This is a genomic window from Variovorax sp. YR566 (genome assembly GCF_051992195.1).
Lineage (GTDB): Bacteria > Pseudomonadota > Gammaproteobacteria > Burkholderiales > Burkholderiaceae_C > Variovorax.
Genome location: NZ_CP197092.1, coordinates 4,795,949 through 4,850,324, shown reverse-complemented (window position 1 = coordinate 4,850,324; position 54,376 = coordinate 4,795,949). Strand labels below are relative to the sequence as shown.

Below are 54,376 nucleotides of genomic sequence, written 5' to 3'. Positions count from 1 at the left end.
GTCGGGGCGCGACCAGGTCTGGTCGGAAATCACGTTGCTCATTCGGGGCGCGAGTCGGTCAGCGCACGCAGTTCTTCGGGGCTGAAGCCCGCCCGGCTGCGTGCCTCGAGGTTGAAAGGCGGTTTGTGGCGCGGTGCGTCGTAGCGCGCCACCAAAGCGGGGTAGGTCGCCTCCGCATCGAGGCCCGCGCCGTCGCACAGCCAGCGGTACCAGTGGTTGCCGATGGCCACGTGGCCCACTTCGTCGCGCAGGATGATGTCCAGGATCTCCACCGCGCGCAGCGCATCGGGCGTGTTCACGCGCTTGAGCTTGCCCTGGATGAGCGGCGTGGCGTCAAGGCCGCGTGCCTCCAGCGTGCGCGGCACCAGCGCCATGCGGGCGAGCACGTCGTCCTTTGTTTTCTCGCACATGTTCCACAGGCCGTCGTGGCCGGGGAAGTCGCCGTAGCGCCAGCCCATGTCTTGCAGGTGTGCGTGCAGCAGAGTGAAGTGCAGCGCCTCTTCGTCGGCCACGCGCAGCCAGTCGCGGTAGTAGGCCTCGGGCATGCCGTCGTAGCGCCACACGGCGTCGAGCGCGAGGTTGATCGCGTTGAACTCGATGTGGCAGATCGAATGGATCAGCGCGGCACGGCCTTCGGTGGTGAAGGGCGAGCGCTTTTGCACGGCGGTGGCGGCCACGCGCAGCGGTCGTTCCGGGCGGCCCGGCACGCCAACATCGTCGCCGGCGGTGCGGATCGGATCGGTTGCTATGGAATCGGTAGCGCCAGACAAAGATATGGCGCGCGTTGCAGCCACCTTTTCGTCGGGGTCTGTCAGGCGTAGCGCGGCCAGCGCGCTCAATCGGGGGTGCATCCCTACAATTCTAGTTTTTGACCTTCCATGGACTGAAAGCAATGGCGCTCTACGAACTCGACGGCGTGGCCCCCCAGATGGGCGAAGGAGCATGGGTGGCCGACAGCGCCGAGGTCATGGGCAACGTCAAGCTGGCGGACAACGCCAACGTGTGGTTCGGCGCCGTGCTGCGCGGCGACACCGAGCTGCTGACCGTCGGGCGCAACAGCAACATCCAGGACCTGTCGGTGCTGCACGCCGACATCGGCTGCCCGCTGACCGTCGGCGACAACGTGACCATCGGCCACCAGGTGATGCTGCACGGCTGCACCATCGGCGACAACACGCTGATCGGCATCCAGGCCGTGGTCTTGAATAACGCGAGGATCGGCCGCAATTCGATCGTTGGCGCCGGCAGCGTCGTGACCGAGGGCAAGGAGTTTCCGGACAACTCGCTCATCATGGGCTCGCCGGCCAAGGTAGTGCGCACCCTCGACGACGCGGCGGCCGCCAAGCTGCGACAGGGCGCCGAGCACTATGTGTTGAACGCCCGTCGCTTCGCGAAGGGCCTGAAAAAGATCGCCTGACCGTCACGGTCGCAGGCACACAGAGAAAGAAGACGTTTTGAGCGAGCTGCACAAATTCCTGTTCGATGGCCTGCCGGTGCGCGGCATGATCGTGCGCCTGACAGATGCGTGGCAGGAGATCCTTGCGCGGCGCGCCTCCAACACCGCCACCGGCGCCTATCCGCCGCCCGTGGCCGAACTGCTCGGCGAGATGACGGCTGCGGCCACGCTGATGCAGGCCAACATCAAGTTCAATGGCGCGCTGATCCTGCAGATCTTCGGCGACGGTCCCGTGAAGGTCGCCGTGGCCGAGGCCAAGCCCGACCTGAGCCTGCGCGCCACCGCCAAGGTGATCGGCGATCTGCCGGCCGATGCGCGCCTGCCCGACATGGTCAACGTGAACAACAAGGGCCGCTGCGCCATCACGCTCGATCCCAAGGACAAGCTGCCGGGCGCCACCCCCTACCAGGGCGTGGTGCCGCTCTTCGGCGACGAGGGCGAGAAGCTCGGCAAGCTCAGCGACGTGCTGCAGCACTACATGCTGCAGAGCGAGCAGCTCGACACCACGCTGGTGCTCGCGGCCGATGACAAGGTGGCTGCTGGCCTGCTGATCCAGCGCCTGCCTGTGAAGGGCGAGGGCAACCTCGAAGGCACCTCCGACAAGGACCACGACCAGGCCAACGAAGACCAGATCGGCCGCAACGAGGACTACAACCGCATCTCGATCCTCGCGTCGAGCCTGACGCGCGACGAGCTGCTGACGCTCGACATCGAGACCATCCTGCGCCGCCTGTTCTGGGAAGAAAAGCTGCTGCGCTTCGAGCCGCAGGCCGGCCTGCTGGGCCCGCACTTCGCGTGCACCTGCGGCCGCGAGCGCGTGGCGCAGATGATTCGCGGGCTGGGCGTCGAGGAGGCCGAGAGCATCCTCGCCGAGCGCGGCGACATCGAGGTGGGCTGCGACTTCTGCGGCAAGCAGTACCGCTTCGACGCGGTCGACGCGGCGCAGCTGTTCAAGCCGCTGGGCGACCAGATTCCGGGTAGTCCGGTCGTTCAGTAGTCCTGGGTGCCCGGGCTGGGCAGGCTCAGCGCGCGCCGTCGTCGAATTCGCTGAAAGCTATGTCGGGCGCGCTCGTGTTGTGCTTCGACGGCAGGCTGCGGCCGAAGCGCACTTGCGTGGCCTGCAGCGTCTTCACCTCGGGCAACGGCAGCACCTGCAGCGCCGCTTGAGGCGATGCCTGCCAGCGTACTTCGCTCACGTCGGCGTTGTCGGGCGTGACGTACATCGAGCGCAGCACAGCGAAGGGCTGTGCGCTCGCGGTGGGCTTCGACAGCGTCACGTCGAGCGCGGTGCGCGCGCGGCTGATTTCGTCCACGCGCACCGCGGCGCTGCCGCCGTCGGTGAAGCGCACGTAAATGGCCAGCGGCCGCGGCACGATGCGGATCGACGCAATGTTCACCACCGGCCGCGCGGCCGCCTCGACCGGGCCGAGCAGGAACGACGAGCCGTACACGCCATCGCCGAAGCGGGCTTCGGGCAGCGGCTTGATGCGCCAGTAGCCGTCGGACGGGTAGAGCACGATCGCTTCGAGGGCCTTGCCGTTCTCCTTCTTGAACACCTGCAGCAGGTGAAAGCCGCTGTCCTTGCGCTTGCCCACCTGCACAGGCACGCGCTGCGGCCGCCAGAAGGTCGGCAGCGTCATGCCGACGATGCGCCACTGGGCGTTGTCCATCAGCACCACGGTGCGCTTGCGGAAGCGGTGTGCCGGGTCGGTCGGGTGCGCGCCGCCGTCGAAATTGCAGCCCGAGAAGTCGGGTTTGGTGACGTCGTTGCCGATCTTGTCGAGATAGTCAGGCTGCAGCGCCTCGATGCGCATGTGGCGGATGCCATCCCCGCGCAGGGTCAGCGAGACGTTGTCTTCCTCGGCGCAGGCGGTGGTGGTGGTGCCGTTCTCGACGGTGGCGGCAACGGGGGCTGCGGTGGCCTGGCCAGTGGCCAGCAGCAGGGCGGCCAGAGCGCCGGGAAGAAGCGTGACGCGCGCGACGGTCGAAAGGGGCATCGGGTCTCCGGTAAGAAGTGAGGCGCGCCGCTACTCGCGGCGCGCGATCAGGTCGCTGAAGAGCTTATGTTCGCATTCCGGGTCGGAGCATTTCTCGCAAGGCCACGACCACGAGGCGGGCTTCGCGTCGGACTGGGCGCGCGTACGCGGACGGCCTTCGCTGCCCGCGATGGAATTGATGGCGTTCCAGGCATTGGCAAGCCGTTCGCCGCCCGTGCCGTGCACCACGGCATACGAGAGCTTCGCGCCCGTGAGCGCGGCGCGCACCAGCGTGTCGGTCGGCTGGCGCGCGTGCGGGCCGTCGCGCATGTCGTCGGCCACCCAGGGCAGGTCGAGCGCGGTGAGCAGCGTGATGGCATAGCGCCGTTGCGCGGCCAGGGCGCTTTCGTAGAGCGTGGTGTCGGCGAACAGCTGCTCGCTGTAGACGGCCGTCATGAGTGCGGTTGTGTCGGCCACCACCACGCCGGTGGCGGCCGCGGCGTCGATACGGCGGGTCTGCTCGTCGGCGATGGCCTGCTGCTCGTCGGGGCGTGGCGTGCGGCCTTCACGCTCGCACCATTCGCGCAGGTATTCGCCCACCAGCGTGGCCGGCGTGCCACGGTCCTGCAGGCGCTGCGCGATGGCGCGGGCCAGTTCGGTCTTGCCGGTGCTCTCGGCGCCCACGAGTGCGATGACGCAGCCGGTCGGCAGCACTGGCGTCATGCACGCACCGCCTGCGCGGGCATGCGCTGCCGCCACGCGATGTAGCCGGCCACGCTGAGCACGGCGAATACCGCGTACAGGCCTACGGTGAGCCACAGCCCCTTGTGGATGAACAGGCCCACGCTCACGACATTCACGGCCAGCCAGATCAGCCAGTTCTCGATGAACTTGCGCCCGAGCAGGAACTGCCCGACAAGGCTCAGGCCGGTGGCGAAACCATCCCACCAGGGCACGTCGGTGTCGGTGAAGCGGCGCAGGAAGAGGGCGACGGCCGGCCACGCCAGTGCGCAGGCAGCAAGTGTGAGCGCGATGCCGCGCGGCGAGAGCCGGGTGACATGCAAGGCGCTGCCGTCGGCGCGATGGCCACGCAGCCATTGCGACCAGCCCCATAGCGCGACGAAAGCGAAGAAGACCTGGAGCGAGGCGTCGCCGTAGATGCGCGCCTTGGCGAATACCGCCACGTAGAGCAGTGAACTGACGATGGCCAGCGGCCATCCCCAGTGAATCTCGCGCATGTTGCAGCCGACCATGGCGAGCGCCAGGAGCGAGGCCACGAGTTCGAGCCAGCTGACAGGAGAGCCCCACAGCAGAAATGCAGGGGCCGAGAGAAGCTCGAGGATCAGGTTCTCCCCCGGAGGGCACCGTCGCAGTCTGTGCGTGGGACACCGCGGAACCGGCTTTGCCGGGCCGCTGGTGTCGCCCCCTGGAAGGGGGTTGGCGAAGCGACACGAAGTGCGCGAAGACTGGGGGTCATCCTAATGTGCGATCTGTACGAACACTTCGTTCGGCTTCACCATGCCGAGTTCCGCGCGTGCACGCTCCTCGACCATTTCGAGGCCGTCCTTGAGGTCGTTGACCTCGGAGGTCAGGCGCTCGTTGGTCAGCGCAGCCTTGGCGTTGGCTTCCTTCTGGTCGGCCAGCTTGGTGCGCAATTGCGTCACGTCGCGCACGCTGCCGCGCCCGTTCCACAGCTGCCACTGCAGGATGGCCAACAGGAGCAGCAGGACGATCGGTGGAACGAGGCGGGCGCGCATGCCGCGTGGCGTCCGGGCGTTACTTCAGGTTGTAGAACGCGCCGCGGCCGGGGTAGACGGCGATGTCGCCGAGGTCTTCTTCGATGCGCAGCAGCTGGTTGTACTTGGCGATGCGGTCCGAACGCGACAGCGAGCCGGTCTTGATCTGGCCGGCGTTGGTGCCCACGGCGATGTCGGCGATGGTGCTGTCTTCGGTTTCGCCCGAACGGTGCGAAATGACGGCCGTGTAGCCCGCGCGCTTGGCCATCTCGATGGCGGCGAAGGTCTCGGTCAGCGTGCCGATCTGGTTGATCTTGATCAGGATCGAGTTGGCGATGCCCTTCTCGATGCCTTCCTGCAGGATCTTGGTGTTGGTAACGAACAGGTCGTCGCCCACCAGCTGCACGCGCTTGCCCAGGCGTTCGGTCAGGTGCTTCCAGCCGTCCCAGTCGCCTTCGTGCATGCCGTCTTCGATGCTGATGATCGGGTACTTGTCGACCCAGGTCGCGAGCATGTCGGTCCAGCTTTCGGCCGTGAGCGAGAGGTTTTCGCCCGACAGCACGTACTTGCCGTCCTTGTAGAACTCGCTGGCCGCGCAATCGAGGCCCAGGGCGATCTGCTCGCCGGCGGTGTAGCCGGCCTTGTCGATGGCTTCGAGGATCAGCTGGATGGCCGCTTCGTGGCTCTCGACGCTGGGGGCGAAGCCGCCTTCGTCGCCAACCGCCGTGCTGATGCCGCGGTCGCCCAGGATCTTCTTCAGTGCATGGAACACTTCGGCGCCATAGCGCACGGCCTCGCGGAAGCTCTTGGCGCCCACGGGGATGATCATGAATTCCTGCAGGTCGAGGCTGTTGTTGGCGTGCGCGCCGCCGTTGATGACGTTCATCATCGGCACCGGCATCTGCATGCCGCCCATGCCGCCGAAGTAGCGGTACAGCGGCAGGCCCGACTCTTCGGCTGCTGCGCGGGCCACGGCCATCGAGACGGCGAGGGTGGCGTTGGCGCCCAGGCGGCCCTTGTTGTCGGTGCCGTCGAGGTCGATCATCGTGCGATCGAGGAAGGCCTGTTCGCTGGCGTCGAGGCCGAGCACGGCTTCCGAGATCTCGGTGTTGATGTTCTCCACGGCCTTGAGCACGCCCTTGCCGAGATAGCGGCTCTTGTCGCCGTCGCGCAGCTCGATGGCTTCGCGCGAACCGGTCGATGCGCCCGAAGGCACGGCCGCGCGGCCCATGGTGCCCGATTCGAGCAGCACGTCGCATTCGACGGTGGGGTTGCCTCGGCTGTCGAGAATTTCGCGGCCGACGATGTCAACGATTGCACTCATCTTTTGTCTTTCTCTTTCTGGTCTCTTTGGCGGATGAACAAATTGGGATCAGAGGCCTTCGACGGCGATCATGTTCATGATTGCCGCGCCGGCACGCGCTTCGCGTGCCTTGAGGTACTCGGGTGTCTCGTAGAAGGCCTTGGCCTTCTCGAAGCTGGCGAACTTGAGGATGACGATGCGCGTGGGCTTCCAGTCGCCTTCGAGCGGTTGAATCTGGCCGCCCCGCACGCACACTTCGGCGCCGTGCGCCTGCATGGCGACGGTCGACCACTTCTTGTATTCCTCGTACTGCGTCGGGTTGGTCACCTCGACGTGGGCGATGACGTAGCCGCTGCTCATGCGACCGCCTTCAGTGTCTTGTTGGTGCTGCCGGCGCCCTTGTCCTTGTGCTCGAGCGCAGCCTTGATGAAGGCGTTGAACAGCGGGTGGCCGCCCCACGGGGTCGACTTGAACTCGGGGTGGAACTGCACGCCGATGAACCACGGATGCACGTCCTGCGGCAGCTCGACGATCTCGGTCAGGTGCTCTCGCTGCGTGAGCGCGGAGATCACGAGGCCGGCGTTGCGCAGCTCGTCGAGGTAGTTCACGTTGGCTTCGTAGCGGTGGCGGTGGCGCTCCGTGACCACGTCGCCGTAGATGCTGTGCGCCAGCGTGCCGGGAGCCACGTCGGAGCTTTGCGCGCCCAGGCGCATCGTGCCGCCGAGGTCGGACTTCTCGTCGCGCGTCTTCACCGTGCCGTCGCGGTCCTTCCACTCGGTGATCAGCGCGATCACGGGGGTGGGCGTCTCGGGGTCGAACTCGGTGCTGTTGGCGTTCTTCAGGCCGGCCACGTGGCGGGCGTATTCGATGGTGGCAACCTGCATGCCCAGGCAGATGCCGAGGTAGGGCACCTTGCCTTCGCGGGCAAAGCGGGCGGCCGAGATCTTGCCCTCGACGCCGCGCTGGCCGAAGCCGCCGGGCACCAGGATGGCGTCGTACTTGGCCAGGCGCGACACGTCTTGTGCCGAGATGGTCTCGGAGTCGATGTAGTCGATCTTCACGCGGGCATGGTTCTTCATGCCGGCGTGGCGCAGGGCTTCGTTCAGCGACTTGTAGCTGTCCGACAGGTCGACGTACTTGCCGACCATGGCAATCGACACTTCCTTTTGCGGATGCTCGACTTCGTACACCAGGTCATCCCAGCGCTGCAGCTTGGCGGGCGGGGTGTTGATGCGCAGCTTGTCACAGATCAGGCCGTCCAGGCCCTGTTCGTGCAGCATGCGGGGCACCTTGTAGATGGTGTCCACGTCCCACATCGAGATGACGCCCCATTCGGGCACGTTCGAGAACAGCGATATCTTGGCGCGCTCGTCGTCGGGGATCGGGCGGTCGGCGCGGCACAGCAGGGCGTCGGCCTGGATGCCGATGGCGCGCAGTTCCTTGGCGGTGTGCTGTGTGGGCTTGGTCTTGAGCTCGCCGGCGGCGGCGATCCAGGGCACGTAGCTCAGGTGCACGAAGGCCGAGTTGTTCGGGCCCATGCGCAGACTCATCTGGCGCACGGCTTCGAGGAAGGGCAGCGACTCGATGTCGCCCACGGTGCCGCCGATTTCGACGATGGCCACGTCCACCTCGTGCGCCGTGCCGATGCCGGCGCCGCGCTTGATGTATTCCTGGATTTCGTTGGTGATGTGCGGAATCACCTGCACCGTCTTGCCGAGGTAGTCGCCGCGGCGCTCTTTTTCGAGCACGGTCTTGTAGATCTGGCCAGTCGTGAAGTTGTTGGCCTTGCGCATCCGCGTGTTGATGAAGCGCTCGTAGTGGCCGAGGTCGAGGTCGGTCTCGGCGCCGTCATCGGTGACGAACACTTCACCATGCTGGAAGGGCGACATCGTGCCGGGGTCGACATTGATGTACGGATCGAGCTTGATGAGGGTGACTTGGAGGCCGCGCGATTCGAGGATCGCGGCGAGCGAGGCGGAGGCGATTCCCTTGCCAAGGGAAGAAACGACACCACCGGTGACGAAGACAAATTTGGTCATGCCAGTTCCGGACCATAGATCCGGGCAGTGGGAAATTGCGATTATAGGTGTGCCCTTCGCGACACCTTTCGCCAAGGGCTTGTTGCCGCTTGTTCGATGGCATGTGAGCAACAATACGCCCCATGCAAGATCTCGCCGGCAAACACATCGTCCTGGGCCTCACAGGGGGCATCGCCTGCTACAAGTCGGCCGAGCTGTGCCGCCTGTTCGTCAAGGCGGGCGCGACCGTCCAGGTCGTCATGACCGAGGCGGCGGAGCAGTTCATCACCCCCGTGACCATGCAGGCGCTTTCCGGGCGCACGGTCTACACCTCGCAGTGGGACACGCGTGAGCCCAACAACATGCCGCACATCAACCTGAGCCGCGAGGCCGATGCGATCGTGCTGGCGCCCTGCAGCGCAGACTTCATCGCGCGGCTGGTGCAGGGCCGCTCCGACGACCTTCTGAGCCTGATGTGCCTGGCCCGCCCCATGGACCGCGTCCCGCTGCTGATCGCGCCGGCCATGAACCGCGAGATGTGGGTCCATCCCGCCACGCAGCGCAACCTGATGCAGGTGTCGGCCGATGGCGCGACCGTGCTGGGCGTGGGCAATGGCTGGCAGGCCTGCGGCGAAACCGGCGACGGCCGCATGCTGGAGCCGGCGCAGCTGCTCGAGGACATCACCGCCTTCTTCAGCCCCAAGCTGCTGGCGGGGCAGAAGGTGCTGGTCACGGCCGGCCCGACCTTCGAGGCGCTGGACCCGATCCGCGGCATCACCAACCATTCGTCCGGCAAGATGGGCTTTGCCATTGCCCGTGCGGCCCGCGAGGCGGGCGCCGAGGTCACGCTGGTGGCCGGCCCGGTGCACCTGCCGACCCCGCGCGGCGTGACGCGCGTCGACGTGCTGTCGGCGCAAGACATGCTCGAAGCGACCACCCGTGCTGCGCAGTCTGCTAGCATTTTTATAGCTACAGCAGCCGTCGCCGACTGGCGGCCCGCAACGCACAGCGACCAGAAGATCAAGAAGGACGGCAGTGGCAAGACACCGGTGCTGAATTTCGTGGAGAACGCCGACATCCTCCTCACAGTCGCCAAGAGCGAACGGGCCCAGTCGAAGAAGCTCTTCTGCGTTGGCTTCGCAGCCGAGAGCGAGAACCTCGCCGAGCACGCCAAGGCCAAGCGTGAGCGCAAGGGCATTCCGCTGCTGGTCGGCAACATCGGCCCACTGACCTTCGGGCAGGACGACAACGCGCTGCTGCTGGTGGACGCCAACGGCGTGCGCGAACTCCCTCGCGCGCCCAAGCTCACGTTGGCGCGCGAACTGATGACCGAAATTGCAGCCCGGCTTACTGACTGGAGGGTCTGATGAACCTGAATCCCCAATGGAACACGCCGCCGAACGGCGACTTCGCTCGCTATGTCGAGCGGCTGTCGGCGCAGGCCGCGTTGCCGAAGAGGGCAGCGCAGCCCGGAGAGCCCGGGCTCGATGTCGGTATCACGACGGCACCCGGGCAGCAGGGCGGCCCCGTGACTGCCGCTATGCAGCAACGCAACGAGGCAGCGTCGAACGGCGAAGTGCCGAAGTCACAGCCCGGGTCGTTCGACCCCCTGACCCTCAAGGTGCTGGGCGTCGGCGGTGCACTGGTGTTCCTCGTGCTGTGGGCGGCCGGCGTGCCGTTCGGCGTGCTGGTCCTGCTGGCGGGCCTGGCCGTCTGGTTCGGCAAGAAATTGAAGGGCGTGAAGCTCACCCCCGGCGTCGCCAAATGGCAGCAGGTGCTCGAGGAAGCCGCCCGCAAGCAAAGAGAACAGCAACAGAAGCAAGGCAGCAAGTAAGTGAAAGTCGACGTTCGTATCCTCGATCCGCGCATGGTGGATCAACTGCCCGCGTATGCCACTCCCGGAAGCGCCGGCCTCGATCTGCGGGCCTGCCTCGATGCGCCCATCACGCTGGAGCCCAATGGCTGGCAGCTCGTGGGCACCGGCATTGCCATCCACCTGGCCGACCCGGCCTATGCGGCGCTGATCCTTCCGCGCTCCGGGCTGGGCCACAAGCACGGCATCGTGCTGGGCAACCTCGTCGGCCTGATCGACAGCGACTACCAGGGCGAGCTGAAGATCAGCGCCTGGAACCGCAGCGACACGCCTTTCGTGCTGCAGCCGATGGAACGGCTCGCGCAACTGGTGATCGTGCCGGTGGTGCAGGCGCAGTTTCGGGTGGTCACAGACTTTGCACCTTCGCAACGGGGCGAGGGCGGCTACGGCTCCACGGGCAAGCACTGAGCCGATCTGGGAGGGAAGTTGGGTTTCCGAGCGGTAAAGAGCGGAACCGGCAAAGGCCGGCCGGCCTCGAAGGTATCAGTGTGTGTTCTGACGTCATCGCAGCGGGCGCTGCGGCGTTAGTCAGGCAGGCACAAGCCGATGCATGCATTCTTCATGCATCGTTCTATTCGAGGAGCCTCCCAACATGAAGATCTCAATGCGCTTTGTTTCCGTCACCGCTTCCGTGCTGGCCGTGGTCACGCTTACGGCATGCGTGGCACCGGCGCCGGTCTACCAGACCTCGCGCTATCCGTACCAGGCGCCTCCGCAGGCCATTCAGTACCGCGAAGCTTCCTATGTCGAGTACGGCCATGTGGCCAACATCGAGGTGCTGCGCAGCGAAACCGCTGGCACCGGCACCACGGGCGGCGGCGCTGTCGCCGGCGGTGTCATTGGTGGGGTGGTGGGCAACCAGTTCGGGCGCGGCAACGGCCGTGCCGCAGCCACCGCGCTGGGTATCGTGGGTGGTGCCTTGCTGGGCAACACCATCGAGGCCCAGCAGAACGGTCCGCGCGCCTATGAAACCTATCGCGTGTCGGTGCAGACCGACCGTGGCGGCTTCCGCGCCTTCGACGTGCAGAGCCCGGGCGACCTGCGCATCGGCGACCGCGTGCGCATCGACAACGGTCAGATCTCGCGCATGTAAGTCGCTTCGTCCATCGGGGCGTGAAAAAGCCGGGCGCCGCCCGGCTTTTTTTGTGGGCGCTCGCTGGCGGCCCTTCGGTCAGTGCAGCGTCTGGTTGCTTGGCGCCATCGGCGACACCTTGAAGAAGCCCGTGCCCGCCGAACCGCGGCCGACTTCCTCTTCGGTGGCCTCGCGCACCGAACGCACCGTGATGTCGAGCCGGATCGCGATGCCGGCCAGCGGATGGTTGCCGTCGAGCACCAGGTGATCGGGATAGATCTCGGCCACGGTGTAGATCGCGTCTTTTGGAATGTTGCTGTTCACGCCCTTGGGCAGGGCGGAGCCGTCGAAGGTCATGCCTTCTTCCGTGCCTTCGGGAAAGAGCGAGCGGGGCTCCAGAAAAAGCAACTGGTCGTTGAAGTCGCCGAAGCCCTGTTCGGGTTCAATTTGCAGCTGCACCCGGGCGCCGGGCTCATGGCCTTGCAGGGCCGCTTCGATCACGTCGAAGAGATCGTCGCCGCCGACCATGAATTCCACCGGCTCGTCGAGCACATCCAGCACGTCGCCGAGCGTGTCTTTCATGGTCCAGGTCAAGCCGACCACGCATTGTTCAGAGATTTCCATTGCAGAATTCTCCCATGGAGATTAACCAACCGCTGCCGTTGCTCGGCGGCCTGAGCGCCGCGCAGTTCATGCGGCGGTACTGGCAGAAAAAACCTTTGCTCGTCCGCCAGGCGATACCCGCGATGGTGCCACCGATCGAGCGTACTGAGCTGTTCGCCCTGGCCGAGCGTGAGGACGTCGAATCGCGCCTGATCCGCCATGGCAAGGCCGGCTGGTCGCTCAAGCATGGGCCGCTGGCCCGGCGCGCCCTGCCGCCGTTGAAGCAGCCGGCCTGGACGCTGCTGGTGCAGGGCGTCGACCTGCATCACGAGGGCGTGCACGAACTGTTGCGGCAGTTTCGCTTTCTACCTGACGCCCGCCTCGACGACCTGATGATCAGCTACGCGAGCGACACCGGCGGCGTGGGCGCGCATTTCGACAGCTACGACGTTTTCTTGCTGCAGGCACAGGGACGCCGCCGCTGGTCCATCGGCAAGCAGAGCGATCTGCGCCTGCAGCCGGGCGTGCCGCTCAAGATTCTCGAGAACTTCGAGCCTGAGCAGACCTTCGTGCTCGAGCCCGGCGACATGCTGTATCTGCCTCCGCGCTATGCCCACGACGGCGTGGCCGTGGGCGACGATTGCATGACCTGCTCCATCGGCCTGCGTTCGTCGGCCCTGGGCGAACTCGGCGCAGACCTGCTGGCGCGCATGGCGCAGGCGTACGCGGAAGACCTGGAAGATGCAGGCCCGGCCGAGCTGGCGCGCTATCGCGATCCGGCACAGCCCGCGGTCGATGCGCCAGCCGCAATGCCTGCCGCGCTCCAGGGCTTCGCGCGCAAGGCCATCGAGGCCGCACTGCGCGACCCTGACGCCGTCGATCGCGCGCTGGGTGAGTCACTCACCGAGCCCAAGGCCAACGTCTGGTTCGGCGAAGGCGGCGAGGCGCCCGATGCGATGCAGCACGTGGCGCTCGACCGCCGCACGCGCATGCTCTACGACACGCGGCACATCTACATCAACGGCGAGAGCTTTCGCGCAGGCGGTGCCGACGCGACGCTGATGCGCCGTCTGGCCGACCAGCGCGCGCTCGGCGCACGCGAACTGGCGCGCGCGAGCGAAGGCGCACTCGCACTGCTGGGCGAGTGGTGCGAAGCAGGGTGGCTTCATGCCGAATGACGACGCGCCCAGGCTATCGTTGCCCGAAGGGCGCTTCGATGGCCGCGAGGCCTTCGATGCACTCCTGCGCGGCGCGCTGTCGGCCGCGGCGCAGCAGGGCTGGAAAGAGATCGTCTTCAGCGACCCCGACTTTGCCGACTGGCCCCTGGGCGAGCGCGCGACCATCGAAGCGCTGCAGGCCTGGTCGGCCAGCGGCCGTCGCCTGATGTTGCTCGCGCAGCGCTTCGATGTTCTCGAGCGCGGCCACGCGCGCTTCGTGCCGTGGCGCCGCATGTGGGACCACATCATCGAATGCCGCGCCACCGGCAAGGCCGCGGGCTCCGAAGTGCCGAGCGCCATCTGGACGCCCATGTGGTTCGTGCACCGCATCGACCCCGAGCGCAGCAGGGGCGTGAGCGGTGACGACGCGCGTGCGCGCCGTGCGTTGCGCGAGGCCATCGACGAGTGCTGGCGCCTTGCGCGGCCCGCCTTTCCGGCATCGACACTCGGCTTGTAAGCCAATGCCGCGAATGCGGCCGCGAGACATATTCGGGCGGGTATGCAGGTCTAGAATTTTTTCGTCCAGACCTTCATTGCCAAAGGAGATTCCATGAAGAAGTCATCGTCCGTCCTGATTGCCTCGCTGATTGCCGCTGCCGCGCTCGTCGCCTGCGGAAAGAAGGAGGATGCAGCGCCGGCTGTCGTGACGCCGCCTCCTGCGCCCGTGACCGAACCTGCGCCCGCTCCGGCCCCTGCGCCTGCCACCGATCCCGCCGCAGCACCTGCACCCGGTGCTTCGTCTGCACTCGATGCCGCGAACGCAGCTACCGAGGCCGCGAAGAAGAATGAAGCGCCGAAGCAATAAGCAAGGTATCCGCCATGCAAAAAGCCGCCATGAGGCGGCTTTTTTTCTTAGGAGAGAGTGAGGACGCTTCGGCTCACACGTCGAGCCAGGGCGAGCCCTCTGATGCGGTGGCGGTAAGCATCTCGGCTTCATCACCGCCGAGCGCTTCGGCCATCAGGCGCCGCACGATCTCGGGCCGATTGTTCTGCTCGCTCAGGTGCGCCGCGACCACATGGCGCAGGCCGTCGTGCAGCACCGCGCGCGCGATCTCGGCCGCGGCCGTGTTCGACAAGTGCCCGTAGTTGCCGCCGACTCGGTGCTTGAGAAAAGGCGGATAAGCCGAGTTGGCCAGCAGATCGCTGTCGTGGTTGAACTCCAGCAACAGCGCATGCACGCCGCTCAGGCGGGCCAGCACATGGGCCGTGGCGTGGCCCAGATCGGTCAGCACGCCCAGCGTGCGGTTGCCGTCGGTGCAGCGCAGCTGCAGCGGTTCGCGCGCATCGTGGGGAACGGTGAAGGGCTGCACGCAGATGTCGCCGACCGCAAACTCCGCATCGTCGCGCGCCAGGTTCAGCAGGCCCTCGAAATCGCGGCCGCCGGTGGCGAGCCAGGTGCCTTCGCTCATCCAGACTGGAATTCGGTTGCGCCGCGACAGCGAATGGGCGCAGCCGATGTGGTCGCCGTGCTCATGGGTCACGAAGACCGCATCGATGTCGCCGGCGGCAAGGCCCGCCTGGGCCAACCGCAGATCGAGCTGCTTGATGCCGAAGCCGCAGTCGATCAGGAGGCGGGAGGTGCGGCCGCCGCTGGTCGCTTCGACCAGCGCGGCGTTGCCCGTGCTGCCGCTGCCGAGACTTCGGAAGCGGAGCATGCGGGTTACTTCAGGTCGTCGGCGATGACCTTGACGATGCGCTCGGCATTCGCCGAGGTTTCGGGCGCACCGGTTTCGTTGAGCACCGACACCGTGGTGGCTTCGCCCTGGCCCTTGACCGAGATGCGGAACTTGAGCGGCGCTTCGGTCTTGCTCGAGCCGCTGAACAGCTTGCCGAAGAAGCCGGGCTCCTTCTTGTCGGGATCGGGCGTCACGTAGCGCACGTAGTACAGGCCGGCGCTGCGATCGCGGTCTTCCACGGTGAAGCCGGTGCGGTCGAGCGCGAGGCCGACGCGGCGCCATGCGCGGTCGAAGCCTTCGCTGATCTGTACGACCGGCTGGTTGCCGACCTTGGCGATGGTGGCGGTCTTGGTCGGCGCGGTGGTGGCGGCCAGGATCTTCGACTGCTCTTGCGAGACGCCGAGCTTGACCATCAGGCGGCGCAGGAATTCGGTCTCGAGTTCAGGATCGCTGGGGCGGGGCTGCCACACGGTCTGGTCCTGGCGCGAGTTGTTGTAGACCTCTTGCATGCCGCGGTGGCTGATGAAGATCTCGGTACCGGTCGGCGTGCGCTCCAGGCGGGTGCGGAAGCGGTCGAGTTCGCCGGTCGAGTAGACCGAATCGACCAGCTTGCCCAGCGTGCCGCGGATGATGTCCTGCGGCAGCTTGGCGCGGTTTTCGGCCCAGTCGGTTTCCATGATGCCCAGGTTGCGCTGGTCGGTGGTCAGCAGGAAGCCGCTTTCCTGCCAGAAGTCTTTCACCGGGTCCCAGAGCTGGTCAGGCGTGCGGTTGACGATGATCCAGCGCTGCGTGCCCGAGCGCTCCATGCGCACGTCGCCGATGTTGCTCACGGCGGTGGGGATGCCGGGGGCGTTGGCGATGCCGGCCTGGTAGGCATTGGCAGTCACGGCGCCGCCGGGAATGGCATAGCGGTTGTCGCGCGAGAGTTGGGAGAGATCGGGTGGGACTTCGAGCGTCGGGGCCTTGCCTGCGCTCTTGTAGTCGATCTTGTCGCTCTCGAGGACGGAGCAGGCGGCGAGGCTGGCAACGAGGGCCAGCAGTGCAAGTCGCGAAAGGTTCTTCAACGTCGTCTTCCTTGTTGGAATGGTTCGGTCTATCTATGGGCCGCAGTGCCCGCCATCTCAGAGCACGGTTCGGGCAAAAGGTTGCTTAACCTTGCTGCGACCAGGGAAAAGGCAGTTCCGGAATGTAGGGGGAGGGGTGCTCAGCCCTTCAGCAGGCCGGTGGCGCGCAGGGCGCCTTCGACTGCGGGGCGGCTCGCTTCGCCGAGTTCGGTGAGCGGCAGGCGCAGCGCGCCGCCACAAAGGCCGAGCCGGGCCATGGCCCACTTCAGCGGAATCGGATTGGGCTCGACGAAGAGGTTGCGGTGCAGCGGCATGAGCTCGAACTGGATCTGCATGGCGCGCTTGACGTCGCCTGCCAGCGCCGCCACGCACAGCTCGTGCATCTTGCGCGGCGCAATGTTGGCCGTGACGCTGATGTTGCCCTGGCCGCCGCAGAGCATGAGCGCGACCGCGGTCGGGTCGTCGCCGGAGTAGACGGCAAAGTTCTTCGGCAGGTCGCGAATGAGCCACTGGGCCCGCTCGATGTTGCCGGTGGCTTCCTTGATACCGATGATGCCTGGCACCTGAGCCAGGCGCAGCACGGTGTCGTGCGCCATATCGGCAACGGTACGGCCGGGCACGTTGTAGAGCACGATGGGCAGGTCGCCCACGGCCTCGGCAATGGCCTTGAAGTGCTGGTACTGGCCCTCTTGCGTGGGCTTGTTGTAGTACGGCACGACCTGGAGCTGTGAATCGGCGCCAACGCCCTTGGCGAACTTGGCGAGCTCGATGGCTTCCTTGGTCGAATTCGCGCCGCAGCCGGCCATCACGGGCACGCGGCCCTTGGCCTGCTCGACCGAGACACGGATGATTTCGCAGTGCTCTTCGACATCGACCGTCGGCGATTCGCCGGTGGTGCCGACCACGCCAAGGCAGTCGGTGCCTTCTTCGATGTGCCAGTCGATGAGCCGCCGCAGGGCGGGGTAGTCGACACTGCCGTCGTCGTGCATCGGCGTGACGAGCGCGACGATGCTGCCTGTCAGTTGCTCCAAGGGGGAATCTCTTTGTCGGTGGACGAAAGCGCCGATTCTACTTACTCCGGCGCCCCGCAAGACAGCCGCCCCGGCCCCCTCAGTTTCCCTTAAGGAGGTGGCGGGCGGGCTGGCCGGCGTCGGGTGCGGCCGGGCGTATGGCCGCGATTCGCTGCACGAAGCGCGCCGGTTCAGGGATGAAGCCGTCTTCGTAGGCCACCATCCGCAGGCCGGCGCAGGCCGCCAGCAACTCGCCGGGCTGCAGCAGGAAGTCGGGGCGCGAGGGCTTGCCGACGGTCTCATTGCCCACGGCAAAGGTTTCGTAGAGCAGCACGCCGCCCGGTGCCACTGCGCCGACGATGTCAGTCATGCGCGGGCGCCAGAGGTAGTTGGTGACGACGACAGCGCCGAAGGCCTGGCCGGTGAAGGGCCAGGGGCCGGATTCGATGTCCGCCTCGACGGTGCGGCCGAAGGCGCCGGCTGCCTCGATGGCTTCGGGCGAGCGGTCGACACCGGTGACCGGGTGCCCGCGGCCCGCGAACCACTGCATGTGCCGCCCGGCGCCGCAGGCCACGTCGAGCACCGAGGCGTCAGGCGCGAGCAGGTGCGACCAGCGGACGATCCATTCGGAAGGCGCGGACAGGCCGTGCATGGGTGCTACGTCTTTCATGACCGGCCCGGCCTCAGAAGCAGGACCAGATCTGATCGACCAGCGTCACCAGAAAGTCCGGGTGAACGTAAAGCGCGAATACGCCACCCAGCACAGCCAGCGCGGCGGCCAGCCAGCCCGCGTGGATGATGTGGTGGCGCATTTGCGGAGTCATGGCCCTGGTTTATACGCAATCAGATCAGCCTGCGGCACCGGCCGGCTGCGGCGACGAGCGCGCAATGGCGCTTTCCTTCACCGGCAGGTTGATCAGCGCCGCGAACACGCCCAGCGCGATCGCGATGTACCAGACGATGTCATAGCTACCGGTGGTGTCATACAGGTAGCCACCGAGCCACACGCCCAGGAACGAGCCGACCTGGTGGCTCAGGAACACGAAGCCGCTGAGCATCGACAGATGTGCCACACCGAAGATGCCCGCCACGATCGCATTGGTCGCAGGCACGGTGGACAGCCACAGGAAGCCCATTGCCGCCGAGAACACATACACGCTGAGCGGCGAGATTGGCGCCAGCAGGAACAGCGCGATCGACACGGCCCGTGCGAAGTAGATCGCCGCGAGGATCTTGCGCTTGGCCAGCTTCTGCCCCAGCAGCCCCACCGTATACGTGCCGAACACGTTGAACAGCCCGATCAGCGCCAGCGCGTAGCCAGCCACCTCGGCCGGCAGCGCGCGGTCGCGCAGGTAGGTCGGCATGTGGATGCCGATGAACGCCAGCTGAAAGCCGCAGACGAAGTAGCCCGCCATCAGCAGCCCGAAGCTCGGGTAGCGGAAGGCTTCGCCCACCGCCTGCAGCACCGACTGTTCGCGGTGCCCGGCCAGCGCTGCCGTCTTCGGTTCGCGCAGGCCGAAGGCCAGCGGGATGATCACCAGCACCAGCACAGCCACAACGGCCAGCGCTGTCTGCCAGCCCAGGTGGCCGATCAGCCGCCCCTCGATGGGCGCCATCAGGAACTGGCCGAACGAGCCGGCTGCCGCCGCCACGCCCATGGCCCACGATCGCCGCTCGGCCGGAATCTGCCGTCCGATCACGCCGTAGATCACCGCATAGGTCGAACCTGCCTGCGCTGCGCCAATCAGTACGCCCGCACTCAGTGTGAAGAGCAGTGGCGTCGGCGAATGCGCCATGCCGAACAGCCCCAGCGCATAGAACACAGAGCCGCCGATCAACACTCGGAAAGCGCCGAACCTGTCGGCCAGCATGCCCGCGAACACGCCGAAGATGCCCCACGAGAGGTTCTGGATGGCCAGCGCGAACGAGAAGGTCTGCCGGCTCCAGTCCTGCGCCTGCGTGATCGGCTGCAGCCAGAGCCCGAAGCCGTGGCGGATGCCCATCGAGAGCGTGACGATCATTGCCCCGCAGAACAGGACTTGCTTGACCGAGAGAGCAGGGGCGGCGGGGGATTGCATGACTTCGAATGTAACGATTCGCCTGCTTTGGCAGGTGGCACGGCGGCCAAAGCCATTGATGATTTATCGGGGCGGCTTTGATGCAATCGGCGCATCAAGCTGACGCGGGCCTCGTAAATCCGTGTTTGTAATTCGTTACATTCATCTGCAGTGCTTTTTCCTCACGAGGAATTCAAACAATGAGAAGAACCGCCCTGAAGCTTGCCGTACTCACGGTGATGACGATCGCGACCGCGGGCTGCGCCGTTACCGGCACCAAATATCAGGACATGTCCGGCACCATTCCCAAGGTGAAGCCCGGCGAAGGCCGCATCTTTTTCTTCCGCGCTGCAACCCCCTACGGCTCGGCATTGCAGCCGCTGATTCGCCTCGACAAGGTGGTGGTGGGCGCTTCGAAGTCCGGTGGCTTCTTCTATGTCGACCGTCCCGCCGGCACCTACCAGGCTGCGACCATGAGCGACCTGAGGAAGACGCTCGGCATTTCCCTCGAAGCCGGCGAAACGAAGTACGTGCGCATGTCGCCGTCGTTCGGCTTGGTGACCGGGAGCATCGTTCTGGACATGGAGCCGGCTGAAAAGGCCAGGCCCGAGCTTGCCTCGCTGGCTTACACCGGTCAGGTCATCATCGACAAGTAGGCCCGGCCATCATGCAAACCTCTGGCTGCGGCCGGAGGCTCCTGTATGGGTATCCAGTCATTTGGCGGCGACTGACTACAATCCGCCCCCATGGCGACTCCCCCCAAGACTCCCCCCAATTCACCGTCCGCATCCTCCGGCTACTCGGAAGGCTCCATCCGCGTGCTCAAGGGCCTCGAGCCCGTCAAGCAGCGCCCGGGCATGTACACCCGCACCGACAACCCGCTGCACATCATCCAGGAAGTGCTCGACAACGCGGCCGACGAGGCGCTCGCGGGCTACGGCAAGAAGATCAAGGTCACCCTGCACACCGACGGCTCGGTCAGCGTCGAAGACGACGGCCGAGGCATTCCCTTCGGCCTGCACCCTGAAGAAAAGGCCCCCGTGATCGAACTCGTGTACACCCGGCTGCATGCGGGCGGCAAGTTCGACAAGGGCTCGGGCGGCGCCTACAGCTTCTCGGGCGGCCTGCACGGAGTGGGCGTGTCGGTGACCAATGCGCTGTCGAAGCGGCTCGAAGTCACCTCGCACCGGGAAGGCTCGGCCGCCAAGCTGGCCTTCAGTGCCGGCGACGTGATCGAGGCGCTCGAAATCCGCAAGCTCGAAGCGGGCGAGCGCAAGCAGGGCACCACCGTGCGCGCCTGGCCCGACGCCAAGTACTTCGAAACCGCCGTGCTGCCCATGGGCGAGCTCACGCACCTGCTGCGCAGCAAGGCCGTGCTGATGCCCGGCGTGAGCGTCACGCTCACGAACGAGAAGACCAAGGAAACACAGCAGTGGCTCTACAAGGGCGGCCTGAGCGACTACCTGATGCAGACGCTCAACGGCGACCCCGTCATCCCGCTGTTCGAAGGCAGCGGCCATGCCGACAAGAACGCCGACAACTTCGCCGAAGGCGAGGGCGCCGACTGGTGCGTGGCCTTCACCGAAGACGGCCAGCCAGTGCGCGAGAGCTACGTCAACCTGATTCCCACCAGCGCCGGCGGCACGCACGAAAGCGGCCTGCGCGACGGCCTCTTCACCGCGGTGAAGGGCTTCATCGAACTGCACTCGCTGCTGCCCAAGGGCGTGAAGCTGCTGCCCGAAGACGTGTTTGCGCGCGCTTCGTACGTGCTGAGCGCCAAGGTGCTCGACCCGCAGTTCCAGGGCCAGATCAAGGAACGCCTGAACTCGCGCGATGCCGTGCGCCTGGTGTCGAGCTTCGTGCGCCCCGCGCTCGAGCTGTGGCTCAACCAGCACGTCGACTACGGCAAGAAGCTGGCCGAGCTTGCCATCAAGGCCGCGCAGACGCGCCAGCGCGCCGGCCAGAAGGTCGAGAAGCGCAAGGGCTCCGGCGTGGCCGTGCTGCCCGGCAAGCTCACTGATTGCGAGAGCAAGGACATCAGCCACAACGAAGTCTTCCTGGTCGAGGGCGACTCCGCCGGCGGCAGCGCCAAGATGGGCCGCGACAAGGAAAGCCAGGCGATCCTGCCGTTGCGCGGCAAGGTGCTCAACACCTGGGAAGTGGAGCGCGACCGGCTGTTCGCCAACACCGAAATCCACGACATCTCGGTCGCTGTGGGGGTCGATCCGCACGGCCCCAACGACACGCCCGACATGGGCGGCCTGCGCTACGGCAAGGTCTGCATCCTGAGCGATGCCGACGTAGACGGCTCGCACATCCAGGTGCTGCTGCTCACGCTGTTCTTCCGTCACTTCCCGAAACTCATCGAAGCCGGCCACGTGTATGTCGCAAAGCCGCCATTGTTCCGGGTCGATGCGCCCGCGCGCGGCAAGAAGCCGGCCTCCAAGGTCTATGCGCTGGACGAGGGCGAACTGACCGCCACGCTCGACAAATTGCGTAAAGATGGCGTGCGCGAAGGCGCCTGGAGCATCAGCCGCTTCAAGGGCCTGGGCGAAATGAGCGCGGAACAATTGTGGGAAACCACGCTCAATCCTGACACCCGGCGCCTGATGCAGGTCCAATTGGGCCGGTTCGACTTCACGTCCACCCAGGGCGAAATCACCAAGCTCATGGGCAAGGGCGAAGCGGCAGCCCGGCGCGAACTCATGGAGTTGCGCGCCGACGATGTCGACATCGACGTCTGATTCCGACCGGAATATTCCTCACGACAGGGCATGAACGGGCACAAGATCATTTGCGGTTCGCTGGCAGGGGCTTGCGTTGCAGGCGCGATTGCCATGCTGGCGCGCGCCCATCCGGCCATCGCACCGCCGGACCTGTTCTTTTCCGGGCTGTTCGTGTTCTTCGTGTTCGTGTTCCTCTGGGCGGGCTGGTGGGACGAGGCGGTCAACGACAACGCCCAGCCCAGCCTGGCGGAGCGGACCGTCGCCACTGGCTGGCTGTGGATGCGCCGGCTCGTCTGCTGGGGCGGTGCGTTCGTCTGCCTCCTGATTGCCGCGTCAATGTTCGTCGAGGGTATCCAGCCCGGGCAGGTGCCAGCCGTTGTCCTCGCCGTGTCGGTTGGCGGCGTGCTGATCTGGGCCGGTCTGAAGGGCTCCGGGCGTGTGCGCGGCATGAGCGACGACGCTGCGGTTCACGCCGAGCGCCGCAAGCGCTACGGCTGGTGGTTCTGACGACAGGACACGCATTGCCATGACACGCTGGTTTCGCCCCTTCATGCTGTGTGCAGGCCTTGTGCTGTCGCTGCAGGGCGCGCACGCCGCTGACATCTACGGCTACATCGACAGCAAGGGCATCGCGCACTTCGCTTCCGAAAAGATCGACGAGCGCTACCAGATCTTCTTTCGCGGCGGCCAGAGCTTCGACACGGCGCAAGGCATTTCTCCGCTGGGCCGTGGTGGCCGCAAGCTCGACGGCAAGGTGTCGCCTGCCTCGCAGAGCCTGCTCGCCATGTTCGAGGCATCGCCTGGCTACAAGACCGCCAAGACGGCGCTGCGCGACGCATCGAACAAGCATTCGATCGACTACGAACTGCTGCAGGCGCTCATCGCGACCGAGTCGGGCTTCGACGCGCAGGCCGTCTCGCCCAAGGGCGCCATGGGCCTCATGCAACTGATGCCCGCGACGGCTCAGCGCTACGGCGTGTCGGCGGACAAGCGCAACACCATCGAGAAAAAGCTGTTCGACCCGCGCATCAACATCGCTGCCGGCTCGCGCTACCTCGGCGACCTGATCGCGATGTTCCCGGGCCAGATCGAGCTGGCGCTGGCCGCCTACAACGCGGGCGAGGGGGCGGTGCAGCGCGCGGGCAACAAGATCCCCAACTACAAGGAAACGCAGAACTACGTGCAGACAGTGCTGCAACTGTATGCGTACCTGAAGCCGTCCGTGGCAACGGGCGGTAGTGGCGGTGGTGCCGTGCGTGGTGGCAAGACGCCGGGCCGGATCCGCATGGAATTGACGGTGCCGCAGGGCGGGGCCATCGGCCGCGGCAACATGCCGTCCGACGCGCCGCGCAACATGCCGACCATGCCCGACATTCCCGAGCCTTCGGCGGTGCCGACCGGCGCGGCCGATGTGCCCGGCGCACCGCTGTCCTGATGCAGGAGCCCGCCATGCACCGTCGAAGCTTCGTCCTCGCGACCGCTGCCAGCATGGTGGCAGGCACTGCGCGTGCACAGCATCCGGCCACGCACGACACGCTGCCGACGGCGCCTTCGTCCACCGAGCCCTATGCCAAGCTGCAGGGCGGCGTGCCGCACCACATGACGCCCGACCAGGAGGCGCAGCGCTTCACCGAGAGCACCGCGCCACCCGGCCCGCAAGGCCGCTGGGAGCCGCGCGCGGCCTTGCCGATTCCGCGCAGCGAAATGGCCTGGGCCACCGCCGCGATGGGGCGCATGCACGTGGTCGGCGGATATGGCGAGGGCAAGGTCAACCGTGACTACCACCACATCTACGACCCGAAGGCCGATCGCTGGCTCGACGGCGCGCCCCTGCCGCGCGGCGCCAACCACGTCGCGGTGACGGCTGAAGGCGGCCGCGTCTATGCGCTCGGCGGCTTCGTCGAGCAGAACCGCCGCTCCGACACGAACGCCTACGTCTACGACATTGCCGCCAACCGCTGGACTGCCATCGCGCCGCTGCCGCGACCGCGCGGCGCGGCGGCTGCGGTAATGCTCGACGGCGCGCTTCACCTGATCGGCGGAGCGTCGGAGCCTGCTGCCGAACGCGCGAGCGTCAGCTGGCACGAGGTCTACGACCCCAAGGCCGATCGCTGGTCCACCGCCAAGCCGCTGCCCGGCGCGCGCGACCACGTCGGCTGCGTGTCGAACGGCGGCCAGATCCACGTGATTGGCGGACGCTTCAACACCTTCGAATACAACACAGACCTGCACCACGTCTACCTGCCCGCACGCGACACCTGGGAGCTGCGCTCGCCGCTGCCTACCGCGCGCTCGGGCCATGGCCTCGTGGTGTATCGCGGCCGCTTCTTCGCCATGGGCGGGGAGGGCGGCATTCTCGTCAGCGGCGTACCGCGCCAGGCCAAGGTGTTTGGCCAGATGGAAAGCTACAACCCCGTGGACGACACCTGGCAACGCCACGCTCCCATGGCCACGCCGCGCCACGCCGTGGGCGCGGCCGTCATCGGCGACTGGATCTACGTCGCGGGCGGCGGCGCGGTGCTCGGCGGCGCCGTGCAGTCCGCGGTCCACGAGGCATTCACATTGGGCTGATCGCGACTACCCTCGCGCACGGCCCGCAGCAACTGTTTTTCTCACCTTCTCTTTCATGGATTCCCAACCTCCGCTCGATCTCCAGGGTCCTACCGACGGCGACACGACCCTGACCCTCGCCGACTACGCCCAGACTGCCTACCTCGAATACGCGCTCAGCGTGGTCAAGGGCCGCGCGCTGCCCGATGTGTCCGACGGCCAGAAGCCGGTGCAGCGCCGCATCCTGTACTCGATGTCGCGCATGGGCCTGGGCTTCGGCGGCACCAACGGCACTGTGGGCGCCAAGCCCGTGAAGAGCGCGCGCGTGGTCGGCGACGTGCTCGGCCGCTTCCATCCGCACAGCGACCAGGCCGCGTACGACGCGCTGGTGCGCATGGCGCAAGATTTTTCGCAGCGCTATCCGCTGGTCGATGGCCAGGGCAACTTCGGCAGCCGCGACGGCGACGGTGCCGCGGCCATGCGCTACACCGAAGCTCGCCTGGCGCGCATCACCAGCCTGCTGCTCGACGAGATCGACGAAGGCACGGTCGATTTCATTCCCAACTACGACGGCAGCACCGAGGAGCCGCGCCTGCTGCCCGCGCGGCTGCCGTTCACGCTGCTCAACGGCGCGAGCGGCATTGCCGTGGGCCTGGCCACCGAAATCCCGAGCCACAACCTGCGCGAGATTGCCGATGCCTGCGTGGCGCTGATCAAGTCGAACGGCAAGCTCAGCGAAGAAGAGCTCTTCGCCATCGTGCCCGGCCCCGACTACCCGGGCGGCGCGCAGATCATCAGCAGTGCGAGCGACATCGCCGACGCCTATCGCACCGGCCGCGGCTCGCTCAAGGTGCGCGCGCGCTGGAAGATCGAAGAGTTGGCGCGCGGGCAATGGCAACTCGTGGTCAACGAGCTGCCGCCGGGCGTCAGCACGCAGAAGGTGCTCGAGGAAATCGAGGAAATCACCAACCCGAAGGTCAAGACCGGCAAGAAGGCGCTCTCCGCCGAGCAGACCCAGTTGAAGGCCGCGATGCTGTCGGTGCTCGACGTGGTGCGCGACGAGTCCAGCAAGGACGCCGCCGTGCGCCTGGTGTTCGAGCCCAAGACCTCGCGCATCAGCCAGGACGACTTCATCACCACGCTGCTCGCGCAGACCTCGCTCGAGACCTCGTCGCCGATCAATCTCACGATGGTCGGCATCGACGGCAAGCCCACGCAGAAGTCGCTGCGCCAGATGCTCAACGAGTGGATCGCGTTCCGCGAGATCACTGTCGAGAAGCGTTCGCGGTTCCGGCTCAGCAAGGTGATGGACCGCATCCACATCCTGGAAGGCCGGCAGCTGGTGCTGCTGAACATCGACGAGGTGATCGCGATCATCCGCGCGGCGGAAGACCCGAAGGCGGCGCTCATCGCGCGCTTCAATCTCAGCGAAGTGCAGGCGGAGGACATCCTCGAAATCCGGCTGCGCCAGCTTGCGCGGCTCGAAGCCATCAAGATCGAGCAGCAGCTCAAGGAACTGCGCGAGGACCAGAAGAAGCTCGAGGACATCCTCGGCAGCCCGGCCGCGCTGCGCCGCCTGCTGGTGAAGGAAATCGAGTCCGACGCCAAGTCTTTTGAAGACGCGCGCCGCACGCTGATCCAGGCCGAGAAGCGCGCAGTGGCCGAAGTGAGAGTGGTCGACGAGCCCGTCACCGTCATCGTGTCGCAGAAGGGCTGGGTTCGTGCACAGAAGGGCTGGGCCAGCGAGAAGGCCGCGGGCAATGGCGCGAATGGAGAAAAGGGCGCAACGCCCGAATACAGCTTCAAGTCGGGCGACGCGCTCTACGGCGCCTTCGAGTGCCGCAGCGTCGACACGCTGCTGGTCTTCGGCAGCGCCAAGGACAAGTCCGTGCGCGTCTACACGGTGCCCGTGGCCTCGCTGCCCGGCGCGCGCGGCGACGGCCAGCCCGTCACCACGCTCATCGAGCTCGATGCCGGCACGCACGTCACGCATTTCTTCGCGGGCCCGGTGGGCGCCAGCGTGCTGCTGGCCAACACCGGCGGCTACGGCTTCATCGCCACGGTCGAGAACATGATGTCGCGCCAGCGCGGCGGCAAGGCCTTTATCGACGTGGGCGAGGGCGAGCAGCTGTGCCGTCCGTCGCTGGTGGGTGGCGCTAGCGGCGCCGAGCCGATGCTCCCGGCCACGCATGTGGCCTGCGCCTCGACCGGCGGCCGCATCCTGACCTTCGACATCACCGAGCTCAAGAGCCTGCCGAAGGGCGGCCGTGGCCTCACGCTGATCGACCTCGAGGCCAAGGACACCCTGGCCGGAGCCGCTGCCTACACGCGCAGCGTGAAGATCGAAGGCATCGGCCGCGGTGCCAAGGAGCGAGAAGAGACGCTGGAAATCCGCACCCTCAACAACGCGCGCGGCAGCCGCGCGCGCAAGGGCAAGGCGGCCGACCTGGGCTTCAAGCCGACGAGCATCGTGCGGGTGCTGTGATGGGCGGCATCGACATCAGCGTCATCGGGATCTTCATTGCCGTGGTCACGGGCCTTGGCAGTTATGTGCTGGGCCGCCGTATGCGCGAGAAGCGGGCGGCGAAGAAGCGCGAGAAGAACCGCATTGCGTCGCAGGCCAACGAGACGCGCCAGGTGCGGCGCGCGCGGGAGCGCAAGGAGCGCGGCGAGTAAACATGGCCGCTTGCGCTTGGAGTCGAACAGCAGGAGGAGGGAGCGTTATGGCAGTAGCTGAGGGACTGCTCGGTTGCGTTCGCTATATCGCGTTCGCAGGCGCAGCGGCTGTGTTGTCGGGGTGTGCGAGCGTCGAATACAAGGACGCGACGGGCGACAGGACTGCAAGGCTGCGTGTTGTCCAGAATGCGTCGGCCCGGGTGATCTCTTACTCCTTCGCGGTGCGCGAGAGTTGCCGCAGGGAGGGGCCCAAGGGCGGCGTGCTCTTCAACGAGCGATCGGAGTCCAGGAGGGTAGGCATGGCGCCCCGTCTGAGTACCGACTTCATGAGCTCTGAGCGGATCATTCCGGCGGACGTTGAAGTGGTGCTGCTGGCTGGCGGCAGCACCGTGTGGTCGAATTGCGTGGGAACCGTTCGCTTCGTCCCTCGCAGCGGCGAACAGTACGAAGCGATTTTTCTCTGGCCTGCATCGGCGCCTCGCTGCACCATTCAGTTGCGCAGGATTGCTCTGGCCGGAAACGGCGAGGTTTCACGTATCGAGGAGCCCAGCGCCTCGCGTTGCGACTAGCGCAACCCTTGCCACCACCGCGTGTTGGTCCGCGCCTGCCCCACCGTCACCACTTCGCCGATCACTGGCGTCGCCAGCTCGATCTTCTTCGCCTCCGCCAGGTCAGCGATGCGGTCCAGCGGGTCATGCCAGGTGTGGAACGCCAGGTCGAAGGTGCTGTTGTGCACCGAGAAGAACACCTTGCCGCGCAGGTCTTCGAAGGCCTGCACGCTCTGCTCGGGCGTCATGTGCACGGCGGGCCACATGGTGTCGTAGGCGCCGTTTTCCATCAGCGCGATGTCGAAGCCGCCGAAGCGCTCGCCGATCTGCTTGAAGCCCGGGAAGTAGCCCGAGTCGCCGCTGTAGAAGAGGCGCTGGTCGCCGCTTTGCACCACCCATGAGGCCCACAGCGTACGGTCGCGGTCGTTCAGCGTGCGGCCCGAGAAGTGCTGTGCGGGCGTGGCGGTGAGCTTCACGCCGTCGTGTTCGCCGCCTTGCCACCAGTCGAGCTCTGTCACGCGCTCTGCCGGCACGCCCATCACTATCAGCCGCGCACGCACGCCCAGCGGCACGAAGTAGCGCTGCACGCTCTTCGAGAGGTATTCGATGGTTGCCACGTCGAGGTGGTCGTAGTGGTCATGCGAGAGGATCACGCCTTCGATGGGTGGCAGTTGTTCGAGCGTGATCGGCGGCTGGTGAAAGCGCTTCGGCCCGGCCCATTGCACGGGTGACGCGCGTTCGCTGAACACGGGGTCGATCAGCCAGTATTTGCCGCGCAGCTTCAACAGATGCGACGAATGGCCGAGGCGCACCACGTGGTTGGCTTTGACGTCGAGCGAATCGAGCGCACCGCGGTCCAGCGCCTTCACCGGAATTGCATCGACCGGCACGGTGTCGACCTTGCTGCCCACGATGAAGCGCGACCAGATGCGCCATGCGCTGGCTTGGGCGGGCAGGTCGGGGTTGGCCATGTTGTGGAAGCCGCCGTCCTTGAATTGCGGCGAGCTGTCATAGCGCGTCTCGCCGCTGCCGGCGGCACTGCAGCCCGCGACGAGGGCGCAGCCGGCCGCGGCCAGCACGGTGCCCCGGCGCAGCAGTTGGGGCAGGTAGGAGCCCTGGGAGCCCGAATCGTCAGCCATGAGAAAACCCTCTGGATCTTTGTTTGCAGGATGGCGCGAGAGTAGCCACGGCGAACGTTTCAATGGTTTCAGCGGTAGAAACATTTGGGGCGCGGGGGTATATCGGTCTCCCCTGCGCGAATGTCCCCCGGCCTTCCTATGCCATGAGCCGTATGGCGGGCCCCTGCCAGGTTCGGCACACTGGAAAGCTTCATCGACTTTCGACGAGGCGGCAGATTCCATGAGCAGCAATCGCTATCCCATCATCTACGTGCGCGGCTATGCCATGACCGAGTCCGAGCGGGACGAAACCGCGGCCGATCCGTTCTGCGGCTTCAACATCGGCTCCACGGTGTATCGCGCCACCGTCAAGAAGGAAGCGCCGGCGCAGAAGTTCGTTTTCGAATCGCCCATGGTGCGTCTGCTGGCCGACTTCCAGTACCAGAGCGTCTACCAGAACGGCCTGGACATCCTCGACCCCGACTGGAAGCCCTCGCCGGACGAGAACGGCCGGGACGTCGACGGCATCCCCTCGGCCTCGGTCATCATCTACCGCTACTACGACTCGGGCTCCGAGTTGCTGGGCGACGGCCAGGCCAAGGACGTCAAGGTGTATGCGCAGGGCCTGAGCCAGCTGATATTGCGCGTGCGCGAGCTCGTGGCGCTGCGCGAGGGGCCGGGCTACTCGCCCGCCGACTTCCGCTGCTACCTCGTCGCGCATTCGATGGGCGGCCTGGTGGTGCGAGCCTTCCTGCAGAACGCCGCACTCGGTGATGCGGCCGCGCGTGCCTGCGTCGACAAGGTGTTCACCTATGCCACGCCGCACAACGGCATCGACATGGGCGGCATCAACGTGCCGGCCTGGCTCACGGTGAACGAGATGAACACCTTCAACCGCGAGAAGATGTCCGAGTTCCTGGCCACGCAGCCGATCAACGGCCGCATGGACTACCTGCCGGCCACGGCCTTTCCGGCCGAGCGCTTCTTCTGCATGGTCGGCACCAACCGCGGCGACTATGAAAGCGCCAAGGGCCTGTCGCGCATGTTCGCGGGCCACGGCAGCGACGGGCTCGTGCGCATCGAAAACGCCTCGCTCTGGTCCACCGATGCCGCAGGCAAGACGCAGCCGGTGGCCACTGCCTTCACCTACCGGTCGCACTCGGGCTTCTTCGGCATCGTCAATTCCGAGGAGGCTTACCAGAACCTCACGCGCTTCCTGTTCGGCGACGTGCGGGTCGACCTGTGGTTCGACATAGACGGCGTCACGCTGCCGCCCGACCTGCCAGCTGGCGCCGACGTCGATGCGCTCTACCAGGTCGAGTTGCTCGCCGCGCCGCGCGGCAAGCGCTGGTACCTGAGTCGGCGCGTGGCCGAAGAAGACTCGCCCGCCTGCCGCACGCACAAGGAACTGACCGACCCGGCCAAGGCCGACCGCCGCTCCATCTACCTCTCGACCGTGTTCCTCGCCAACAAGGCCCGCGTGAAGCAGGACCGCCCGACGCTGGCCTATGCCATGACGCTCGGCGTACGCGTGCCCGACTACCAGGTCAACAACAAGTTCTGGCTCGACGGCCACTACGAGGGCAGCTCGCTGTTCCGCGACACGCTGATCATCGAGATCGCGCCGCCCCAGGCCGACGACCCGGCGCAGAGCTGGAACGTCAAGTACGGCTGGCAGACCGACACGGCCGGGCGGGCCTCGCTGCCGATGAGCCCGAAGCAGCTGGCCGGCGGCAAGCTGCAGTTCGTGGTGCCGCTGTCCAGCCTTGGGGCGGCGCCCGCCGCACCGGGCATCAGCGGCAAGGTGCGGCTGGAGGTGAGCGCCTGGCAGTAGGGCGCAGGTCAGGCAGCGTGGGGCACAATCGCGCCGGTCAAGAACCCGCCGATTCCGGACCCATGAAAACTGCCGTTCTCGTCATCGACGTCCAGCGTGGCCTCTGCGACGATCCGCCGCGTCCCCATCAGGCCCACGAGGTGATGCAGCGCATCAACGCGCTCACCGAACGCGCCCGCGCGGCCGGCGTGCCGGTGGCCTTCATCCAGCACGAGAACGCGATCGACCTCGAATTCGACTCCGAGCGCTGGCAGCTCGCCGACGCGCTCAACACCGACTCGCGCGACGCGCGCATCCGCAAGACCACGCCCGACTCCTTCCTTCGCACGCCGCTGGAAGCCTGGCTCTCCGGGCACGGCGTGAAGCGCGTGGTGGTCTGCGGCTATTCTTCGGAGTTCTGCGTCGACACGACAGTGCGCCGCGCTGCCGCCCTCGGATACCACGTGGTGCTCGCGGCCGATGCGCACACTTCGCACGACAAGCCGCACGCCACGGGCGCGAAGATCCGCGAGCATCACAACGCCACGCTGTCGGACATCACGAGCTTCGGCGTGCCGATCCGCGCCGTGGCCAGCGCGGAAGTCGCCTTCGGAGACTGAACGCAGCCTGCACGAACCGCGCGCGGCACGGGCGTGCGCCCGCAGGCGAAAGAGCCTGCATCGAATGGATGCCTGAATGCTCACACCCTGCGTGACACGGCAACCTTGTGCAGGAGCTCGATCAAGATCAATTGCTCGCCCTTGGAGAGGTTGCCGAGCACATGCTGCTCGCCTTCGATCACCAACCGTGTAGCGCTGCTGGCAAGCGTTGCGCCGGTCGGGGTGGTGCGAAGGTACTGGGCCCTTCGATCCGTTGCGTGCGGGGTGCGGCGGATCAACTCTCGCCTCTCCAGCCGTTCGAGCCATGCCGCGATGTTGGGCGCCGTGACCGCGAGTGCCTTTGCCAGGCGGGCAGCCGACACGTCGGGATTTTCGTGAATCAGGCACAGCACCGTGAACTCGACGGGGCGAAGGTCGAAAGGTGTGCCTACTCGCTCGGCGAACACTGCGTCGGTGACGATCGTCGCCTGCGCGAGCTGATAGCCGAGCACGTGATGCACGGACGCTTCGACCAGCCGGCCGGCTGGTGTGGCATCTACCGGATTGCTTCTGTTCTTGGGCATTCCGGGCATTGTCGTTCTGCCTCCAAGTGATTCACTACCTGATCTAACTGGCTCAGGGGATCGTCGTGGGAGTGCAAACTGCTTAATGGAAAACCATAACTGGTTATCTTTGATAGTTAAGTAGATTAACTATAGGCGCTGCATCCAGGCGTCGAAGGAGACATTCTTGAAGACCCCCGCATCCCTGATCTTTGTCGCTTCATTGCTGACCGCCTGCGGCGGAGGAAATGGTGGTGGCGGCTTCGTCGGCTCGTTCCCGACGACCGGCACGTCGACGAGCGCCCCGCCGACCGGCAACGGCAATCCAGTGACTCCTCCCGACAATCCGCTGCCGCCTGTCGAGACACTGCCGGTGCTCGGCGCGGCCACCGGCGCGGCGCTCATCGATTGCGCCTCGCTCGCCGGCTTCACCTTTGCCAACACGACGATCACTGCAGCCAATGCGATTGCCGCCGGCACCCTGAGCGTCGCCGGCAAGCCGGTGGGGGCGCATTGCCAGGTGCGCGGATCGATGTATCAGCGCACAAGCCCGGTCGACGGCCAGAGCTATGCGATCGGCTTCGAGATGCGCTTACCGGTGAACTGGAACGGGCGGTATTTCTATCAGGCCAACGGGGGGCTCGACGGCAGCGTCGGCACAGCCACCGGGCCGGTGGGCGGAGGCGGCGTTTTGGACAACGCCCTGAACAAGGGCTTCGCGGTGATCAGCTCCGACGCGGGGCACCAGGCGCCCACGCCGTTCTTCGGCATCGATCCACAGGCTCGTCTCGACTACGGCTACCAGGCGGTCGGCAAGCTCACGCCGATGGCGAAGGCGTTGATCGCGTCGGCTTATGGAAAGGGCCCGGACCGCTCCTATATCGGCGGCTGCTCCAACGGCGGGCGCCACACGATGGTTGCCATGTCACGTTATGCGGACGACTACGACGGCTTCCTGGTGGGCGACCCCGGCTTCCGGCTTCCCCTTGCGGCCTCCGCAAACATCGTCGGCGCCCAGAACTACAACGCCCTGGCAACCACCCCGGGCGATCCGGGCACGGGTTTCACGCTGGCCGAACGTACCTTGGTCTCCAATGCAGTCCTCGCCAAGTGCGACGCCCTCGATGGCACCACCGACGGCATCGTCCAGGACACCGGCGCATGCCAGGCGGCCTTCTCGCTCGACCGCGACGTTCCCACCTGCAGCGGCTCGCGCGATGGCACATGCCTCTCGGCCGACCAGAAGCTTCGCATCGGGCAGCTCTTCGCGGGTGCGCTCGACGGCGGCGGAAAGAAGTTCTATGCGAGCTTTCCGTTCGACGCGGGCCTGAACACCACCGGCTGGTCATCGTGGAAGTTCTCGAATTCTTTGAACCTCGACTCAGGTGCGGTTGCCTTCGTCTGGCAGGTGCCGCCCGAGAACCCGACCGGCTTCAATGGTCCCAATTTCACGCTCACGGCCAACATCGATTCGATCCTCTCGAAGATCACGTCGACCGACGGGCTCTACACCGAGAACTCGCTTTCGTTCATGACGCCGCCGAACCCTACGGATCTGAGTCGATTGAAGAAGCGCGGCGCCAAGGTCATGGCCTACCATGGAACGAGCGACCCCATCTTCTCGAGCGACGATACGCAGCACTGGTATGACCAGCTGACGGCGGCCAACGGCGGCGATGCGTCCAACTTCGCACGGTTCTATCGGGTGCCCGGAATGAACCACTGCGCCGGCGGCCCGACCACCGATCAGTTCGACATGCTCGCACCGCTCGTCAATTGGGTGGAGAAGGGCGAGGCCGCCGATTCCGTCGTCGCTTCGGCGCGCGGTGCGGGCAACGCAGGCGGCGTGAACGGGGATGTTCCCTCCGGCTGGTCGCCCACCCGCAGCCGGCCGCTCTGCGCCTACCCGAAGGTTGCGCGCTACAAGGGCACGGGCGATATCGAGAAGGCCGAGAGTTTCAGCTGCCAATGAAAGGCTTCGCGCCTGGTAGCACTCGGCCGCGAGCGAACTGCGTGGCTATACTGCGCCCGTCACGCCGAATGAGGCGTGATCGGGTTTAGCAGCCCGAAGCAATCTCTGCGACGTGAGCCGCAGTTTCCCCGCAGGACCTGCGGCTTTGTCATTCGCGCTTCCAGTTTTGGCGGCTCGGATGGGAGGGCTCGCGCCCTGCCGGTTTCTCGCAAGAGGTTGCCCGGTCTGCTAACCCGTCCGAGCTGCCGCCTCGTTTAGCAGCGGGTGTGGCGGTTTTTGCAAATCGCAACCTCTGGAGGTCGCCCGTGACCAAGTCTGCTCGCGTGCTCAAGCACGCGCCGAAAACCGATACCGCCTCAACGCCGAAGTCGGTTCATCCCCATTCAAATGCCGAGTCGGTTGCCCTGCAAGCAGGCGACGACGTCGAGGGCATTCGCCAAGTGCACAGCGCCTACGTATGCCTCGAAAAGCTCGTCGTTCTGATGCAGGTGAATGAGCGCGAGGAGATCTATCCAACCCGATCCGAATTCGGCGCACTGTTCCGCCTGGTCAATGAGGAGCTGCAACGGCGGATCGACGCTGCGGACAGCACGATCGGCTCCTTGCGCGACACTTTGAGCAAGCAAGTCTGCGAACCTGATCGATGAGTGGCTCGGGGCAAGCGCCAGTCAATCCGCCCCAGGCCGCCACACCCGCGCCAGTGCGGCCATCTTGCCCCTGAATCCCAGCCGGTCGTTCGACAGCGCATCGATGAAATCCGACAGCCGCTGCGACTTCACCATCGTGTAGATCGTCAGCCACGTCGTCGCGACGAACACCACGCCGAACCACACTGCCTTGCGCCACAGCGGCGCGTCGGCCTCAGCCAGCAGGTTCATGCCGAGGAAGCCGGTGGTGATGGTGCCGATGAGGCCGAACAGCGTGACCACCGTGAGCCGCACGACAGTGCTGGCCTGCCTGCGCAGGCTGTCGGCGTCGAGATACGTGTTCATGTCGGCGATGCGTGCCTTGACTTCGTCGTAGAGCGGGTCGAGCCCGAGGTGCGTGGCGCACATGTGCGAGAGCGCGCGTACCTGCGCCTGCTCTGAAATTTCGTGGAACCAGTAGCGATGCGTGAAGCGCAGGAAGCGCTCGAAGCTCGCGCGGATGGCGCGCTTGAACTGCTTCACGCTCGGCGTGCTGCGGATGTCCAGCCGCTTGAGCGCCTCCACCAACTGGTCGGAGAACATCAGCAGCGAGGCCTTCTGGAAATGCGCAATGAGGAACAGCAGGAAGTGCTGATGCCTGAACTGCGCGAGCACGCCGCGGTCGCGGCAGCAGAAGAATTCGGAGTTCGCATCGCCCACCACGATGAGCGCATGGCCGTTGCAGAGGTAGCGCGTGTTGGGCGCTGCGCCCGCGTTCACCCAGAAGCGGTCGTAGCAGTACTTGTGCTCGAAGTCCGCTAGGTGATGTTCCGCGTAGGGCAGGTGGGCGTCGGTGGCGCCTGCGCCGGTGACCAGCGCGAGCCGCACGAAGTCGTCGCGAGTGAGGCGGCGCGGATCGTCCAGCGAGAGATAAGCCATGACCGGCATGCGGTAGTACTCGATCTGCCGGTAGCGCAGCACGCCAGGGTCTTCCGAATGGTCGCTCACCAGCGGCTGCATCAGGTAGGCCCAATGGGCGGAGATGCGTGGCGCCCGATGCTGCGCTACGTGCGAGAGAAAGGCCTCGCGTTGCTGCGCGTCGGAACTCGCGAGCACATGGCCGTCGGCGGCCAGCCATTCGACGCTGGCCATGCAATGCAGCGCCGAGCCGTCGGGTTCCCAACCTGAGGGATAGGCGCGGCCGAAGCGGTAGAGGATGTCTTGCGCCTGCGCGAGGCTCAGGTTGTTCGCACCGACTTCGAGGTTGAGCAGCACCACGTCGATGTCGAAGAAGAAGTACAGGTCGCAATGGATCACATCGAGCGTGACCGGCGCGTCGCCTGGCTGCGCCACCAGGCGCACGGCCGCAATGTCGTGGCGGCGGAAGATGCGCATCGGCGAATCGCCGTCGCCGCCCATGCCGTCGCCACGCGAGCGGCCTTCGCCGTACAGGAAGCGCTGCACGTACGGCAGGAAGCTCACGAACTCGTTGTAGTGCCGCTCGTGAAAGCGGCTGCTGTCGCCGGTGTATTCGTCGACTTCTTCGCGCCATGGCGAGGCATCACCCATCTCGCGCAGCACGTGCCAGGGCCCGTGATGGTGCGCGGGGCTGGCGTGCGGCGCAGGCATCAGCCGCAAGGGCCAGAGAAGGGCCTGGCGGAAATGCTGCACGGTGGGGGCGCCCGTGGGGGGCGTGTGTGCCTCTGTGGGCATGGTGGCCGCGGGTGGGTTCAGCATGGACTTCAGTGTAGGCAGAAGGTGAGACAAAACGACCACCTAGGGGAATCCCTATATGAGCCTGAAACCGGTTTCATATAAGCTGCAAGCCTTGCTTTCGGGGCACGCACGCGCCCACCCGGCGCGCATTCGGGTCCGCCCACCATGAACTACCAGTTTCAATTCGACGCCGTCTTTGCCGCCTGGCCGCTGCTGCTCAAGGGCACGTGGATCACGGTCCAGCTCTCGCTCATTGCCACGGTGCTGGGCCTGGTGGTGGCCATCTTCTGTGCCTGGGGCAAGACCTCGGGGCCGGGCTGGCTGCGCTTTCTGGTCAACGCCTACATCGAGGTGATCCGCAACACGCCGTTCCTCGTGCAGCTGTTCTTTTTCTTCTTCGCGCTGCCGGCCATCGGGCTGCGCTGGTCGCCGCAGACGGCCGCACTGGTGGCCATGGTGGTGAACCTGGGCGCCTACGCCACGGAAATCATCCGCGCGGGCATCGAGTCGATTCCCAAGGGGCAGATCGAGGCGGGCAGGGCGCTGAACCTCAAGCCTTGGGAAATCTTCCGCTTCGTCATCATCAAGCCCGCGCTGAAGGCCATCTACCCGGCGCTCACGAGCCAGTTCATTTTGCTGATGCTGAGCTCGGCCGTGGTGTCGGTCATCTCGGCCGACGACCTGACCTCGGTGGCCGCCAACCTGCAGTCGCAGACTTTCCGCAGCTTCGAGATCTACATCGTCGTGGCCGCCATCTATCTCGCGCTGGCGCTGGCCTTCTCGGCCATGTTCAAGCTGATCTACAAGCGCACGCTCAACTACCCGGACCGCCGGTAAGAGACGACGGACGGAGACAACAACATGCGCACCTTCGGTTTTCCCGAATTCCTTTTCATCCTCGAAGCGGCCAAGTGGACGCTGGCGCTGTCGGCCATCGCCTTTGTGGGCGGCGCGATCCTGGGGCTCATCATTGCGCTGATGCGCACGTCTGAATCGACGTGGGCGCGGGCCGTATCGACCACCTTCATCCAGATCTTCCAGGGCACGCCGCTGCTGCTGCAGCTGTTCCTGGTGTTCTTCGGCGCGCCGGTGCTGGGGCTGGACATCAACCCGTGGGTTGCCGCCGGCGTTGCGCTCATCCTGAACAGCGCGGCCTTCCTCGGCGAGATCTGGCGCGGCTGCATCGAGGCCATTCCGCGCGGACAGTGGGAAGCGGCCGAGGCGCTGAGCCTGAAGTACAGCTCGCGCATGCGCGACGTGGTGCTGCCGCAGGCCTTCAAGATCGCGCTGGCGCCCACGGTGGGCTACGTGGTGCAGATCATCAAGGGCACCTCGCTCGCGGCCATCATCGGTTTTGTCGAAGTGACGCGTGCGGGGCAGATCGTCAACAACGCCACCTTCCAGCCGCTCATCGTGTTCTCGGTGGTGGCAGCCATCTACTTTGCCATCTGCTGGCCGCTTTCATTGCTGGCCGCGCGCATGGAGCGCCGCCGGGCCCGCGCTCTCGCGCGCTGACCCTTTTCGTTGTTCTTTTTCTTTCTCGTCGCTTCCTTCTTTTATTCAGGAGACACATCCAATGACCGTCATCACTTCCCGCCGCGCAGCGCTCGCAGCCCTCGGCCTCGGCGCCGCCCTCACCGTGTTCGCACCCTTCGCCTCGGCGCAGACGGTTGCCGATATCAAGAAGAAGGGCGAGATCACCATCGGCATGCTGGTCGACTTTCCGCCCTACGGCACCACCGACGCGAAGAACCAGCCCGACGGCTACGACGCCGACGTGGCCAAGCTGCTGGCCAAGGACTGGGGCGTCAAGGCCAACATCGTGCCGGTGACGGGTCCGAACCGCATTCCCTTCCTGCTGACCAACAAGGTCGACCTGCTGGTGGCTTCGCTGGCCGTGACGCCCGAGCGCGCGAAGCAGGTGCAGTTCTCGCAGCCCTACGCAGCCGCCACCATCGTGCTGTACGGTGCGACCAAGACCTCCATCAAGGCGGCAGGCGACCTGAAGGGCCTGCGCGTGGGCGTGGCTCGCGCTTCGACGCAAGACGTGGCCGTGACCAAGGCCGCGCCGGAAGGCACTGAAATCCGCCGCTTCGACGACGACGCTTCTGCCATGCAGGCGCTGATCTCGGGCCAGGTCGATGCCATCGGCTGCTCGGTGACCGTGGCAGCGCAGATCGCCAAGCGCGTACCCGCCAACACCTTCGAAAACAAGTTCACGCTGGTGCAGCAGTCGATGGGCATCGCGATGCGTCCGGGCCAGGAAGAGCTGCACAAGGCGGTGAACGAGTTCGTGCAGAAGAACACCGCCAACGGCGAGCTCAACAAGCTGTATCAGAAGTGGCTGCAGGCCGACCTGCCCAAAATGCAATAAGCAACCCCCGAGGCTGAAGGAATCCTGGCATGACGACGGAATCGATCATCCGCATGGAAGCGGTCAACAAGTGGTACGGTGAATTCCAGGTGTTGACCGGCATCGACCTGTCGGTGCGCCAGGGCGAGCGCATCGTGATCTGCGGGCCCTCGGGCTCGGGCAAGTCCACGCTCATCCGCTGCATCAACCGGCTCGAGACGGTGCAGAAGGGCCGCATCGTGGTCGACGGCATCGACCTCACGGCCGGCGGCAAGAACATCGACGCGGTGCGTGCCGAGGTCGGCATGGTGTTCCAGCAGTTCAACCTGTTCCCGCACCTCACCATCCTCGAGAACTGCACGCTTGCGCCGATGCGTTCGCGCGGCATGACGAAGGCGCAGGCGGAAGAGGTGGCCATGAAGTACCTCACGCGCGTGCGCATTCCGGAGCAGGCTGGCAAGTATCCGAGCCAGCTCTCGGGCGGGCAGCAGCAGCGTGTGGCGATTGCTCGCGCGCTGTGCATGACGCCCAAGATCATGCTGTTCGACGAGCCCACTTCGGCGCTCGACCCCGAGATGGTCAAGGAAGTGCTCGACACCATGATCGGCCTGGCCGAAGACGGCATGACCATGCTGTGCGTGACGCACGAAATGGGCTTTGCCCGCAGCGTCGCCGACCGCGTGATCTTCATGGCCGAAGGCAAGATCGTCGAGCAGGCGCCGCCCGAAGAGTTCTTCGGCAACCCGAAGGACGAGCGCACCCGCCAGTTCCTTGGCCAGATCCTCAGCTCCCACCAAGCCCACTGAATGTCCTTCTCCGTTCTGATTTCTCTGTCGTCCTTCGGCGCGGCCGAGGTGGGGCGGCATGGCCAGCTCTGGTGTTCGCAGCTGGCACGCACGGCGGGCGCCGATTCGGTCGAAGTGCGCGGCGAGATGCTGCGCGACGCCGATGCCGAGCTGCCCGCATTGAGCGGGCTGGCCTCCGTGTACTCCAGCCCCGAGGGCCTGTGGGCGCAGGGCGGCTGGCTCGACAGTGCAGCGCTCAAGCGCGGCATCGCTGCCGCCACGCGCGTGGGCGCGAAGCGGCTGAAGATGTCCATCGGCGACTTCCAGGCTTCTTCTCACGGCTCGCTCTGGGGCCTGAAGGTGGAGCTCGCGGAAACCCGCATCGAGCTGCTCATCGAGAACGACCAGACTGTGCGCGCCGGCACGTTGCCCGCGCTGCAGACCTTCTTCGACGTGGCCGACCGCGCCGGCGTGCTGCTGGGCATGACCTTCGACATGGGCAACTGGCACTGGCTCGGCGAGTGCCCGCTGCAGGCGGCGCAGGCGCTCGGCCACCGCGTGCGCTACGTGCATTGCAAGGGCGCGCAGCGCCTGCCGAACAAGTGGGTAGCGGTGCCGCTGGGCGACTCTGTCGCGCCATGGCGCTCGGTGTTGCGCGCGCTGCCGGCCGACGTGCCGCACGCCATCGAATACCCGCTCGTGGGCGACGACCTGCTGGCCGTTACCCGCGCGCAGATCGACTTCATCCGCGCCGCGCGGGCGTAGGAACAAAAACATGACAGAACCAACCGCCTTCGACGTTGCACTCTTCGGCGAAGCCATGCTGCTGCTCGTGGCCGATCGGCCCGGCCCGCTGGAAAACGCAGAGGCGTTCCACAAGCGCACTGCCGGCGCCGAGACCAACGTGGCCATCGGCCTCTCGCGCCTGGGCCTCAAGGTGGGCTGGGCCAGCCGGCTCGGCACCGACTCGATGGGCCGCGCGCTGCTGGCCGCGATGCGCGCCGAAGGCATCGACTGCTCGCACGTGATCACCGACGCAACGCAGCGCACCGGCTTCCAGTTCAAGGGCCGTGTCACCGACGGCAGCGACCCGCCGATCGAATACCACCGCAAGGGCTCGGCCGCGAGCCACATGGGCCCGGCCGACGTCGACGAAGCATGGTTGCGTTCGGCGCGTCACCTGCACGCCACCGGCGTGTTCGCCGCCATCTCCGACACCAGCCTGCAGGCCGCGCTCAAGACCATGGACGTGATGCGCGCTGCCGGCCGCACCATCTCGTTCGACACCAACCTGCGCCCCACGCTGTGGTCGTCCACCGAGACCATGCGCCACTGGATCAACGAACTCGCCTCGCGCGCCGACTGGGTGCTGCCCGGCATCGAAGAGGGTCTGCTCCTCACCGGCCATGACAAGCCCGAAGACGTGGCGAAGTTCTATCGCGATCGGGGCGCGAAGCTGGTGGTCGTCAAGCTCGGCGCCGAGGGCGCCTACTACGACAGCGACGTGGCCGGTACCGGCCGCGTCGACGGTTTCCCGGTGAAGGAAGTGATCGACACCGTGGGCGCGGGCGACGGCTTCGCAGCCGGCGTGGTGAGCGCGTTGCTCGAAGGCAAGAGCGTGCCCGAGGCCGTGCGCCGCGGCGCATGGATCGGCGCGCGTGCGGTGCAGGTGCTGGGCGACACCGAAGGCCTGCCGACGCGGGCACAACTCGAAGAAGCGGGGCTCTGAACACCATGACGAATGTGTCGAAGAAGAACGTGCTCGTCTTCCGGCCGTTGCCCGAAGACCAGCTGGCGCGCCTGCAAGCCGTGCACCACGTGGTCGTGGCCGATCCGCGCAAGGAACCCGAGGCCTTTGCCGCCGCGCTGCGCTGCGCGAACGGGCTGATCGGGTCGAGCCATACGGTCGATGCCGCGCTGCTCGACGGGGCGCCGCAGCTCCAGGTGATTTCGAGCGTGTCGGTCGGTGTCGACAACTATCCGCTGGCCGAGCTGCACAAGCGTGGCATCGTGCTGTGCCACACGCCCGACGTGCTCACCGAAACGGTGGCCGACACGGTGTTCGCGATCCTCATGGCCACGCAGCGCCGCGTGGTCGAACTCTCTACGCTCGTGCGCGAAGGCCACTGGACGAAGAACATCGGCGAAGAGCTCTTCGGCACCGACGTGCATGGCAAGACGCTGGGCATTCTCGGCTTCGGCCGCATCGGGCAGGCCGTGGCGCGCCGTGGTGCGCTGGGCTTCGGCATGCCGGTGCTGTATCACGCACGCCGCCCGGTCGACCTGGCAACGCAGGCGCCCGAATTGCAAGGCCGCGCCACGCACACGCCGCTGGACGACCTGCTCGCGCGCGCCGACATCGTGCTCGCGATGCTGCCGCTGACCGACGCGACGCGCGGCATGATCGACGCCGCCTTCTTCGCGCGCATGAAGCCCGGTGCAGCCTTCATCAACGGTGGCCGTGGCGCCACCGTGAACGAAGACGCGCTGCTCTACGCACTCGACTACGGCACATTGCGCGCCGCCGGCCTCGATGTGTTCGCGAAAGAGCCGCTGCCGGCCGATTCGCCATTGCGCACCCATCCGCGCGTGACGCCGCTGCCGCACATCGGCTCGGCCACGCACGAGACGCGACACGCCATGGCCGAGCTCGCCACGACGAACCTGCTGCAGGTGCTGGCCGGAGAGAAGCCGACTGCGCCGTACGACACGGCGAACGCATGAGCACGAGCCGGTTTTTCTCCCTCCCCCGCTGGGGGAGGGCGGGAGCAAAACCATGAAGCCGACCGGCCGCGCCACCATCGCCGACGTCGCCGAAGCCGCCGGCGTCTCCAAGGCCACCGTCTCGCGTTTCCTCAATCACCGCGAGCGGCTCCTGAGCCCCGACATCGCCGCGCGCGTCGAAGTCGCCATCGCGGCGCTGGCCTATTCGCCGAGCCCGATGGCGCAGGCGTTGAGCCATGGCCGCTCACGGCTCATCGGCCTGATCGTGGCGGACATCACTAATCCGTACTCGGTGGCGGTGCTGCGCGGCGCCGAGAAGGCCTGTCAGGACGCCGGCTACCTCGTGATGCTGTTCAACCTCGGCAACGAGAGCGAACGCGAGCGCGAGGCCATCGACGCGCTGGCGGGCTACCAGGTCGACGGCTTCATCCTCAACACGCTGGGCCGCGGCAGCAATGTGGTCGACGCGGTCACGCTGCACGGCAAGCCGGCGGTGCTGGTCGACCGGCGCCACACCGGCATGCACACCGACTTCGTCTCGCTCGACAACCACGCCGCGATGCAGGCCACCTGCGGTCATCTGGTCGAAGGCGGGTATCGCGAGCTGCTCTACGTCACCGAGCCGCAAAAGGGCGTGAGCTCGCGGCGCGAACGCACGGCCGCCTTCGGTGCCTGCGTGGCCGCGCACGAGCCGCGCGTGGCGGGCGAGGTGTTCGAGTGCGTCGAGGGCGAGAGCGATGCGCTCGACGAGGCCTTGCGCGCTCTGCGTCAGCGCGCCAAGCGCGGCCGACGGGCCGCGGTGGTCGCGGGCAATGCCGTGGTCACGCTGCGCATCGCGCAGGCCATGGCGCGGCTGGGCTGGCAGTTTGGCGCCGACCTCGGCTTTGTCGGCTTCGACGATCCCGAATGGGCCTCACTCATCGGCCCCGGCCTGAGCACCGTGGCACAGCCTACCGACGCCATCGGCCGCACGGCCGCTACCTGCCTGATCGAGAGGCTGCGTGGGCTGGATGCGGCGCCGCGCCAGTTGCTGCTGCCTGGAGAGCTGGTGGTGCGGGGCTCGTCGCAGGCGCTCTAGCGTCCTGCTGCGCGCGGTCGAAGGTGATCGGCCCGCGCATCCAGTCGGCCGCGCGTTCGGCAATCATGATCGTTGGCGCGTTGGTGTTGCCGCCGATCAGCGTCGGCATGATCGAGGCATCGACCACGCGCAGGTTCTCGATGCCGTGCACGCGCAGCTTTGCATCGACCACCGCCATCGCATCCGTGCCCATCTTGCAGGTGCCCACGGGGTGGTAGATGGTGTCGGCGCGCGCGCGAATGTGCTGAACGAGTTCTTCGTCGGTGTGCGCGTCGGCCGTGTAGAGCTCGCGGTGGCGGTACTTTTCGAGCGCCGGCGCGCGCAAGATCTCGCGCATCTTCTTCACGCCTTGCAGCAGCAGCGCCATGTCCTCGGGGTCTGACAGAAAGCGCGGATCGATGCGCGGCGGCGAGCCTGGGCCGGCATCGTTCAGGCGCACGTCGCCGCGGCCCTTGGGGCGCAGCACGCACACGTGGCACGAGAAGCCGAAGCCCGCGTGCAGCTTGCGTGCATGGTCATCCGTGATCGCGATCACGAAGTGCAGTTGCAGGTCGGGCCGCCGCAGTTCGGGCGACGACTTGATGAAGGCGCCGCCCTCGGCGAACGGCGTCGCGATCATGCCCTTGCCGCTCTTGCGCCACTCGGCGATGGCCTTCACCAGGTGCAGGCCACCCACCACACCGATGCCGAACAGGTCGGTGTGCTTCGAGGTGTAGGCGAGGATGAAGTCGGTGTGGTCCTGCAGGTTCTGGCCGACGCCCGGCAGTGCATGCTGCACGGCAATGCCGTGGCGGCCCAACTCGGCCGGGTCGCCTATGCCCGAGAGCATCAGCAGTTGCGGCGAGTTGAATGCGCCGCCGCACAGCGCCACCTCGCGCCGCGCGTGAAGGGTCTCGATGCTGCCGTCTTTGTGCCGCACTTCCACGCCGGTGGCGCGCCGGTCTTCGAGCACCACGCGCAGGGCCTGCGTGTCGGTCAGCACCTTGAGGTTGGGGCGCTGGTTCATCACCGGATGCAGGTAGGCGGCGGCCGCCGAGCAGCGCTCGCCGTTGCGCGCGCTATCGTGGAACTGCGTGACCTGGTAGAGGCCCGCGCCTTCCTGTTCGGCGCCGTTGAAGTCTTCGTTGCGCGGAATGCCGCACTCCTCGGCGGCCCGCACGAAGTCTTCGGCAATGGGGCGCGGGCTCTGTTGCTCCGAGACCTGCAGCGGCCCGTCGGCACCGTGCAGTGCGCTCGCGCCGCGCTGGTTGCCCTCGGCGCGCTTGAAGTAGGGCAACACTGCGTCGAACGACCACCCGGTGCAGCCCGCGCGCTCCCAGTCGTCGTAGTCGTCGCGATGGCCGCGCACGTAGAGCATGGCGTTGATCGCGCTGGAACCGCCCAGGCAGCGTCCGCGTGGCTGGTAGCCACGGCGTCCATTCAGGCCAGGCTGCGGCACGGTCTGGTAGGCGTAGTTGTTGATGCGCGGGCGGCCGGGCAGCATCGCCACCGTGGCGGCAGGCGCCCGCACCAGGATGCCGCGGCCGTCGCCGCCGGCCTCGACCAGGCAGACCTTCACGGCGGGGTCTTCGCTCAGCCGCGAGGCCAGCGTGGCGCCGCCGGAGCCGCCACCCACGATGACGTAGTCGAATTCCATGGCGCTTCTTCCTTTTGTTCTGTGCTGCCTGCGTCCGCGCGGACGGATTCGACTGTAGGAATGAACGTGCAATCAGGGCTTGGCGTTTTCCCTTGTCTCCGAAGTCAGGCCGAGGTCATGCCGAGGTCGTGCAGATACCTCTGCAGCTCTTCGATATGGGCGGAGTCGACGATGGCGCCGACATAGCCGTCCGGGCGCACCAGCACCCAGTCGCCCGACGCGAGCCCATAGGCTTCGCGGAAATGGCCGCCATGGTCGCGCAGGTCGCCTCTTTCGCCGAAGGTGTGGATGTGCAGGCCTGGGCGCGGTGCCACGTCGCGACGCTCGACCTCGCAGCCCAGCAGCGTCCAATGCGCGCCCTTGAACAGCTCGAACAGGCGCGTCGGTTGCCCGGCGGCGCCGGTGACCGGCGCATCCGGCGCGCGGTCACCTGCCTGCAGGCCGCCAATGCGTGCCGGCTTCTCCATCGCGAGGGACGATTCGGCGTACCCGAGGTCGAGCTGATGCACTTCCCGCCCGCGCCGCATCTCGCCGCGCTTCGCTTCGCCGAGCAACTTCGTGGCGAGCCCGAGCATGTCCGCGGCAATCGGGCGGCGCTCTTCCTCATAGCTGTCGAGCACGGTACCGGGTGCGCCGGCGGCAACTGCCGCCAGCTTCCAGCCAAGGTTGTAGGCGTCTTGCACGCTGGTGTTGAGCCCCTGCCCGCCGGTGGGGGGATGGACGTGTGCGGCGTCGCCGACCAGCAGCACGCGACCTGCCCGGTAGCGATCGGCCAGACGCGCGTTCATGCTGAAGGCCGAGGCCCACGAGACCGAGTGGATACGGATGTCGTCGCGGCCGGTGCGTTCGGCAACCATTGCTGCCAGCCCCTGTGCGGAGAGGTCGATGTCGCCCTCCAGCGGTATCGGTGCCTGCAGCTGGAACAGCTCCGTTCCGGCGAGCGGGCACAGGGACATCTGTGCATTCATCTCGCCTTCGTTGAAGCGGTGCCATGCTTCGCGCCCCAACCCTGACAGGACGACATCGGCCACCACGGCACGCACGCCCAGCGTCTTGCCCGGAAAGCCGATGTCCAGCGAATGCCGCACGAAGCTGCGGCCACCGTCGGCGCCGACGAGAAAGCGCACGCGCAGCGTTTCTTCACCCGCCGCGCTGGCCAGCCGCGCCGTCACGCCGTCCTCGTCCTGCTCGAAGCCGATCAGTTCGCAGCCGAACGCGGGTCGATGCCCGAGCTCGGTCAGGCGCTCGCGCATCACGCCCTCGGTCAGGAACTGCGGGACCATCAAAGGAGAGCCATAGGGTTCAGAAGGTGTCGGTGCTTCGTGCGCCATCACCAGCGAATCGGTATGGCTGCCGTCAGCGCGGTATTCCCGCGAGGGCGGATACAGGCCGCCGGCCGCGACGATCCGCTCGAGGATGCCCAGATCCTCGAAGACCTCCTGCGTTCGCGGCTGGATGCCCTTGCCGCGCGAGCCCCGGAAAGGCGTGTCCATCTTCTCGATCAGGCGGAAGGAAACACCTCGCCGCGCCAGGTCGATGGCGAGCGTGAGGCCGGCTGCGCCGGCGCCGCAGATCAGGACGTCGGCGGAAAACTGCTGTGTCATGGCAAACTCCAATATGTGTAATATGCACTCAATAGGAGCGGATGCTATGCCAAAGAAAATAAATGTGCAAGATACACATATATCCGCGCAACTGCGGGCGCTGCACGGTGCGCTGCTGACCGTTGTGAGCGTCATGAATCGCCCGCAGCGCGACGAGGCGATGGTGCGCGAAGCGGGCATCTCGCTCGACCGCGCCTTGTTTCCGCTGCTGGTGGGCATCGAACGCGTAGGACCGATCGGCGTGGTCGAGCTCGCCGACCGTGTCGGGCGCGACTACACCACGGTCAGCCGGCAGGTCGCGAAGTTGGAGAGTCTTGGCCTGGTGGAGCGCCAGGGCGGCGTTCACGACCGGCGCGTGCGCGAAGCGATCGTGACGCCGAAGGGCAAGGTCATGACCGATGCCGTGGATGCAGCAAGGGAACGGCTGGGGCGCGCCATATTTGCCAAGTGGGAACAGCAGGATTTCGAGGAGCTGGTGCGGCTTCTGCAGAAGTTTGCGGTCGATATCGAGGCGGGCCCTGCAGGCGAGCGTTGATCGAGTTGAGAGGGGCGCTGCCTCGCTGACCTTTGAACACATGGCGCGCGACCGGGGCCTCATCGGGTTTCCTCTGCCGCTGCAGACAGGCGATTGACAGCCACCGGCGCGACACTGTCGCAACCGGTCCATCCCGCAAGACAAGGAAGCCAGGAACATGGAAGAGACAACAACAACGACCCCCGCCATCTCGCGCCGCGGCCTGCTGCGCCTTTCCCTTGGCGGCACCGCCATGGCCTCGCTGCCCGGCATCGGCTGGGCCGCCACCGGCGCCGCCGCGCCGGCCTTTGCCGACGGCCTGCCGCGCAGCCGGCCCGAGGCGCAGGGCATTTCGTCGGCGTCGATCCTCGCCTTTCTCGACGATGCCGAGCGCGGCGCGTTCGAGCTGCACAGCTTCATGCTGTGGCGCAACGGCCATGTGGTGGCCGAGGGCTGGTGGGACCCCTACAAGCCCGAGCGCCGGCACATGACGCATTCGCTGACCAAGAGCGTCACCGTGTGCGCGGTCGGCATGGCCATTGCCGACGGCAAGTTCGGACTCGACGACAAGGTCGTGTCCTTCTTTCCCGAGCACCTGCCGCCCACGGTCAGCGCCAACCTCGCGGCCATGACCGTGCGCGACCTGCTGACCATGCGCACCGGACACGAGTCGATGGTGTCGGGCTCGGTGTGGCGGCCCATTCGCACAAGCTGGATCGCCGAGTTCTTCAAGATCCCCGTGGTCTACACGCCGGGCAGCAAGTTCGTCTACACCAGCGCGGCTACCTACATGCTGTCGGCCATCGTGACGAAGACCACCGGGCAATCGACGGCCGACTACCTCAAGCCGCGCTTCTTCGAGCCGCTGGGCATTACCGGCTATGAGTGGGACGTGGGCCCCGAGGGCATTTCGCCAGGCGCCAACGGCCTGAGCTGGAAGACGGTCGATTCGCTCAAGCTCGGCATCCTGCATGCGCAGAACGGGCAGTGGAACGGCAAGCAGATCCTTACGAAGGCCTGGGTCGATTCGGTGCACGCGCCGCACACCAAGGACCGATACGGCTACCAGTGGTGGCTGGGCCAGCACGGCGCCTACAACGCCGACGGCCTGTTCGGCCAGTACTCGGTGGTGTTCCCCGAGCAGAACGCGGTGCTCGCGCTCAACTCAGCGCTGCCGCCCAAGGCCGGGTTCAACGCAAGCATCCTGTACAAGCACTTTCCCGCGGCATTCGGCGCTACTGCCGTGGCCAGCGAGAAGGACTACGCCGCGCTCAAGGCCCGCACGCGCACGCTGCAACTGCTGCCGCCGGTGAAGCCGACCAGCTCGCCCGTTGCCGCGAACGTGTCGGGCCAGCGCTTTGACTTTGCGGAGAACCCGGAGAAGATCAAGTCCATGCGGCTCGACTTCTCTTCCGCGGAGTCTTGCGTCTTCACCATGGAGGACGACCGCGGCACGCACAAGGTGCAGGTCGGCTTGCGCAAGCCCTTCGAGGGCGACACCACCATCACCGGCAACAAGCTGCACCACGAGTACCAGCCCGAGGTGATGCGCGTGGTGGCCAGCGGCGAGTGGCGCGACGCGCGCACCTTCGTCATGACGTGGACCTTCGTCGAGTCGGCCTTCCGCGACACCGTGGAGTGCCGCTTCTCCGGGCCGTACATGCGCTTCGACCGCAGCGTCAATGTGAACTCCAGCGCAACCGAAATGCCTACGCTCACGGGGACGCGCGCGAAGACTTAGCCACACTTTTTGAGAGGCGCTTTTACCGGCGCTTCACTTCCCGGACAAATTGACGGGCGCGGTTCGTGGCTCAATGTCCGTCATGCACATGCTTTCGGACGCCACGATCTTCACGCAGGTGCGCTTCTGGGTGCTGGTGCTCTGCTCGCTGGTGTGCCCGGCCGCGATCTTCGTCACGCTGTTCGTGCGGCGCGAGTTCTCCAAGAAGGCCGTGCTTGCCTTCGGCCTGCTGCTGATCCTGCTCGCGGGCGTGGACATCTTCGTGCTGCGAGCGCTCTCGCTGGAGGCGCAGGCCACGCCTTCGCTGGCTGACGACATCGTCTTCTCGTCCGAGCTGTCGATTGCGCTTTACATCATTCCCGCTGCGTTCGGCACCTTCGGGCTCAATATGGTTTCGCATGTGCTCATGCATTACCTGAAGCAGAAGGAAGCGCGCTTCGAGGCGCACCGGCAATCGGCGCAGCCGTTGCCCATCGTCAATGGGGCGCATCGGAATCGCCCGAGGGCGCCGGGCGGGCTGCGGATGCGGCCGACCGCCGTGGTGCGTCGTCGGCGCGAGGCGGTGCAGGTCGTCGCCAATGCGCTGCCTCGCGATCCGTCAGCGACGGAAAGACGTCGCGCAACTCCGCGAGCGGCACGCGGCCCGATTCGCGGTTCATGATGAACCACGTCGGCTCTGCCGCATGGCTCGACATTGAATGAGCTGCAACGAACAGTGCGGCCAGGGCGACGAGGGTGCGGGATGCTGCGATCAAGTCCGGGATCTCCAGGGAAGAGGAGGGACGTACATCCTGCTGCGGGAAGGGGACGGCATGGCATCATCGTGCGCCTCTCCCACTCGCATGCCCATGTCCGCAGATTCCTTTGTCCGCCGCGTCCGCAGCCAGCTCGACCAGTTGTCCGCAACCGAGCGGCAGCTTGCCGATTTCGTCCTGGAGTTTCCGGGCGAGCTGGCCAGCTATGCGGGCAACGAGCTGGCGGAACTGGCGGGGGTGTCGCCTTCGACGGTGAGCCGCTTCATCCGTCGCATCGGCTACGAGAACTACGAAGAGGCCCGGCGCCAGGTTCGCGAGGAAAAGCAGACGGGTTCGCCGCTGTTCCAGAACGCGACCGAGGCGTCGAAGCGCGGCCACCTTGTCGCCGCGCATTTCCAGCAGTCTCAGGCCAACCTGGCCAGCACCTTCGACCGGCTCAACGACAGGCAGATGGCCGGCATCGTGAAGGCGATCATCGGCGCGGGGCAGGTGCTGATCTTCGGCAGCCGCAGCAGCCATGCCTTTGCCCTTTACCTGCGTTGGCAGATCGTGCAGGTGGTGCCGCGCGTCACCGCCATTCCGGGGCCCGGCGAGACGTTGGCCGAGCACCTGGCCGGCCTGACCGGGCGCGACTGCGTGATCGTCTTCGGCACGCGACGGCAGACGCGGCAGATGGACATCCTGCTCGCGGGCGCCAGCAAGGCCGGCGCGAAGATCGTCTACATCAGCGACAAGGCCTCGCCGGACTTCGCTGGGGCCACCTGGTCGCTGCAATGCGATTGCCGGGGGCCGGGGCTTCTGGACAATCACACTGCCGTGATGGGCATCTGCGACCTGATCGCCACGATGGTGATCGAAGCCTCGGGCTCCGCCGGTCGCAAGCGTCTGGCCGCGATCGAGCTCGAGCACGAGGAAAACGGCGAGCTTTGAGCGGCAGCGGCGCTCGACTGGCCTGATCTGGTCGGAGTGCACTGAAAAGACGCACGACCGTAGTGCACATCTGCCCATCCAAGGTGCATCCGCAGAGACTGCAACAGGTCTCGGATGCGCCCGCCTGTGACGGTCATTCCACGCTTTCCCCTCTGAAAAGTACCCCTGCGGCACGTGGTTTACGTGCGTCACGCGCAGGCGGGCATGTCGCTTGCATAGGGATGTTTTGCATGAAATTTAGATTTCACAAAAACAAACTAGGTGAAATCGATATGTCAGACCGATGGAGTCGCCGATAGCATGCGAAGCGATTCCGGACTGCGCCGAGCAAAGCACTTCATACCTTTCTCAAGGGGTTTCCTATGGCTGGACCTGCACTCTCTTCCGGACCCGACTCGCCCCGGGTCGCCGAACTCGACAGAGCGCTCGACAAGATCGGCGTCACGCGATCGCACCACACGATCATCTTTTTGATCCTCATCGGCTGCCTGTTCGACAGCTTCGAGCAGAATGCCGTGGGTATCGTGGGACCGATGCTGCGCGAGCAGTGGGGGCTCAGCGCTTCCGACATCGGCTTGCTGAACACCGTCACCTTCGCCTGCGCGGCGGTGGGGCGGATCATCTCGGGCTTCATTGCCGACCGCTACGGCCGGCGCGTGATGCTGTCGATCGACCTGCTGCTGTTCACCCTCGGCGCAGGCATCTGCGCGATGGCGCCCAACCTGGCGGTGATGGCGCTGGGCCGCGCGGTCGTGGGTTTCGGGCTGGGCGGCGAGATCGCGATCGCCGTCACCATGCTGGCCGAGTTCTGCTCGACCAAGTTCCGCGGCACCGCTGTCGGGCTGGTGAACGTCGGCGCGGGTGGGCTCGGCAACTTCCTGGCGCCGGGCTTCGGCCTGCTGGTGTTCTGGATGTTCCCGGGCGACAACGCATGGCGCTGGCTGTTCGCCTGCCTGATGGTGCCGGCGCTACTCGGTGCTTTCTATCGCCGCTACATCCCCGAGACGCCGCGCTTCCTCCTGTCGCAGGGCAAGGTGAAGGAAGTCAATGCGGTGTTGTCGCGACTGGCGTCGGGCAGGCTTTCGAAGAAGAACGTGCCGCAGCATCAGTACATCACCGACGATGGGCTGGCCGCGCCGAATGCCCGCATCAAGGTACGCGTGACCGAGATCTTTCGCGGTGCACTGGCGCGGCGGACCATTCCGCTGTGCATCACGATCTGGATGACCTACGGCGCGCAGATCTCGGTGCTCACGCTGATGCCGACCATCCTTGTTGCCCTGGGCTACAGCATGTCGAAGAGTCTGCTCTTCACGATGGTGATGCAGGGCGGGAGCCTGCTGGGGGCCATCGCAGCCTCGCTGCTGGGTTTTCACTTTCCGCGCAAGCGCGTGCTGACGGCCGGCGCCGTGTGCGCCTGCCTGGCGGCGTTGACCATCGGCTTCGTTGCCAAGAGCATCGTGGTGATCCTGATTGCCGGCGCGGTGTTCCAGTTCTTCGTGCTGCTGCTCAACACGACGATCTGGATCTTTGCGCCCGAGCTGTACCCGACCCGGGTGCGAGCCTTCGGCACGGCCTTCATTCTTGCCACTGGCACAGCGGCAGGCGCGCTGATGCCGCTGGTGGCGGGCCGGCTCTTCGATGCCTTCGGCCTGGTCGGCGTGTTCAGCCTTGCGGCCGGTATGTACGCGGTCTTCGTGGTCAGCGTGCAGAGCGTGCCCGAGACCTATGGCCAGTCGCCCGATGCGTTGCCGCTGCCGGGTGAAAGCCCCGGCGACGGCGCTGCCCCGACCACGAAGATCGTGCAGCCGGGTTGAATTTTCAGAGAGTCCTCACGCATGCAAGAAATCCTGCTCATCAACCCCAACTCGTCGTCGTCGACCACCGCAATGATGGCGAAGATCGCCAGCAGCGAGGCACCGGCCGGATGCCGCGTGACAGGCATCACCGCGACCGGCGGGCCGACCATGATCGTCAATGAAGACGAGCTGAATGCGGCTGCGACGGAGGTGTTGAAAGCCTGGCGTTCCGCTGCCGGCGGAAGGTGGAATGGCGTGATCGTCAGCGCCTTCGGCGATCCGGGCATCGAGTTGCTGCGCCGTGAAGCAAGCGTGCCGGTGGTCGGCATCGCCGAAGCATCGATGCTCGCGGCCAGCGAGGGCCGCCGCCGCTTCGGCATTGCCACGGTCACGCCCGAACTGGTGTCGCCCATCGAGGGCAGGGCGGCCGCGCTGGGACTGCGCGCTCTCTACACCGGCATCCGCCTGACGCAAGGCGACCCGCGCGCGCTGGCAGCCGATCCGCAGGCGCTGGAAGAAGCGCTGGCAAAGGCCGTGCAGTGCTGCATCGACGAAGACGGCGCCCAGGCGGTGATCATCGGCGGCGGCCCGCTGGGGCAGGCCGCACTGGCGCTGGCCCCACGGTTCGACGTGCCGGTGATCGCGCCCATCTCGGCCGCCATGCGACTGCTGTGTTCGCGGTTCGCAGCAACCCGGGGAGCATGAGGAATGAGCACCGTGGGCGTGTTCATCACGGTGTCGAGCTGCAAGCGCAAGTAGCCGCTTCCGGCTGCACGATCCGCAGCCACGGCCATCGCGCCTGGTAGTCCGCCGCCTTCTTGAGGAACAACTCGCGCATCGGGAGCAGCGGGTTCATGCGCAGAATGCCCGCTGCCAGGTCGTCCAGCCCGTCGGGCGCATAGAGCGTTCCGTCGGCCAGGTCGATGCCGACGCGGGTGCATGCGATGAGGTAGCGGTCGATCCCGTCGCGCGCGGACCCGAGCCGGGGGTAGGGCGACTTGAAGCGCTGCTCATACCAGAGGTGAACGCGCGCCTGGTTCTTGACCTCCACGCTCACGCCCAGGTCGGCCACCGCTTTCTGCACGCGCTGGATCACGATGTCTTCGGCTTCCCACGACAGGTCGGTGTCGTCGAAGTAGAAGACGTCGTAGTCCTTCACTCCCCAGCCGGGCGGTTTGTCGGAAAGACGGTTCCACGTCGCCTGGAACAGGCAGCCGGCGGTCAGGAAGCCCTGGCGAAGCCCGAGGCCGGGCAGGCGTGAAAGCAGCGCGGCGTTGACCGGGTCCTGCATGGCTTGCCCGATCAAGCCGGTGGGTGTCAATGGCATGGTGTCGACGCAATGCAAAAAGGCCTGACGACCATTGCCGTCAGGCCTCGAATCGTGGAGATGCGAAAGAAGCGGATCAGCCGACTTCAGCAATCAGCTCGATTTCCACGCAAGCCCCCATCGGCACCTGCGCCACGCCGAAGGCGCTGCGTGCATGCGCGCCCTTTTCAGGCCCGAAGACTTCGGCGAAGAACTCGCTCGCGCCGTTGGTCACCAGATGCTGTTCGGTGAAGGTGCCGACCGAGTTGACCAGGCTCATCACCTTGACGATGCGCTTGACCTTGTTGAGGTCGCCCACGGCCGCATGCAGCGTGCCGAGCAGGTCGATGGCGATGGCGCGTGCGGCCTGCTTGCCTTCTTCGGTGCTGATGTTGGCGCCGAGCTGGCCGGCCCAGACCTTGCCGTCCTTCTTCGCGATATGGCCCGAGAGGAACACGAGGTTGCCGGTCTGCACGAAGGGCACGTAGGCGGCGGCGGGGGCGGAGACCGGGGGCAGGGTGATGCCGAGGCTGGAAAGTTTGTCGTAAACGCTCATGGAGACTCCTTGTCTTGGGAAGGCGATTGTGTCCGGGTTTGCGGAAGGCCCTCGATCACTTCCCCCACTGGCTGCACGGTCACGCCGACCCGCAGCGTGTGCCTTGCGCCGCCATGGAGTACGCCGCGCATCGGCGATACGTCGGAGTAGTCGCGGCCGATGGCGAGCGTGACGTAGTCTTCGCCCGGCTGGCGGCCGTTGGTGGGGTCGAAGTCGGCCCATCCGCCTTGACTGCCGACGCCTTCGGGGCCGTCGCCGGGCAGGTACACCGACACCCAGGCGTGCGAGGCGTCGGCGCCCACCAGCCGGGGCTGGCCGGGTGGCGGCTGTGTCAGCAGGTAGCCGCTCACGTAGCGCGCGGGCAGGCCCATGGTGCGGAAGCACGCGATCATGATGTGGGCGAAGTCCTGGCACACGCCCTTGCGCTGCGCGAGGGCCTCGACGGCGGGGGTGTTGATCTCGGTGCTGTCGGCGTCGTACGCGAAGTCTTCGTACATGCGCTCGGTGAGGTCCATCGCCACGTCGAAGGTGGGGCGGCCGGGCACGAAGCTGGCGCGCGCATAGGCCGTGAAATCGTCGTGGCGCGGCACGTAGGGCGAGGGAAAGACGAACTCCGAGGCCGCATCG

Annotated in this window: 59 protein-coding genes (2 of these 59 cut by a window edge); 35 read left to right on the top strand and 24 right to left on the bottom strand. The window is 66.2% G+C overall.

What is annotated here, in order from left to right:
* Both ACTG4X_RS22725 and ACTG4X_RS22720 read right to left on the bottom strand, forming a co-directional pair.
* Positions 1–42 carry the 5' portion of a pentapeptide repeat-containing protein gene (locus ACTG4X_RS22725; RefSeq protein WP_440531964.1) on the bottom strand. Its footprint begins 645 nt before the window's first position, so 42 of the gene's 687 nt are visible here — the first part of the coding sequence; its start codon is at positions 40–42; its stop codon lies beyond the left edge, outside the window.
* On the bottom strand, positions 39–851 hold the full coding sequence (locus tag ACTG4X_RS22720; protein ID WP_440531963.1) for a ferritin-like domain-containing protein: 813 nt from the start codon (positions 849–851) through the stop codon (positions 39–41). Before ACTG4X_RS22720 ends, ACTG4X_RS22725 begins: the two co-directional genes overlap by 4 nt.
* A 41-nt stretch (positions 852–892) precedes the next feature.
* Between ACTG4X_RS22720 and ACTG4X_RS22715 the strand changes: the two genes are divergently transcribed.
* Both ACTG4X_RS22715 and hslO read left to right on the top strand, forming a co-directional pair.
* Positions 893–1,417, top strand: a complete 525-nt coding sequence (locus tag ACTG4X_RS22715; RefSeq protein ID WP_093050958.1) for a gamma carbonic anhydrase family protein — start codon at positions 893–895, stop codon at positions 1,415–1,417.
* A gap of 37 nt (positions 1,418–1,454) precedes the next feature.
* On the top strand, positions 1,455–2,453 hold the full coding sequence (hslO, locus tag ACTG4X_RS22710) for an Hsp33 family molecular chaperone HslO (RefSeq protein WP_093050955.1): 999 nt from the start codon (positions 1,455–1,457) through the stop codon (positions 2,451–2,453).
* A 25-nt stretch (positions 2,454–2,478) separates the two neighbouring features.
* Here the strand turns inward: hslO and ACTG4X_RS22705 are convergent, their stop codons facing one another.
* From ACTG4X_RS22705 to ACTG4X_RS22675, 7 genes are all read right to left on the bottom strand, one after another.
* The gene (locus ACTG4X_RS22705; RefSeq protein ID WP_440531962.1) at positions 2,479–3,453 is read right to left on the bottom strand and encodes a hypothetical protein; all 975 of its coding nucleotides are present in this window, start codon (positions 3,451–3,453) and stop codon (positions 2,479–2,481) included.
* Positions 3,454–3,483: 30 nt separating this feature from the next.
* Entirely contained in the window at positions 3,484–4,155 is a 672-nt protein-coding gene (locus ACTG4X_RS22700) for an AAA family ATPase (protein WP_440531961.1), read from the bottom strand.
* On the bottom strand, positions 4,152–4,745 hold the full coding sequence (gene pnuC, locus ACTG4X_RS22695; RefSeq protein ID WP_371127352.1) for a nicotinamide riboside transporter PnuC: 594 nt from the start codon (positions 4,743–4,745) through the stop codon (positions 4,152–4,154). The genes ACTG4X_RS22700 and pnuC overlap by 4 nt, the downstream gene beginning before the upstream one ends.
* Positions 4,746–4,910: 165 nt before the next feature.
* Positions 4,911–5,189 (bottom strand): cell division protein FtsB, encoded by a 279-nt coding sequence (gene ftsB, locus ACTG4X_RS22690; RefSeq protein WP_093050946.1) that lies wholly within the window; start codon positions 5,187–5,189, stop codon positions 4,911–4,913.
* A gap of 19 nt (positions 5,190–5,208) precedes the next feature.
* Complete coding sequence (gene eno / locus ACTG4X_RS22685) at positions 5,209–6,492, bottom strand: phosphopyruvate hydratase (protein WP_093050943.1); 1,284 nt, start codon at positions 6,490–6,492, stop codon at positions 5,209–5,211.
* A 48-nt stretch (positions 6,493–6,540) separates the two neighbouring features.
* Entirely contained in the window at positions 6,541–6,831 is a 291-nt protein-coding gene (locus ACTG4X_RS22680; RefSeq protein WP_093050941.1) for a DUF1330 domain-containing protein, read from the bottom strand.
* Complete coding sequence (locus tag ACTG4X_RS22675) at positions 6,828–8,510, bottom strand: CTP synthase (RefSeq protein WP_093050939.1); 1,683 nt, start codon at positions 8,508–8,510, stop codon at positions 6,828–6,830. The genes ACTG4X_RS22680 and ACTG4X_RS22675 overlap by 4 nt, the downstream gene beginning before the upstream one ends.
* A 122-nt stretch (positions 8,511–8,632) precedes the next feature.
* Between ACTG4X_RS22675 and coaBC the strand changes: the two genes are divergently transcribed.
* The 4 genes from coaBC (at position 8,633) to ACTG4X_RS22655 (ending at position 11,455) form a co-directional block, all read left to right on the top strand.
* Positions 8,633–9,856, top strand: coding sequence for a bifunctional phosphopantothenoylcysteine decarboxylase/phosphopantothenate--cysteine ligase CoaBC (gene coaBC / locus ACTG4X_RS22670; protein ID WP_097198775.1), 1,224 nt, complete (start codon positions 8,633–8,635; stop codon positions 9,854–9,856).
* Positions 9,856–10,323 (top strand): hypothetical protein, encoded by a 468-nt coding sequence (locus ACTG4X_RS22665; RefSeq protein WP_257014672.1) that lies wholly within the window; start codon positions 9,856–9,858, stop codon positions 10,321–10,323. Before coaBC ends, ACTG4X_RS22665 begins: the two co-directional genes overlap by 1 nt.
* Positions 10,324–10,770, top strand: coding sequence for a dUTP diphosphatase (dut, locus tag ACTG4X_RS22660; RefSeq protein ID WP_007835673.1), 447 nt, complete (start codon positions 10,324–10,326; stop codon positions 10,768–10,770).
* A 184-nt stretch (positions 10,771–10,954) separates the two neighbouring features.
* Complete coding sequence (locus ACTG4X_RS22655; RefSeq protein WP_093050932.1) at positions 10,955–11,455, top strand: glycine zipper 2TM domain-containing protein; 501 nt, start codon at positions 10,955–10,957, stop codon at positions 11,453–11,455.
* A 78-nt stretch (positions 11,456–11,533) separates the two neighbouring features.
* Here ACTG4X_RS22655 and ACTG4X_RS22650 read toward each other — a convergent pair whose 3' ends face one another.
* Complete coding sequence (locus tag ACTG4X_RS22650; protein ID WP_093050929.1) at positions 11,534–12,058, bottom strand: FKBP-type peptidyl-prolyl cis-trans isomerase; 525 nt, start codon at positions 12,056–12,058, stop codon at positions 11,534–11,536.
* A 14-nt stretch (positions 12,059–12,072) separates the two neighbouring features.
* On the opposite strand from ACTG4X_RS22650, the gene ACTG4X_RS22645 reads away from it, so the two are divergent.
* The 3 genes from ACTG4X_RS22645 to ACTG4X_RS22635 all read left to right on the top strand — a co-directional run bounded on the left by ACTG4X_RS22645 (position 12,073) and on the right by ACTG4X_RS22635 (position 14,059).
* Positions 12,073–13,215: a JmjC domain-containing protein gene (locus tag ACTG4X_RS22645; protein WP_093050926.1), complete on the top strand. Its 1,143-nt coding sequence runs from the start codon at positions 12,073–12,075 to the stop codon at positions 13,213–13,215.
* The gene (locus tag ACTG4X_RS22640) at positions 13,205–13,711 is read left to right on the top strand and encodes a hypothetical protein (RefSeq protein ID WP_097198776.1); all 507 of its coding nucleotides are present in this window, start codon (positions 13,205–13,207) and stop codon (positions 13,709–13,711) included. The genes ACTG4X_RS22645 and ACTG4X_RS22640 overlap by 11 nt, the downstream gene beginning before the upstream one ends.
* 93 nt (positions 13,712–13,804) lie before the next feature.
* A complete protein-coding gene (locus tag ACTG4X_RS22635) occupies positions 13,805–14,059 on the top strand; it encodes a hypothetical protein (RefSeq protein WP_093050920.1) in 255 nt (84 codons plus the stop codon).
* A 73-nt stretch (positions 14,060–14,132) separates the two neighbouring features.
* Here ACTG4X_RS22635 and ACTG4X_RS22630 read toward each other — a convergent pair whose 3' ends face one another.
* The 6 genes from ACTG4X_RS22630 to ACTG4X_RS22605 all read right to left on the bottom strand — a co-directional run bounded on the left by ACTG4X_RS22630 (position 14,133) and on the right by ACTG4X_RS22605 (position 19,082).
* Complete coding sequence (locus tag ACTG4X_RS22630) at positions 14,133–14,909, bottom strand: MBL fold metallo-hydrolase (protein ID WP_097198777.1); 777 nt, start codon at positions 14,907–14,909, stop codon at positions 14,133–14,135.
* A gap of 5 nt (positions 14,910–14,914) precedes the next feature.
* Positions 14,915–15,994 carry an outer membrane protein assembly factor BamC gene (bamC, locus tag ACTG4X_RS22625; RefSeq protein ID WP_093050915.1) on the bottom strand — a complete coding sequence of 360 codons (1,080 nt, stop codon included), beginning with the start codon at positions 15,992–15,994 and terminating at the stop codon, positions 14,915–14,917.
* Positions 15,995–16,134: 140 nt separating this feature from the next.
* Positions 16,135–16,983 carry a 4-hydroxy-tetrahydrodipicolinate synthase gene (gene dapA / locus ACTG4X_RS22620; RefSeq protein ID WP_426393188.1) on the bottom strand — a complete coding sequence of 283 codons (849 nt, stop codon included), beginning with the start codon at positions 16,981–16,983 and terminating at the stop codon, positions 16,135–16,137.
* A gap of 121 nt (positions 16,984–17,104) precedes the next feature.
* Positions 17,105–17,674, bottom strand: coding sequence for a class I SAM-dependent methyltransferase (locus tag ACTG4X_RS22615; protein ID WP_097198778.1), 570 nt, complete (start codon positions 17,672–17,674; stop codon positions 17,105–17,107).
* Between the two features lie 13 nt (positions 17,675–17,687).
* Positions 17,688–17,828, bottom strand: coding sequence for a hypothetical protein (locus ACTG4X_RS22610; protein ID WP_176928714.1), 141 nt, complete (start codon positions 17,826–17,828; stop codon positions 17,688–17,690).
* Between the two features lie 24 nt (positions 17,829–17,852).
* Positions 17,853–19,082, bottom strand: a complete 1,230-nt coding sequence (locus ACTG4X_RS22605) for an MFS transporter (RefSeq protein ID WP_093177131.1) — start codon at positions 19,080–19,082, stop codon at positions 17,853–17,855.
* A 179-nt stretch (positions 19,083–19,261) separates the two neighbouring features.
* On the opposite strand from ACTG4X_RS22605, the gene ACTG4X_RS22600 reads away from it, so the two are divergent.
* The 8 genes from ACTG4X_RS22600 to ACTG4X_RS22565 all read left to right on the top strand — a co-directional run bounded on the left by ACTG4X_RS22600 (position 19,262) and on the right by ACTG4X_RS22565 (position 27,582).
* Complete coding sequence (locus tag ACTG4X_RS22600; protein WP_097198779.1) at positions 19,262–19,717, top strand: DUF2846 domain-containing protein; 456 nt, start codon at positions 19,262–19,264, stop codon at positions 19,715–19,717.
* Positions 19,718–19,807: 90 nt separating this feature from the next.
* Entirely contained in the window at positions 19,808–21,805 is a 1,998-nt protein-coding gene (locus tag ACTG4X_RS22595; RefSeq protein ID WP_440531960.1) for a DNA topoisomerase IV subunit B, read from the top strand.
* Between the two features lie 30 nt (positions 21,806–21,835).
* Complete coding sequence (locus ACTG4X_RS22590) at positions 21,836–22,294, top strand: hypothetical protein (protein WP_097198780.1); 459 nt, start codon at positions 21,836–21,838, stop codon at positions 22,292–22,294.
* 19 nt (positions 22,295–22,313) lie between these two features.
* The gene (locus ACTG4X_RS22585) at positions 22,314–23,222 is read left to right on the top strand and encodes a lytic transglycosylase domain-containing protein (protein WP_093080073.1); all 909 of its coding nucleotides are present in this window, start codon (positions 22,314–22,316) and stop codon (positions 23,220–23,222) included.
* A 14-nt stretch (positions 23,223–23,236) separates the two neighbouring features.
* Positions 23,237–24,358: a Kelch repeat-containing protein gene (locus ACTG4X_RS22580; protein WP_097200762.1), complete on the top strand. Its 1,122-nt coding sequence runs from the start codon at positions 23,237–23,239 to the stop codon at positions 24,356–24,358.
* A gap of 55 nt (positions 24,359–24,413) precedes the next feature.
* Complete coding sequence (parC, locus tag ACTG4X_RS22575) at positions 24,414–26,822, top strand: DNA topoisomerase IV subunit A (RefSeq protein WP_097198781.1); 2,409 nt, start codon at positions 24,414–24,416, stop codon at positions 26,820–26,822.
* On the top strand, positions 26,822–27,013 hold the full coding sequence (locus tag ACTG4X_RS22570; RefSeq protein WP_093050889.1) for a hypothetical protein: 192 nt from the start codon (positions 26,822–26,824) through the stop codon (positions 27,011–27,013). Before parC ends, ACTG4X_RS22570 begins: the two co-directional genes overlap by 1 nt.
* Positions 27,014–27,060: 47 nt before the next feature.
* Positions 27,061–27,582 (top strand): hypothetical protein, encoded by a 522-nt coding sequence (locus ACTG4X_RS22565; protein WP_093050886.1) that lies wholly within the window; start codon positions 27,061–27,063, stop codon positions 27,580–27,582.
* On the opposite strand, the gene ACTG4X_RS22560 is transcribed toward ACTG4X_RS22565, so the two are convergent.
* The gene (locus ACTG4X_RS22560; RefSeq protein WP_093050883.1) at positions 27,579–28,700 is read right to left on the bottom strand and encodes an MBL fold metallo-hydrolase; all 1,122 of its coding nucleotides are present in this window, start codon (positions 28,698–28,700) and stop codon (positions 27,579–27,581) included. The two genes, ACTG4X_RS22565 and ACTG4X_RS22560, sit on opposite strands and share 4 nt — an antisense overlap.
* A 220-nt stretch (positions 28,701–28,920) precedes the next feature.
* Here ACTG4X_RS22560 and ACTG4X_RS22555 point away from each other — a divergent pair, with 220 nt between their 5' ends.
* Complete coding sequence (locus ACTG4X_RS22555; RefSeq protein WP_097198782.1) at positions 28,921–30,513, top strand: esterase/lipase family protein; 1,593 nt, start codon at positions 28,921–28,923, stop codon at positions 30,511–30,513.
* Positions 30,514–30,575: 62 nt separating this feature from the next.
* Positions 30,576–31,112 carry a cysteine hydrolase family protein gene (locus ACTG4X_RS22550; protein ID WP_097198783.1) on the top strand — a complete coding sequence of 179 codons (537 nt, stop codon included), beginning with the start codon at positions 30,576–30,578 and terminating at the stop codon, positions 31,110–31,112.
* 80 nt (positions 31,113–31,192) lie between these two features.
* On the opposite strand, the gene ACTG4X_RS22545 is transcribed toward ACTG4X_RS22550, so the two are convergent.
* Entirely contained in the window at positions 31,193–31,684 is a 492-nt protein-coding gene (locus ACTG4X_RS22545; protein WP_097198784.1) for a MarR family winged helix-turn-helix transcriptional regulator, read from the bottom strand.
* Between the two features lie 298 nt (positions 31,685–31,982).
* Between ACTG4X_RS22545 and ACTG4X_RS22540 the strand changes: the two genes are divergently transcribed.
* Both ACTG4X_RS22540 and ACTG4X_RS22535 read left to right on the top strand, forming a co-directional pair.
* Complete coding sequence (locus tag ACTG4X_RS22540; RefSeq protein ID WP_257015075.1) at positions 31,983–33,626, top strand: tannase/feruloyl esterase family alpha/beta hydrolase; 1,644 nt, start codon at positions 31,983–31,985, stop codon at positions 33,624–33,626.
* Positions 33,627–33,931: 305 nt separating this feature from the next.
* Positions 33,932–34,273, top strand: coding sequence for a hypothetical protein (locus ACTG4X_RS22535; protein WP_257014673.1), 342 nt, complete (start codon positions 33,932–33,934; stop codon positions 34,271–34,273).
* Positions 34,274–34,294: 21 nt separating this feature from the next.
* On the opposite strand, the gene ACTG4X_RS22530 is transcribed toward ACTG4X_RS22535, so the two are convergent.
* Complete coding sequence (locus ACTG4X_RS22530) at positions 34,295–35,989, bottom strand: hypothetical protein (RefSeq protein ID WP_440531959.1); 1,695 nt, start codon at positions 35,987–35,989, stop codon at positions 34,295–34,297.
* A 144-nt stretch (positions 35,990–36,133) separates the two neighbouring features.
* Here ACTG4X_RS22530 and ACTG4X_RS22525 point away from each other — a divergent pair, with 144 nt between their 5' ends.
* The 8 genes from ACTG4X_RS22525 to ACTG4X_RS22490 all read left to right on the top strand — a co-directional run bounded on the left by ACTG4X_RS22525 (position 36,134) and on the right by ACTG4X_RS22490 (position 42,908).
* Positions 36,134–36,805, top strand: a complete 672-nt coding sequence (locus ACTG4X_RS22525) for an amino acid ABC transporter permease (protein ID WP_093050872.1) — start codon at positions 36,134–36,136, stop codon at positions 36,803–36,805.
* A gap of 24 nt (positions 36,806–36,829) precedes the next feature.
* On the top strand, positions 36,830–37,483 hold the full coding sequence (locus ACTG4X_RS22520) for an amino acid ABC transporter permease (protein WP_093050869.1): 654 nt from the start codon (positions 36,830–36,832) through the stop codon (positions 37,481–37,483).
* A gap of 61 nt (positions 37,484–37,544) precedes the next feature.
* On the top strand, positions 37,545–38,342 hold the full coding sequence (locus ACTG4X_RS22515; protein ID WP_093050866.1) for a transporter substrate-binding domain-containing protein: 798 nt from the start codon (positions 37,545–37,547) through the stop codon (positions 38,340–38,342).
* Positions 38,343–38,371: 29 nt separating this feature from the next.
* Positions 38,372–39,127: an amino acid ABC transporter ATP-binding protein gene (locus ACTG4X_RS22510; protein ID WP_093050863.1), complete on the top strand. Its 756-nt coding sequence runs from the start codon at positions 38,372–38,374 to the stop codon at positions 39,125–39,127.
* Positions 39,128–39,871, top strand: a complete 744-nt coding sequence (locus ACTG4X_RS22505; protein ID WP_097198785.1) for a sugar phosphate isomerase/epimerase family protein — start codon at positions 39,128–39,130, stop codon at positions 39,869–39,871. It abuts the gene before it with no gap.
* 10 nt (positions 39,872–39,881) lie between these two features.
* Positions 39,882–40,835, top strand: coding sequence for a sugar kinase (locus ACTG4X_RS22500; protein ID WP_097198786.1), 954 nt, complete (start codon positions 39,882–39,884; stop codon positions 40,833–40,835).
* Positions 40,836–40,840: 5 nt separating this feature from the next.
* On the top strand, positions 40,841–41,830 hold the full coding sequence (locus ACTG4X_RS22495) for a 2-hydroxyacid dehydrogenase (RefSeq protein ID WP_097198787.1): 990 nt from the start codon (positions 40,841–40,843) through the stop codon (positions 41,828–41,830).
* A 52-nt stretch (positions 41,831–41,882) separates the two neighbouring features.
* Positions 41,883–42,908, top strand: coding sequence for a LacI family DNA-binding transcriptional regulator (locus ACTG4X_RS22490; RefSeq protein WP_093050851.1), 1,026 nt, complete (start codon positions 41,883–41,885; stop codon positions 42,906–42,908).
* Here the strand turns inward: ACTG4X_RS22490 and ACTG4X_RS22485 are convergent.
* Entirely contained in the window at positions 42,808–44,544 is a 1,737-nt protein-coding gene (locus tag ACTG4X_RS22485) for a GMC family oxidoreductase (protein WP_097198788.1), read from the bottom strand. The genes ACTG4X_RS22490 and ACTG4X_RS22485 overlap by 101 nt on opposite strands.
* Positions 44,545–44,648: 104 nt before the next feature.
* A complete protein-coding gene (locus tag ACTG4X_RS22480; RefSeq protein ID WP_097200766.1) occupies positions 44,649–46,148 on the bottom strand; it encodes an FAD-dependent oxidoreductase in 1,500 nt (499 codons plus the stop codon).
* A 46-nt stretch (positions 46,149–46,194) separates the two neighbouring features.
* Here ACTG4X_RS22480 and ACTG4X_RS22475 point away from each other — a divergent pair, with 46 nt between their 5' ends.
* From ACTG4X_RS22475 to ACTG4X_RS22450, 6 genes are all read left to right on the top strand, one after another.
* Entirely contained in the window at positions 46,195–46,683 is a 489-nt protein-coding gene (locus tag ACTG4X_RS22475; protein ID WP_097198789.1) for a MarR family winged helix-turn-helix transcriptional regulator, read from the top strand.
* Positions 46,684–46,840: 157 nt separating this feature from the next.
* On the top strand, positions 46,841–48,403 hold the full coding sequence (locus ACTG4X_RS22470; protein ID WP_097198790.1) for a serine hydrolase domain-containing protein: 1,563 nt from the start codon (positions 46,841–46,843) through the stop codon (positions 48,401–48,403).
* Between the two features lie 82 nt (positions 48,404–48,485).
* Positions 48,486–49,064, top strand: a complete 579-nt coding sequence (locus ACTG4X_RS22465) for a hypothetical protein (RefSeq protein ID WP_179830424.1) — start codon at positions 48,486–48,488, stop codon at positions 49,062–49,064.
* Positions 49,065–49,245: 181 nt separating this feature from the next.
* The gene (locus ACTG4X_RS22460) at positions 49,246–50,088 is read left to right on the top strand and encodes a MurR/RpiR family transcriptional regulator (RefSeq protein WP_179830425.1); all 843 of its coding nucleotides are present in this window, start codon (positions 49,246–49,248) and stop codon (positions 50,086–50,088) included.
* Positions 50,089–50,450: 362 nt separating this feature from the next.
* A complete protein-coding gene (locus ACTG4X_RS22455) occupies positions 50,451–51,905 on the top strand; it encodes an MFS transporter (protein ID WP_097198791.1) in 1,455 nt (484 codons plus the stop codon).
* Between the two features lie 21 nt (positions 51,906–51,926).
* On the top strand, positions 51,927–52,592 hold the full coding sequence (locus ACTG4X_RS22450; RefSeq protein ID WP_097198792.1) for an aspartate/glutamate racemase family protein: 666 nt from the start codon (positions 51,927–51,929) through the stop codon (positions 52,590–52,592).
* 25 nt (positions 52,593–52,617) lie between these two features.
* Here ACTG4X_RS22450 and ACTG4X_RS22445 read toward each other — a convergent pair whose 3' ends face one another.
* From ACTG4X_RS22445 to ACTG4X_RS22435, 3 genes are all read right to left on the bottom strand, one after another.
* Positions 52,618–53,214 (bottom strand): nucleotidyltransferase family protein, encoded by a 597-nt coding sequence (locus tag ACTG4X_RS22445; RefSeq protein WP_097198793.1) that lies wholly within the window; start codon positions 53,212–53,214, stop codon positions 52,618–52,620.
* A gap of 76 nt (positions 53,215–53,290) precedes the next feature.
* Entirely contained in the window at positions 53,291–53,749 is a 459-nt protein-coding gene (locus ACTG4X_RS22440; RefSeq protein ID WP_093080114.1) for a RidA family protein, read from the bottom strand.
* Positions 53,746–54,376, bottom strand: the 3' portion of a protein-coding gene (locus tag ACTG4X_RS22435; RefSeq protein WP_093050830.1) for a transglutaminase family protein. 338 nt of this gene lie beyond the right edge of the window; the window shows 631 of its 969 coding nt (coding positions 339–969); its start codon lies beyond the right edge, outside the window; the stop codon is at positions 53,746–53,748. Before ACTG4X_RS22435 ends, ACTG4X_RS22440 begins: the two co-directional genes overlap by 4 nt.

Coding starts and splice junctions, on each gene's coding strand:
- ACTG4X_RS22455 (WP_097198791.1), top strand. CDS start 50,451: ATGGCTGGACCTGCACTCTCTTCCGGACCCGACTCGCCCCGGGTCGCC.
- parC (WP_097198781.1), top strand. CDS start 24,414: ATGGATTCCCAACCTCCGCTCGATCTCCAGGGTCCTACCGACGGCGAC.
- ACTG4X_RS22650 (WP_093050929.1), bottom strand. CDS start 12,058: ATGGAAATCTCTGAACAATGCGTGGTCGGCTTGACCTGGACCATGAAA.
- ACTG4X_RS22475 (WP_097198789.1), top strand. CDS start 46,195: ATGCCAAAGAAAATAAATGTGCAAGATACACATATATCCGCGCAACTG.
- ACTG4X_RS22510 (WP_093050863.1), top strand. CDS start 38,372: ATGACGACGGAATCGATCATCCGCATGGAAGCGGTCAACAAGTGGTAC.
- ACTG4X_RS22515 (WP_093050866.1), top strand. CDS start 37,545: ATGACCGTCATCACTTCCCGCCGCGCAGCGCTCGCAGCCCTCGGCCTC.
- eno (WP_093050943.1), bottom strand. CDS start 6,492: ATGAGTGCAATCGTTGACATCGTCGGCCGCGAAATTCTCGACAGCCGA.
- ACTG4X_RS22580 (WP_097200762.1), top strand. CDS start 23,237: ATGCACCGTCGAAGCTTCGTCCTCGCGACCGCTGCCAGCATGGTGGCA.
- ACTG4X_RS22675 (WP_093050939.1), bottom strand. CDS start 8,510: ATGACCAAATTTGTCTTCGTCACCGGTGGTGTCGTTTCTTCCCTTGGC.
- ACTG4X_RS22595 (WP_440531960.1), top strand. CDS start 19,808: ATGGCGACTCCCCCCAAGACTCCCCCCAATTCACCGTCCGCATCCTCC.
- ACTG4X_RS22555 (WP_097198782.1), top strand. CDS start 28,921: ATGAGCAGCAATCGCTATCCCATCATCTACGTGCGCGGCTATGCCATG.
- ACTG4X_RS22485 (WP_097198788.1), bottom strand. CDS start 44,544: ATGGAATTCGACTACGTCATCGTGGGTGGCGGCTCCGGCGGCGCCACG.
- coaBC (WP_097198775.1), top strand. CDS start 8,633: ATGCAAGATCTCGCCGGCAAACACATCGTCCTGGGCCTCACAGGGGGC.
- ACTG4X_RS22525 (WP_093050872.1), top strand. CDS start 36,134: ATGAACTACCAGTTTCAATTCGACGCCGTCTTTGCCGCCTGGCCGCTG.
- ACTG4X_RS22640 (WP_097198776.1), top strand. CDS start 13,205: ATGCCGAATGACGACGCGCCCAGGCTATCGTTGCCCGAAGGGCGCTTC.
- ACTG4X_RS22720 (WP_440531963.1), bottom strand. CDS start 851: ATGCACCCCCGATTGAGCGCGCTGGCCGCGCTACGCCTGACAGACCCC.
- ACTG4X_RS22445 (WP_097198793.1), bottom strand. CDS start 53,214: ATGCCATTGACACCCACCGGCTTGATCGGGCAAGCCATGCAGGACCCG.
- ACTG4X_RS22565 (WP_093050886.1), top strand. CDS start 27,061: ATGGCAGTAGCTGAGGGACTGCTCGGTTGCGTTCGCTATATCGCGTTC.
- ACTG4X_RS22520 (WP_093050869.1), top strand. CDS start 36,830: ATGCGCACCTTCGGTTTTCCCGAATTCCTTTTCATCCTCGAAGCGGCC.
- ACTG4X_RS22600 (WP_097198779.1), top strand. CDS start 19,262: ATGAGAAGAACCGCCCTGAAGCTTGCCGTACTCACGGTGATGACGATC.
- ftsB (WP_093050946.1), bottom strand. CDS start 5,189: ATGCGCGCCCGCCTCGTTCCACCGATCGTCCTGCTGCTCCTGTTGGCC.
- ACTG4X_RS22500 (WP_097198786.1), top strand. CDS start 39,882: ATGACAGAACCAACCGCCTTCGACGTTGCACTCTTCGGCGAAGCCATG.
- ACTG4X_RS22705 (WP_440531962.1), bottom strand. CDS start 3,453: ATGCCCCTTTCGACCGTCGCGCGCGTCACGCTTCTTCCCGGCGCTCTG.
- ACTG4X_RS22615 (WP_097198778.1), bottom strand. CDS start 17,674: ATGAAAGACGTAGCACCCATGCACGGCCTGTCCGCGCCTTCCGAATGG.
- ACTG4X_RS22530 (WP_440531959.1), bottom strand. CDS start 35,989: ATGCTGAACCCACCCGCGGCCACCATGCCCACAGAGGCACACACGCCC.
- ACTG4X_RS22490 (WP_093050851.1), top strand. CDS start 41,883: ATGAAGCCGACCGGCCGCGCCACCATCGCCGACGTCGCCGAAGCCGCC.
- ACTG4X_RS22460 (WP_179830425.1), top strand. CDS start 49,246: ATGCCCATGTCCGCAGATTCCTTTGTCCGCCGCGTCCGCAGCCAGCTC.
- ACTG4X_RS22700 (WP_440531961.1), bottom strand. CDS start 4,155: ATGACGCCAGTGCTGCCGACCGGCTGCGTCATCGCACTCGTGGGCGCC.
- ACTG4X_RS22630 (WP_097198777.1), bottom strand. CDS start 14,909: ATGCTCCGCTTCCGAAGTCTCGGCAGCGGCAGCACGGGCAACGCCGCG.
- ACTG4X_RS22610 (WP_176928714.1), bottom strand. CDS start 17,828: ATGACTCCGCAAATGCGCCACCACATCATCCACGCGGGCTGGCTGGCC.
- ACTG4X_RS22545 (WP_097198784.1), bottom strand. CDS start 31,684: ATGCCCGGAATGCCCAAGAACAGAAGCAATCCGGTAGATGCCACACCA.
- ACTG4X_RS22560 (WP_093050883.1), bottom strand. CDS start 28,700: ATGGCTGACGATTCGGGCTCCCAGGGCTCCTACCTGCCCCAACTGCTG.
- ACTG4X_RS22495 (WP_097198787.1), top strand. CDS start 40,841: ATGACGAATGTGTCGAAGAAGAACGTGCTCGTCTTCCGGCCGTTGCCC.
- ACTG4X_RS22450 (WP_097198792.1), top strand. CDS start 51,927: ATGCAAGAAATCCTGCTCATCAACCCCAACTCGTCGTCGTCGACCACC.
- ACTG4X_RS22570 (WP_093050889.1), top strand. CDS start 26,822: ATGGGCGGCATCGACATCAGCGTCATCGGGATCTTCATTGCCGTGGTC.
- ACTG4X_RS22605 (WP_093177131.1), bottom strand. CDS start 19,082: ATGCAATCCCCCGCCGCCCCTGCTCTCTCGGTCAAGCAAGTCCTGTTC.
- ACTG4X_RS22715 (WP_093050958.1), top strand. CDS start 893: ATGGCGCTCTACGAACTCGACGGCGTGGCCCCCCAGATGGGCGAAGGA.
- ACTG4X_RS22680 (WP_093050941.1), bottom strand. CDS start 6,831: ATGAGCAGCGGCTACGTCATCGCCCACGTCGAGGTGACCAACCCGACG.
- dapA (WP_426393188.1), bottom strand. CDS start 16,983: ATGCACGACGACGGCAGTGTCGACTACCCCGCCCTGCGGCGGCTCATC.
- ACTG4X_RS22550 (WP_097198783.1), top strand. CDS start 30,576: ATGAAAACTGCCGTTCTCGTCATCGACGTCCAGCGTGGCCTCTGCGAC.
- ACTG4X_RS22470 (WP_097198790.1), top strand. CDS start 46,841: ATGGAAGAGACAACAACAACGACCCCCGCCATCTCGCGCCGCGGCCTG.
- ACTG4X_RS22590 (WP_097198780.1), top strand. CDS start 21,836: ATGAACGGGCACAAGATCATTTGCGGTTCGCTGGCAGGGGCTTGCGTT.
- ACTG4X_RS22665 (WP_257014672.1), top strand. CDS start 9,856: ATGAACCTGAATCCCCAATGGAACACGCCGCCGAACGGCGACTTCGCT.
- ACTG4X_RS22465 (WP_179830424.1), top strand. CDS start 48,486: ATGCACATGCTTTCGGACGCCACGATCTTCACGCAGGTGCGCTTCTGG.
- ACTG4X_RS22645 (WP_093050926.1), top strand. CDS start 12,073: ATGGAGATTAACCAACCGCTGCCGTTGCTCGGCGGCCTGAGCGCCGCG.
- ACTG4X_RS22585 (WP_093080073.1), top strand. CDS start 22,314: ATGACACGCTGGTTTCGCCCCTTCATGCTGTGTGCAGGCCTTGTGCTG.
- ACTG4X_RS22635 (WP_093050920.1), top strand. CDS start 13,805: ATGAAGAAGTCATCGTCCGTCCTGATTGCCTCGCTGATTGCCGCTGCC.
- ACTG4X_RS22655 (WP_093050932.1), top strand. CDS start 10,955: ATGAAGATCTCAATGCGCTTTGTTTCCGTCACCGCTTCCGTGCTGGCC.
- ACTG4X_RS22440 (WP_093080114.1), bottom strand. CDS start 53,749: ATGAGCGTTTACGACAAACTTTCCAGCCTCGGCATCACCCTGCCCCCG.
- ACTG4X_RS22480 (WP_097200766.1), bottom strand. CDS start 46,148: ATGACACAGCAGTTTTCCGCCGACGTCCTGATCTGCGGCGCCGGCGCA.
- ACTG4X_RS22505 (WP_097198785.1), top strand. CDS start 39,128: ATGTCCTTCTCCGTTCTGATTTCTCTGTCGTCCTTCGGCGCGGCCGAG.